This is a genomic window from Micrococcus sp. GbtcB5 (genome assembly GCF_019091605.1).
In the GTDB taxonomy this organism is placed as follows: domain Bacteria; phylum Actinomycetota; class Actinomycetes; order Actinomycetales; family Micrococcaceae; genus Micrococcus; species Micrococcus luteus.
Genome location: NZ_JAGXJK010000006.1, coordinates 1 through 56,256, shown reverse-complemented (window position 1 = coordinate 56,256; position 56,256 = coordinate 1). Strand labels below are relative to the sequence as shown.

General features: G+C 74.0%; 51 protein-coding genes and 3 tRNA genes (1 of these 54 only partly in view). 26 read left to right on the top strand and 28 right to left on the bottom strand.

What is annotated here, in order from left to right; genetic code table 11:
* From KVS67_RS03320 to asd, 7 genes are all read left to right on the top strand, one after another.
* Nucleotides 1–161: the 3' portion of a GNAT family N-acetyltransferase gene (locus tag KVS67_RS03320; RefSeq protein WP_002854752.1), read on the top strand. The gene continues 196 nt to the left of window position 1, outside the view; only the last 161 of its 357 coding nucleotides appear in the window; the start codon falls outside the window, past its left edge; the stop codon is at nt 159–161.
* A 91-nt stretch (nt 162–252) separates the two neighbouring features.
* Nucleotides 253–1,323, top strand: coding sequence for a hypothetical protein (locus tag KVS67_RS03315; protein ID WP_063188684.1), 1,071 nt, complete (start codon nt 253–255; stop codon nt 1,321–1,323).
* Nucleotides 1,316–1,696 carry a GntR family transcriptional regulator gene (locus KVS67_RS03310; protein WP_063188682.1) on the top strand — a complete coding sequence of 127 codons (381 nt, stop codon included), beginning with the start codon at nt 1,316–1,318 and terminating at the stop codon, nt 1,694–1,696. Before KVS67_RS03315 ends, KVS67_RS03310 begins: the two co-directional genes overlap by 8 nt.
* 1 nt (nt 1,697) lies before the next feature.
* A complete protein-coding gene (locus KVS67_RS03305; RefSeq protein ID WP_063188680.1) occupies nt 1,698–2,528 on the top strand; it encodes a thymidylate synthase in 831 nt (276 codons plus the stop codon).
* A 22-nt stretch (nt 2,529–2,550) separates the two neighbouring features.
* Nucleotides 2,551–3,111, top strand: coding sequence for a dihydrofolate reductase (locus KVS67_RS03300; RefSeq protein ID WP_063188678.1), 561 nt, complete (start codon nt 2,551–2,553; stop codon nt 3,109–3,111).
* A gap of 1 nt (nt 3,112) precedes the next feature.
* On the top strand, nt 3,113–3,343 hold the full coding sequence (locus tag KVS67_RS03295; RefSeq protein WP_060775029.1) for an NF038396 family protein: 231 nt from the start codon (nt 3,113–3,115) through the stop codon (nt 3,341–3,343).
* A gap of 10 nt (nt 3,344–3,353) precedes the next feature.
* On the top strand, nt 3,354–4,526 hold the full coding sequence (gene asd / locus KVS67_RS03290; RefSeq protein WP_063188676.1) for an aspartate-semialdehyde dehydrogenase: 1,173 nt from the start codon (nt 3,354–3,356) through the stop codon (nt 4,524–4,526).
* Between the two features lie 228 nt (nt 4,527–4,754).
* Here the strand turns inward: asd and KVS67_RS03285 are convergent, their stop codons facing one another.
* The 7 genes from KVS67_RS03285 to KVS67_RS03255 form a co-directional block, all read right to left on the bottom strand.
* On the bottom strand, nt 4,755–5,954 hold the full coding sequence (locus KVS67_RS03285) for a UDP-N-acetylmuramate dehydrogenase (RefSeq protein ID WP_063188671.1): 1,200 nt from the start codon (nt 5,952–5,954) through the stop codon (nt 4,755–4,757).
* Nucleotides 5,951–6,442: a MaoC/PaaZ C-terminal domain-containing protein gene (locus KVS67_RS03280; RefSeq protein WP_063188669.1), complete on the bottom strand. Its 492-nt coding sequence runs from the start codon at nt 6,440–6,442 to the stop codon at nt 5,951–5,953. The genes KVS67_RS03285 and KVS67_RS03280 overlap by 4 nt, the downstream gene beginning before the upstream one ends.
* Nucleotides 6,442–6,891 carry a MaoC family dehydratase N-terminal domain-containing protein gene (locus tag KVS67_RS03275; RefSeq protein WP_063188667.1) on the bottom strand — a complete coding sequence of 150 codons (450 nt, stop codon included), beginning with the start codon at nt 6,889–6,891 and terminating at the stop codon, nt 6,442–6,444. Before KVS67_RS03275 ends, KVS67_RS03280 begins: the two co-directional genes overlap by 1 nt.
* A gap of 40 nt (nt 6,892–6,931) precedes the next feature.
* The gene (locus tag KVS67_RS03270) at nt 6,932–7,225 is read right to left on the bottom strand and encodes a hypothetical protein (protein WP_049161645.1); all 294 of its coding nucleotides are present in this window, start codon (nt 7,223–7,225) and stop codon (nt 6,932–6,934) included.
* Nucleotides 7,226–7,314: 89 nt separating this feature from the next.
* Nucleotides 7,315–7,388 (bottom strand) — tRNA-Met (locus KVS67_RS03265).
* A 60-nt stretch (nt 7,389–7,448) separates the two neighbouring features.
* Nucleotides 7,449–7,520, bottom strand: a tRNA-Thr gene (locus KVS67_RS03260).
* A gap of 87 nt (nt 7,521–7,607) precedes the next feature.
* Nucleotides 7,608–9,743 carry a DEAD/DEAH box helicase gene (locus KVS67_RS03255; protein WP_060775024.1) on the bottom strand — a complete coding sequence of 712 codons (2,136 nt, stop codon included), beginning with the start codon at nt 9,741–9,743 and terminating at the stop codon, nt 7,608–7,610.
* 309 nt (nt 9,744–10,052) lie between these two features.
* On the opposite strand from KVS67_RS03255, the gene KVS67_RS03250 reads away from it, so the two are divergent.
* Nucleotides 10,053–10,682 carry a hypothetical protein gene (locus KVS67_RS03250; RefSeq protein ID WP_063188665.1) on the top strand — a complete coding sequence of 210 codons (630 nt, stop codon included), beginning with the start codon at nt 10,053–10,055 and terminating at the stop codon, nt 10,680–10,682.
* A gap of 39 nt (nt 10,683–10,721) precedes the next feature.
* On the opposite strand, the gene KVS67_RS03245 is transcribed toward KVS67_RS03250, so the two are convergent.
* The 3 genes from KVS67_RS03245 to KVS67_RS03235 all read right to left on the bottom strand — a co-directional run bounded on the left by KVS67_RS03245 (nt 10,722) and on the right by KVS67_RS03235 (nt 14,884).
* Nucleotides 10,722–11,930, bottom strand: a complete 1,209-nt coding sequence (locus KVS67_RS03245) for an amidohydrolase (protein ID WP_063188722.1) — start codon at nt 11,928–11,930, stop codon at nt 10,722–10,724.
* Nucleotides 11,931–11,997: 67 nt separating this feature from the next.
* The gene (locus KVS67_RS03240; protein ID WP_081304978.1) at nt 11,998–13,257 is read right to left on the bottom strand and encodes a cystathionine gamma-synthase; all 1,260 of its coding nucleotides are present in this window, start codon (nt 13,255–13,257) and stop codon (nt 11,998–12,000) included.
* Nucleotides 13,258–13,318: 61 nt separating this feature from the next.
* Nucleotides 13,319–14,884 (bottom strand): pyridoxal-phosphate dependent enzyme, encoded by a 1,566-nt coding sequence (locus KVS67_RS03235; RefSeq protein ID WP_060775021.1) that lies wholly within the window; start codon nt 14,882–14,884, stop codon nt 13,319–13,321.
* Nucleotides 14,885–15,046: 162 nt separating this feature from the next.
* On the opposite strand from KVS67_RS03235, the gene KVS67_RS03230 reads away from it, so the two are divergent.
* Together KVS67_RS03230 and KVS67_RS03225 are read left to right on the top strand one after the other, a co-directional pair.
* The gene (locus KVS67_RS03230) at nt 15,047–16,075 is read left to right on the top strand and encodes a DNA-3-methyladenine glycosylase (protein ID WP_166437422.1); all 1,029 of its coding nucleotides are present in this window, start codon (nt 15,047–15,049) and stop codon (nt 16,073–16,075) included.
* 205 nt (nt 16,076–16,280) lie between these two features.
* The gene (locus KVS67_RS03225; protein ID WP_002856878.1) at nt 16,281–16,745 is read left to right on the top strand and encodes a hypothetical protein; all 465 of its coding nucleotides are present in this window, start codon (nt 16,281–16,283) and stop codon (nt 16,743–16,745) included.
* Between the two features lie 15 nt (nt 16,746–16,760).
* Here KVS67_RS03225 and KVS67_RS03220 read toward each other — a convergent pair whose 3' ends face one another.
* Together KVS67_RS03220 and KVS67_RS03215 are read right to left on the bottom strand one after the other, a co-directional pair.
* A complete protein-coding gene (locus KVS67_RS03220; protein ID WP_217564754.1) occupies nt 16,761–18,563 on the bottom strand; it encodes an AMP-binding protein in 1,803 nt (600 codons plus the stop codon).
* 232 nt (nt 18,564–18,795) lie between these two features.
* A tRNA-Tyr gene (locus tag KVS67_RS03215) sits at nt 18,796–18,877 on the bottom strand.
* Nucleotides 18,878–19,086: 209 nt separating this feature from the next.
* On the opposite strand from KVS67_RS03215, the gene KVS67_RS03210 reads away from it, so the two are divergent.
* Nucleotides 19,087–19,575, top strand: coding sequence for a YajQ family cyclic di-GMP-binding protein (locus KVS67_RS03210; protein WP_002856881.1), 489 nt, complete (start codon nt 19,087–19,089; stop codon nt 19,573–19,575).
* Nucleotides 19,576–19,615: 40 nt separating this feature from the next.
* Nucleotides 19,616–20,119: a hypothetical protein gene (locus KVS67_RS03205; RefSeq protein WP_063188656.1), complete on the top strand. Its 504-nt coding sequence runs from the start codon at nt 19,616–19,618 to the stop codon at nt 20,117–20,119.
* A gap of 198 nt (nt 20,120–20,317) precedes the next feature.
* Here the strand turns inward: KVS67_RS03205 and KVS67_RS03200 are convergent, their stop codons facing one another.
* Both KVS67_RS03200 and KVS67_RS03195 read right to left on the bottom strand, forming a co-directional pair.
* Entirely contained in the window at nt 20,318–21,613 is a 1,296-nt protein-coding gene (locus tag KVS67_RS03200; RefSeq protein ID WP_063188654.1) for an MFS transporter, read from the bottom strand.
* Nucleotides 21,614–21,654: 41 nt separating this feature from the next.
* The gene (locus KVS67_RS03195; protein WP_113913811.1) at nt 21,655–23,073 is read right to left on the bottom strand and encodes an FAD-dependent oxidoreductase; all 1,419 of its coding nucleotides are present in this window, start codon (nt 23,071–23,073) and stop codon (nt 21,655–21,657) included.
* A 151-nt stretch (nt 23,074–23,224) separates the two neighbouring features.
* Between KVS67_RS03195 and rarD the strand changes: the two genes are divergently transcribed.
* The 3 genes from rarD to KVS67_RS03180 are packed head-to-tail and all read left to right on the top strand — an operon-like array spanning nt 23,225 to nt 25,233.
* Nucleotides 23,225–24,235: an EamA family transporter RarD gene (gene rarD / locus KVS67_RS03190; protein WP_223247463.1), complete on the top strand. Its 1,011-nt coding sequence runs from the start codon at nt 23,225–23,227 to the stop codon at nt 24,233–24,235.
* A 9-nt stretch (nt 24,236–24,244) separates the two neighbouring features.
* Nucleotides 24,245–24,739, top strand: a complete 495-nt coding sequence (locus KVS67_RS03185; RefSeq protein ID WP_041104945.1) for a hypothetical protein — start codon at nt 24,245–24,247, stop codon at nt 24,737–24,739.
* The gene (locus KVS67_RS03180; RefSeq protein ID WP_041104943.1) at nt 24,736–25,233 is read left to right on the top strand and encodes an HIT family protein; all 498 of its coding nucleotides are present in this window, start codon (nt 24,736–24,738) and stop codon (nt 25,231–25,233) included. The genes KVS67_RS03185 and KVS67_RS03180 overlap by 4 nt, the downstream gene beginning before the upstream one ends.
* Nucleotides 25,234–25,276: 43 nt before the next feature.
* Here the strand turns inward: KVS67_RS03180 and KVS67_RS03175 are convergent, their stop codons facing one another.
* The 6 genes from KVS67_RS03175 to KVS67_RS03150 all read right to left on the bottom strand — a co-directional run bounded on the left by KVS67_RS03175 (nt 25,277) and on the right by KVS67_RS03150 (nt 33,993).
* Entirely contained in the window at nt 25,277–26,341 is a 1,065-nt protein-coding gene (locus tag KVS67_RS03175; protein WP_063189759.1) for a polyprenyl synthetase family protein, read from the bottom strand.
* Nucleotides 26,338–27,738 (bottom strand): geranylgeranyl reductase family protein, encoded by a 1,401-nt coding sequence (locus KVS67_RS03170; protein WP_095346300.1) that lies wholly within the window; start codon nt 27,736–27,738, stop codon nt 26,338–26,340. The genes KVS67_RS03175 and KVS67_RS03170 overlap by 4 nt, the downstream gene beginning before the upstream one ends.
* Complete coding sequence (gene menD, locus KVS67_RS03165) at nt 27,735–29,672, bottom strand: 2-succinyl-5-enolpyruvyl-6-hydroxy-3-cyclohexene-1-carboxylic-acid synthase (protein WP_217564753.1); 1,938 nt, start codon at nt 29,670–29,672, stop codon at nt 27,735–27,737. The genes KVS67_RS03170 and menD overlap by 4 nt, the downstream gene beginning before the upstream one ends.
* 116 nt (nt 29,673–29,788) lie before the next feature.
* Nucleotides 29,789–31,924, bottom strand: coding sequence for a PhoX family phosphatase (locus KVS67_RS03160; RefSeq protein WP_217564752.1), 2,136 nt, complete (start codon nt 31,922–31,924; stop codon nt 29,789–29,791).
* 228 nt (nt 31,925–32,152) lie between these two features.
* Nucleotides 32,153–33,226, bottom strand: coding sequence for an o-succinylbenzoate synthase (locus KVS67_RS03155; RefSeq protein WP_217564751.1), 1,074 nt, complete (start codon nt 33,224–33,226; stop codon nt 32,153–32,155).
* Nucleotides 33,227–33,306: 80 nt separating this feature from the next.
* A complete protein-coding gene (locus tag KVS67_RS03150; RefSeq protein WP_063189767.1) occupies nt 33,307–33,993 on the bottom strand; it encodes a hypothetical protein in 687 nt (228 codons plus the stop codon).
* Between the two features lie 110 nt (nt 33,994–34,103).
* On the opposite strand from KVS67_RS03150, the gene KVS67_RS03145 reads away from it, so the two are divergent.
* Nucleotides 34,104–34,964, top strand: a complete 861-nt coding sequence (locus tag KVS67_RS03145; RefSeq protein ID WP_063189769.1) for a phosphatase PAP2 family protein — start codon at nt 34,104–34,106, stop codon at nt 34,962–34,964.
* A gap of 127 nt (nt 34,965–35,091) precedes the next feature.
* Here KVS67_RS03145 and KVS67_RS03140 read toward each other — a convergent pair whose 3' ends face one another.
* The 3 genes from KVS67_RS03140 to KVS67_RS03130 are packed head-to-tail and all read right to left on the bottom strand — an operon-like array spanning nt 35,092 to nt 38,833.
* Complete coding sequence (locus KVS67_RS03140; RefSeq protein WP_217564750.1) at nt 35,092–36,582, bottom strand: dihydrolipoamide acetyltransferase family protein; 1,491 nt, start codon at nt 36,580–36,582, stop codon at nt 35,092–35,094.
* On the bottom strand, nt 36,579–37,628 hold the full coding sequence (locus KVS67_RS03135; RefSeq protein ID WP_217564749.1) for an alpha-ketoacid dehydrogenase subunit beta: 1,050 nt from the start codon (nt 37,626–37,628) through the stop codon (nt 36,579–36,581). The genes KVS67_RS03140 and KVS67_RS03135 overlap by 4 nt, the downstream gene beginning before the upstream one ends.
* A 2-nt stretch (nt 37,629–37,630) precedes the next feature.
* Nucleotides 37,631–38,833, bottom strand: a complete 1,203-nt coding sequence (locus KVS67_RS03130) for a thiamine pyrophosphate-dependent enzyme (protein ID WP_144819513.1) — start codon at nt 38,831–38,833, stop codon at nt 37,631–37,633.
* A gap of 189 nt (nt 38,834–39,022) precedes the next feature.
* Here KVS67_RS03130 and KVS67_RS03125 point away from each other — a divergent pair, with 189 nt between their 5' ends.
* Complete coding sequence (locus KVS67_RS03125) at nt 39,023–39,496, top strand: Lrp/AsnC family transcriptional regulator (protein ID WP_036316705.1); 474 nt, start codon at nt 39,023–39,025, stop codon at nt 39,494–39,496.
* A 21-nt stretch (nt 39,497–39,517) separates the two neighbouring features.
* Here KVS67_RS03125 and KVS67_RS03120 read toward each other — a convergent pair whose 3' ends face one another.
* Entirely contained in the window at nt 39,518–40,816 is a 1,299-nt protein-coding gene (locus KVS67_RS03120; protein ID WP_216886596.1) for an MFS transporter, read from the bottom strand.
* Nucleotides 40,817–40,881: 65 nt separating this feature from the next.
* Here KVS67_RS03120 and KVS67_RS03115 point away from each other — a divergent pair, with 65 nt between their 5' ends.
* Complete coding sequence (locus KVS67_RS03115; protein ID WP_217564748.1) at nt 40,882–42,372, top strand: NCS2 family permease; 1,491 nt, start codon at nt 40,882–40,884, stop codon at nt 42,370–42,372.
* Between the two features lie 68 nt (nt 42,373–42,440).
* Here the strand turns inward: KVS67_RS03115 and KVS67_RS03110 are convergent, their stop codons facing one another.
* From KVS67_RS03110 to KVS67_RS03100, 3 genes are read right to left on the bottom strand one after another with little or no spacing between them, the layout of a single operon-like run.
* Complete coding sequence (locus KVS67_RS03110; RefSeq protein WP_063189990.1) at nt 42,441–43,178, bottom strand: enoyl-CoA hydratase-related protein; 738 nt, start codon at nt 43,176–43,178, stop codon at nt 42,441–42,443.
* On the bottom strand, nt 43,175–43,615 hold the full coding sequence (locus tag KVS67_RS03105) for a MaoC/PaaZ C-terminal domain-containing protein (protein WP_217564747.1): 441 nt from the start codon (nt 43,613–43,615) through the stop codon (nt 43,175–43,177). Before KVS67_RS03105 ends, KVS67_RS03110 begins: the two co-directional genes overlap by 4 nt.
* Before the next feature lie 41 nt (nt 43,616–43,656).
* A complete protein-coding gene (locus KVS67_RS03100; RefSeq protein WP_217564746.1) occupies nt 43,657–44,265 on the bottom strand; it encodes a TetR/AcrR family transcriptional regulator in 609 nt (202 codons plus the stop codon).
* A 204-nt stretch (nt 44,266–44,469) separates the two neighbouring features.
* Here KVS67_RS03100 and KVS67_RS03095 point away from each other — a divergent pair, with 204 nt between their 5' ends.
* The 8 genes from KVS67_RS03095 to KVS67_RS03060 all read left to right on the top strand — a co-directional run bounded on the left by KVS67_RS03095 (nt 44,470) and on the right by KVS67_RS03060 (nt 54,991).
* Nucleotides 44,470–45,336 (top strand): CoA transferase, encoded by an 867-nt coding sequence (locus KVS67_RS03095; protein WP_236601291.1) that lies wholly within the window; start codon nt 44,470–44,472, stop codon nt 45,334–45,336.
* 28 nt (nt 45,337–45,364) lie between these two features.
* Entirely contained in the window at nt 45,365–46,900 is a 1,536-nt protein-coding gene (locus tag KVS67_RS03090) for a class I adenylate-forming enzyme family protein (RefSeq protein ID WP_217564745.1), read from the top strand.
* Between the two features lie 46 nt (nt 46,901–46,946).
* Entirely contained in the window at nt 46,947–48,134 is a 1,188-nt protein-coding gene (locus tag KVS67_RS03085; protein ID WP_217564744.1) for a thiolase family protein, read from the top strand.
* 48 nt (nt 48,135–48,182) lie between these two features.
* Nucleotides 48,183–48,926 carry a 3-hydroxyacyl-CoA dehydrogenase gene (locus tag KVS67_RS03080; protein WP_217564743.1) on the top strand — a complete coding sequence of 248 codons (744 nt, stop codon included), beginning with the start codon at nt 48,183–48,185 and terminating at the stop codon, nt 48,924–48,926.
* A gap of 23 nt (nt 48,927–48,949) precedes the next feature.
* A complete protein-coding gene (locus KVS67_RS03075; RefSeq protein WP_063189979.1) occupies nt 48,950–50,683 on the top strand; it encodes a long-chain-fatty-acid--CoA ligase in 1,734 nt (577 codons plus the stop codon).
* The gene (locus tag KVS67_RS03070; protein WP_063189977.1) at nt 50,680–51,465 is read left to right on the top strand and encodes an enoyl-CoA hydratase/isomerase family protein; all 786 of its coding nucleotides are present in this window, start codon (nt 50,680–50,682) and stop codon (nt 51,463–51,465) included. Before KVS67_RS03075 ends, KVS67_RS03070 begins: the two co-directional genes overlap by 4 nt.
* 36 nt (nt 51,466–51,501) lie before the next feature.
* The gene (locus KVS67_RS03065) at nt 51,502–52,656 is read left to right on the top strand and encodes an acyl-CoA dehydrogenase family protein (protein WP_063189975.1); all 1,155 of its coding nucleotides are present in this window, start codon (nt 51,502–51,504) and stop codon (nt 52,654–52,656) included.
* A gap of 88 nt (nt 52,657–52,744) precedes the next feature.
* On the top strand, nt 52,745–54,991 hold the full coding sequence (locus KVS67_RS03060; protein WP_217564742.1) for a S9 family peptidase: 2,247 nt from the start codon (nt 52,745–52,747) through the stop codon (nt 54,989–54,991).
* A 28-nt stretch (nt 54,992–55,019) separates the two neighbouring features.
* On the opposite strand, the gene KVS67_RS03055 is transcribed toward KVS67_RS03060, so the two are convergent.
* A partial coding sequence (locus tag KVS67_RS03055; protein WP_254629191.1) for a glycoside hydrolase family 15 protein occupies nt 55,020–56,256 on the bottom strand: 1,237 nt, incomplete at its 5' end.

The window sequence follows — 56,256 nt, the reverse complement described above, 5'->3', positions numbered from 1 at the left end:
TCGACGAGCAGTTCGGCCGCCGCGGCTTTGCCCGCGCCCTCGTGACCATGGTCCTGGACCGGCTGCGCGCGGAGGGTGACCGGATCGTGCCCGAGTGCTCCTACGTGGAGGACTACCTGCGCCGCTACCCCGAGTACCAGGACATGGTGTTCCACGGCTGACCGGGGGCAGGGGGCCTGCCCTGCCGTATCAACTGCCTGATACAGTGCGGCCGTGCGCGGCCGTCGCGCACCCCGTCGGAAGAAGCGCGCCATGCCCGCCCTGCCCCTCGAGGTCCTCCGGACCGTCAGCCTCCTGACCTTCCTCATCGGCCTGATCCTCTACGGGACGGGCCGCCGCTCCCGCTGGACGGCCGCCGGGGTCGCGGCCCGCGGCCACCTCATGGCCGCCTCCGCCCTGACGGTCCTGGCCACCGGCGTGTGGGCAGGCCCCGCACCACTGGCCGGAGCCTGGCTCGGCGACTCCCGGGGCGGATGGCACCTGGCCGGTGGCGTCCCCGCCTCCGGGCGGTGGAGCACGGAGGCCCTCGACGCCGCCCCCGTGGACGCCACGGCCACGGCCCTCGCCGTCCTCCTGCCGGTGTTGTGGCTGGTCCTCGTGCCCGCCCTGGCCCAGGTGACGTGGCCGCGCGTCACCGCGCCGCGCCGCACGGCCGGCCTCATCGCCCGCCGCTGGCCCGACCTGCTCCCGGTCCGCCTGCGGATCCTCCTCGTCGCAGGCCTGGGGTTCGCGCTCGCCGGCGCCGCGGCGGCCACGACCGGCCCCGGCGTCCAGGGGGCCCGGTACCGTCTGCACGTGGGCGCGGACGCGGTCCCCTTCGGCGCCGACTTCCGCGGCGCCCCGGCCGGGTCCGCCGTCGCCGGGTGGTACGCCCTGGGCGCGGCGGCGGTCGTCCTCGCGTGCGCCGCCGTCGTCGTGGCCGTGCACCACCGGCCCATGCTCAGCGGACTGAGCCCCGCAGCGGACCTGGCGGCGCGTCGGGTCGCCGTGGATCGCACCGTCCGCATCGGCGTCGCCCAGCTGTGCTGGATCGGCCTGGCCGCGGTGGCCGGGCGCCTCGAGGTCGCCGCACGCGCCACGGCCGCCGATGCCGCCGCCGCGGCCTTCGAGGCGCAGCAGGCCGGGGCGGTGAGCACACCGGAGCTCGTGGACCGGCTGCGCGAGCTGGACCCCGCCTCTCCCGCCACGACCCTGCTCCTGGGCGGCGCGGTCGCGGTGATCCTCGTCCTGGCCCTGCTCAAGCCCTACCGTGACCTCCGGACGCTGCGTGCCGACGCCGCCGTCCCGCACTCCGACACACCGGTGGCGGCGGGCCGTGGCTGAGCCCGCGGTCGAGATTGACCTCCGCTCTCCCGTCCCGCCCTTCGAGCAGATCCGGGCGCGGATCGCAGACCTCGTCGCCGCCGGCGAGCTGCCCGCCGGCACCCGCCTCCCCTCCGTCCGGGCCCTCGCGGGCGACCTCGGCATCGCCCCCAACACCGTGGTGCGCGCCTACCGCGAGCTCGAGGCGGACGGCGTCGTGCGCACGGCGCGCGGCAAGGGCACCGTGGTGGCCGACGCCCCGCCCGCCCCGGACGACGCCGCAGTGGGCGCCGCCGTCGAGCGCGCCGTGGCCCTGGCCCGGGCCGCGGGCTGGGATGCGGCCCGCCTGCGCCGGGCCGTCGACGACGCTCAGCGCGTCCGCTCGGATCGCTAGAGTGGGCCGGGTGAGCATCCCCACCCCCTACGAGGACCTCCTCGCCGACGTGATGGCCCACGGGGCCGTCAAGACGGACCGGACCGGCACGGGCACGCGCAGCGTGTTCGGCCGCCAACTGCGCTTCGACCTGGCCGAGTCCTTCCCGCTGATCACGACCAAGCGCGTGCACTTCAAGTCGGTCGCGCTCGAGCTGCTGTGGTTCCTGCGCGGGGACTCGAACGTGCGGTGGCTCCAGGAGCGCGGCGTGCGGATCTGGAACGAGTGGGCGGACGAGGACGGCGAGCTCGGCCCCGTCTACGGCGTGCAGTGGCGCTCATGGCCCACCCCGGACGGGGGCCACATCGACCAGATCGCCAAGGTCGTGGAGCAGATCCGGACGAACCCCGACTCGCGCCGGCACATCGTCACCGCGTGGAACCCAGCCGAGGTGGACGAGATGGCGCTGCCGCCCTGCCACGCGCTGTTCCAGTTCTACGTCTCCCCCGGTCAGGACGGCGCCCCCGGGCAGCTCTCGTGCCAGCTCTACCAGCGCTCCGCGGACCTGTTCCTCGGCGTGCCGTTCAACATCGCCTCGTATGCGCTGCTCACGGTGATGGTCGCGCAGCAGACCGGGCTGACTCCCGGCGAGTTCGTGTGGACCGGCGGGGACGTGCACATCTACGCGAACCACGAGGAGCAGGTGCGCGAGCAGCTCTCCCGCGAGCCGTACCCGTACCCGCGGCTGCGGCTGCGGCGCACCCCCGCGTCGATCTTCGACTATGACTACGAGGACTTCGAGGTCCTCGACTACCGTCACCACCCCACCATCACGGCGCCGATCGCCGTCTGAGCCGAGGATGCGCAGCGACCCCATGAGCCGGGCCACCCGTCCCACCGAGCCCGTGATCGCCATGATCTGGGCCCAGACCCCCGAGCGCGTCATCGGCCGCGACGGCACCATGCCGTGGCACGTCCCGGAGGACCTCGCCCACTTCCGGGCCCACACGCACGGCCACCCCGTGATCATGGGCCGGCGCACGTGGGAGTCGTTCCCGGCGCGGTTCCGCCCGCTGCCCGGGCGCACGAACATCGTGGTCTCCCGCACCCTGACGGCCACCGAGGAGGCCAGCGCGGAGCTGCGGGCCGCGGGCGCCGTCGTCGTGCCGGACTTCGGGGCGGCCCTGGCCGCCGCGGCCGAGGCCGACGGTTGTGACACCGTGTGGGTGATCGGCGGGGCGACGCTGTACGAGCAGGCCCTCGACGTGGCCTTGCGCGCCGAGGTGACCGTGATCGACGCGGACGTCGACGGCGACACGCACGCCCCGCCGCTCGACGCCCGCTGGCGGCGCACCGCCGTCGACCCCGCCCCCGACGCGTGGCTGGACTCCGCCTCCGGCCCGCGCCACCGCTTCGAACGATGGGAACGCGACTGACATGGCCCCGACCGACTCCGACCAGCGTCTGCTCTCCCCGCAGGCGGTCACGTTCCTCGCGCTCGTCGCCCTGCCCGTGCTGGCGTTCGTGTGCGCCGTGTTCGGGCTGATCCTCGTGCTGCAGGGCAAGACCATCGCCGGCCTGGTGTTCCTGCTCGTGCTGACCCAGGTGTTCGCCGTGGGCGGTCTCATCGCGTGGAACAAGCGGAAGCGCGCGCAGCAGGGCCGCTAGCCTGGAGGGCATGACTTCCGCTGCCCCCGCATCTGTGAACGCCCCCGACGCGGCCGCCGTGCCCACCGTGGGACTGGTCGGCTGGCGCGGCATGGTGGGGTCCGTCCTCCTGCAGCGCATGGCCGAGGAGGGCGACTTCGCCCGCGTCCACCCCGTCTTCTTCTCCACGTCCAACGCCGGCGGTCCCGCGCCCGTGCTCGAGGGCATGGCCGGCGACCCGGGCGTGCTCCAGGACGCGTACGACGTGGACGCGCTCAAGGCCCTGCCCGTGATCCTCACCGCGCAGGGCGGGGACTACACGCAGGCCGTGTACCCGAAGCTGCGCGCCGCCGGCTGGGACGGCATCTGGATCGACGCCGCCTCCACCCTGCGCATGGCGGACACCTCCGTGATCGCGCTGGACCCCGTGAACCGCGGCGTGATCGACGCCGCCCTGGCGAACGGGACGAAGGACTTCATCGGCGGCAACTGCACCGTGTCCTGCATGCTCATGGGCCTGGGTGGCCTGTTCAAGGCGGGCCTGGTCGAGTGGGGCACCGCCATGACCTACCAGGCGGCCTCCGGCGGCGGCGCCCGGCACATGCGCGAGCTGCTCACCCAGTACGCCGAGCTGGGCGGCGCGGTGCGGGCCGAGCTGGCCGATCCGGCGTCGGCGATCCTCGAGATCGACCGCAAGGTGATCGAGCTGCAGCGCGGCGGCCTGGACTCGACGCAGTTCGGCGTGCCGCTGGGCGGCTCGCTGATCCCCTGGATCGACTCCGACCTGGGCGACGGCGTCTCCCGCGAGGAGCGCAAGGCCTACGACGAGACCAACAAGGTGCTCGGGCTGACCGGGGCGGACCGGATCCCGTTCGACTCGCTGTGCGTGCGGATCGGCGCCATGCGCTCGCACTCGCAGGCCCTCACCCTCAAGCTCACCCAGGACGTGCCGCTGGACGAGGTCGAGCAGATCATCGCCGCGGACAACGAGTGGGTGCAGGTGGTGCCGAACACCAAGGAGGTCACGGTCACCGACCTGACCCCGATCGCCGCGACCGGCACCCTGCAGATCCCCGTCGGCCGGCTGCGCAAGCTCAACATGGGTCCCGAGTACCTCTCGGCGTTCACCGTCGGCGACCAGCTGCTGTGGGGTGCGGCCGAGCCCGTGCGTCGCATGCTGATGATCGCCACCGGCAACCTCTGAGCCGCGACGCCGGCGCCGCGGCGCGCGCGGGGACCCGGCCCCGCACCGGACCCCGGACCCGGCTCCCGTTTTCGTTCGGGAAACGGCGGGTGTTCGGGCGTTGTCGTTCGGGAAACGGCGCCCGCGCCGCCAAGGCGCGCCGTTTCCCGAACGAAAGCACTCCTGGCGGCGCCGTTTCCCGAACGAAAGCACTCCTGGGGGCGCCGTTTCCCGAACGAAAGTGAGGGGTCAGAGGCTGGTGCCGATGATCATCGGCTCGGGGTGCAGCTCGACGCCGAAGCGTTCGCGCACGCCGTCGCGCACGGTGCGCGCGACCGTCAGGACGTCCTCGGTGGTCGCGTCGCCGCGGTTGGTCATGGCGAGGGTGTGCTTCGTGGACACCGACGCGCGGCCCCCGGCCAGGCCGGTGCCGTCGGCTCCGCGGCCGTCCGGCCCGCCCTCGCGGGGGGCGACCTCGGGCAGCCCGAAGCCCTTCGCGAAGCCCGCGCGATCGATCAGCCAGGCCGCCGAGAGCTTCACGAGCGGCGTCCCGTCCTCGGCCTGGCCGGCGGCGAACGCCGGGGCGCCGTCGGGCAGGGAGGCCCGCACGGACGCGGGCACGATCGGGTTCGTGAAGTAGCTGCCCGTGGACCACGTGTCCGGGTCTGCCGGGTCGGACACCATCCCCTTGGCGGCGCGCAGGGCCAGCACCTCGCGGCGGACCACCGCGAGCGGGGCATGGGCGCCCTCCTCGACGTCGAGCGCGGCCGCCAGCTGCCCGTAGCGGACCGGCGCGGTCGGCTCGGCGTCGGAGGAGGCGCGGCGCAGCCGCAGGTCGATCGAGAGCACGATCCACCGGGGACTCGGCGCGCCGGTCTCCAGCATGGAGCGCTTGATGACGGAGTCGCGGTAGCCGAAGCGCAGGTCCGCCGGCGTCAGCTCGACGACGTCGCCCGCCTCCCGGTCCCACGCGCGCAGGGCGACGAGCACCTGCGAGACGTCCGCGCCGTAGGCGCCGACGTTCTGCACGGGCGTCGCGCCGGCCGAGCCCGGGATGCCCGAGAGCGCCTCGATCCCGCCGAGCCCGTGCGCCACGGTCCATGCGACGGCGTCGTCCCAGGGGTGGCCCGCCGCGATCCGCACGACGACGGCCTCCCCCTCGTGGCCCGCGGGCCGGGCCCCGTCGCCGGCGGGCGGCGTCTCGCCCTCGCCGGGCACCGGCCCGTCCAGCACGCGGATGCCCGCGAAGGCCAGCCGCACGACGGTGCCGGGGAAGCCCGCGTCCGCCATGAGGGTGTTGGAACCGCCGCCGAGCACGAACACCGGCTCGCCCGCCGCGTCGGCGGCGCGCACGGCCTCGATCGCCGCGGCCTCGGTGCGCGCGGTGACCCACGCGCGCGCGGGGCCGCCGACGCGGGTGGTGGTGTGGTCCGCCAGCCGCTCGCTCACGCGCTCTCCCCCGCGGGGTCGGCCAGGCGCACCACGGCCTGCGCCTTGGTCAGCACGCGCGGCTTCGCCGCGTCCGGGTTGGTGACGTTCAGGTCGATCCGCACCGTCCCGGCGGCCTCGTCCACGGCGCCGACCGTGCCGACGACCTCGAGCGTGGCGCCGGGGACGGGCGCGCCGTCGTCGTCCGTGCGCCCCGTGGTGTCCGCGACGGGCACCATGCCGGTGAAGCGGGTCTGGTAGTCGACGACGGCGCCCGGGTCGCCCGCCCAGTCCGAGACGAGCTGCACGGCCGCGCCCATGGTGAGCATCCCGTGGGCGATGACGCCGGGCAGGCCGACGTGCTCGGCGAACGTCGGGGACCAGTGGATCGGGTTGCGGTCGCCGGAGGCGCCCGCGTAGGCGACGAGGTCGGCGCGGGTGAACGTGACGGTGCGCGTGCCGACCACCTCGCCCCGGACGAGGTCGGACAGGCGGGGGGCGGTGCTCATCAGGACTCCTCTCCCCGGACCAGCAGGGTGGACGTGACGGTGGAGACGGCCGCGCCGTCCAGATCCGCAATCTCGGTGACGGTGGTGACCATGCGGTTGCCGCCGAGGGACTTCACGGCCTCGACCCGCACGGTCGCCACGACCTCATCCCCGGCCACCAGCGGCCGGTGGTGGACGAAGCGCTCGTCCGCGTGGACCACGCGCGAGAAGTCGATCCCCAGCTCGGGATCGGCGACGACGGCGGCCTCGGCGCGCTGGGCGATGACGACGGCGAAGGTCGGTGGGGCGACCAGGTCGGCGTGTCCCAGGGCCCGGGCGGCCGCGACGTCGTGGTGCGCGGGATGCCGGGCCTGCACGGCCTCGGCGAAGCCGCGGACCGCCTCACGACCGACCTGGAAGGGGGGCGCGGGCGGATAGCTCCGCCCGGCGACGTCGGGGTTCACGCTCAACTCGGGCCTCCTGCGGGACGGTTCTCGACTGCCGTCCAGCCTAACGGCCGGGGCGCCGCTCCCCCTGCCGGCGGGCGGCCTGGCGGAAGCGCACGAGCTGGGCGGACAGGTGCACGGCGACGCCCGCGCCGAGCACGCCCAGGGCGGTCCCGGAGACGGCGAGGCGTCCGGTGGTCCCGCCGACGACCGCCAGCACGATGCCCACGAGGAACAGTGCGGAGCCGGTCAGCACGAGCGTCCGGTACAGCCGGGAGCCGTGCTCCCACGGGGAGACGAAGCCGCGGGGCGCGGCGGTGCCGCGGGCGGGCTGGTGAGCGGGGCGACGCGTGGACATGCCCGCCAGGCTACCGGGGCGACGGACGGGCCCCGGAACGCGAAAGGACCCGGCCCCTCCGAGGAGGTGACCGGGTCCATCCGATTCCGTAGCGGCGGGGGGACTCGATCCCCCGACCTCACGATTATGAGTCGTGCGCTCTAACCAGCTGAGCTACGCCGCCACGACACGAGAACGCCCGCACTCACGGTTTTCACGCCGCGAGGGCGGGCTCTCATGTCAGAGCCCCGACCGGGAATCGATCCCGGGACCTCCATCTTACCAAGATGGCGCTCTACCACTGAGCTATCGGGGCAACGAGGTGAGACTCTACCAGGGCCCCGGGGCCGATGCAAAATCGGCCCCGGCCACGGCCTCCGGCGGGGTCCGCACCCCGGCCGGATCAGCGGCGGGCGCCCCGATCCGAGCGCTCCTGGGCGCCCCAGCGGGGCTTGCGGCCGCCGGGGCGTCCCCCGCGGTCGCCACGGAAGCCGCGGTCGTCCCGGTCCTTGCGGAACCCGCCGCGATCCTCGCGGGAGCCGCGGTCGTCCCGGTCCTTGCGGAAGCCGCCGCGATCGCCCCGGTCGTCCCGGTCCTTGCGGAACCCGCCGCGCTGGCCGCCGTCGCGGTCCCCGCGGAAGCCGCCGCGTTCGCCGCGGTCCTTGCGGAAGCCGCCCCGGTGCTCGCCGTCGCGCTCGGCGCGGGTCGGGCGACCGGTGTCCTTGCGCAGACCGAGGCGACGGCCGTTGATCTCCGCGTTGGCCGCGGCCTCGAGCTGGGCCGAGGTCAGGTCCGCCGGCAGCTCGACGAGCGAGTGGTTGCCGCGCAGGTCGATCGCGCCGATGGCGGAGGCGGGCAGACCCACCTCGTTCGCCAGCGCGCCCACGATGTTGCCCGGCCGCACGCGGTCCTGGTGCCCGACGGCGATCCAGTACGTCGCGTTGCCGGCCGCGGGTTCCCGGGCCGGGCCACGCGAGCCGCGGCCGTCACCGGTGCCGCGCTCACGCCCGCCCTCGCGGCCGCCGTCGCGGTCCTTGCGGCCCCGGCCGCCGCCGAACGGGATCTCCTGTTCGCGGGCCAGCAGCGGGCGACCGCCCTGGGCCATCATGCCCAGTGCGGCGGCCACGCGCGCCGGCTCGGCCTCGTGCTCGTCGACATATGCGGCGACGATCTCGCCGAACACCGCCAGCTCCTCCTCCGAGGCGCGCTCGAGGGTGCGGGTGATGCCGTCGGCGAAGCGACGCTTGCGGGCCGCGTTGACCTCGGCGACGGAGGGCACGGCCATCTCCTCGACCTGCTGGCGGGTGGTCCGCTCGATCTGCTTGAGCAGGAAGCGCTCACGCGGGGTCATGAAGAGCACGGCGTCGCCCTGACGGCCGGCGCGGCCGGTGCGGCCGATGCGGTGCACGTAGGACTCCGCGTCCTGCGGGATGTCGTAGTTGACCACGTGCGAGATGCGCTCGACGTCCAGGCCGCGGGCGGCGACGTCGGTGGCCACGAGGATGTCCACGCGGCCGGCCTTCAGGTCCTCGACGGTCTTCTCACGCTGTTTCTGGGCGATGTCACCGGAGATGGCCACGGCCTTGAACCCGGCGCGCGTGAGCTTCTGGGCGAGCTCCTCGGTGCCGGCACGGGTGCGCACGAAGGCGATGACGCCGTCGTGCTCCTCGGTCTCGAGGATCCGGCTCAGGGCCTCGAACTTCCACTGATGACCCACCTGCAGGTAGCGCTGGCGGATGGTGGCGGACGTCGTCGACTGACGGGCGACGGCCACCTCCTCCGGGGCGTTCAGGTACTGGGCGGAGATGCGGCGGATGGCCGGCGGCATGGTGGCGGAGAACAGCGCGGTCTGCTTCGTGTCCGGGGTGGAGGCGAGGATGCGGTCCACCTCCTCCGCGAAGCCCATGCGCAGCATCTCGTCCGCCTCATCCAGCACGAGGGTCTGCAGGTCGGAGAGGTCCAGCGAGCCGCGCTCGAGGTGGTCGATCACGCGGCCCGGCGTGCCGACGACGACCTGCGCGCCCCGGCGCAGGCCCGCCAGCTGCGGGCCGTACGGGGAGCCGCCGTACACGGCGAGCACGGAGACGTCGTCGAGGTGCTTGGCGTAGCTGTCGAAGGCGTCGGCCACCTGGAGGGCGAGCTCGCGGGTCGGGGCGAGGACGAGCACCTGCGGGGTGTCCGCGCGCCCGTTCACGTCCGTGGTCTCGGCGAGCCGGGACAGCGCCGGCAGCGCGAACGCGCCGGTCTTGCCGGTGCCGGTCTGGGCCAGGCCCACGACGTCGCGGCCGTCCAGCAGCAGCGGGATGGTCGCCTCCTGGATCGGCGAGGGGCGGGTGTAGCCCAGCTCCTCGACGGCGGCCAGCACGCGGGCGTCCAGGCCGAGGTCCAGGAAGGTGGGGCCGGCCGGCTCGGCCGGGGCCTCGGGGGCGGCGGGCTCGGCGGCGTCGACCTGCGGGACGGTCCCCGTGGCCTCCTGCTGCGCCTCGGCGAGCTCGGGGGCGGCCTCGGCGGTGGTCTGGGGATCGAGGATGTCGGACATGGGTCCTCCTGTGGGGATGCGCGGGCGCACGCCGAAGGACGTCGGTCGCGGGTCGACGTCGTGGGGCGCAGGGGCCAGCTGGGTCAGATGATTCCGTCCACCCGGCAGCCCCCGAGGGCCACGACGTTCGTGGCCCGCACACACATCTGCACAGACATCTGCAGTCCGGCGTGGCACACGCGTCCACGCTCACTCATCACAGGGGGAGAGACCGGATCCGGTCAGCCCAGTCTACGCCACCGGACCCGGGGCCGGGCTGTGCCCTCGGACACCCCGGCCGCGCACCGGCCGGGACGATAGGCTCGGCACGTGCCCCAGAACAGCGAAGACCGCCCCCTCGCCCGCGGGCTCGGCCGGGCCGCCGGCCGCGCCGCCCAGTCCTTCCGGGAGAATCAGCGGGCCGACGACGCACGACTGCGCGCCGAGCGCGCCCGCCTCACCGCCGAGGACGAGGAGCGCCTGGAACGGCGCCGCGCGGACCGCGAGCGCGACCTGGCCGCGCGGGACGCGGCCGAGTCCGACGCCGGCCTCGTCCACCCGCTCCTGAAGGTCGCGCGCCTCTACTGGCTCGCGGTCACCGTGGTGCTGATCGGCATCGCGGGCGCGTTCTTCTGGAACGGGGCCCGCGCACAGGACAGCGGCGAGCCCGTCATCGATCCACTCACCGGCATGGAGTCGGTGGGCGTGCTGGGCGGCGCGACGGGGCAGTTCACGATGGGCACCGCCGTCGCCCTGCTGGCCGCGGCGTCCCTGTGGGGCTGGATCGGTCTGCTGCGCCGCCGTCGCTCGGCGATCGGGACCCTGACGTTCATCGCCGTCCTGCTGGCCGCCCCCGCGTTCCTGCGGGCCAACGGCCTGCTGATCATCCTCGCCGTCGTGATGCTCCTGGGCGCCGCGCTCGTCTGGCTGCCGCCCGTGCGCTCGCGCCTGCGGCGCTGAACCCGCGCGTCCCGCCCCGCCGTCGGGCGGCGGCGCCGCTCAGTCCTCCACGGGACGGGCGGAGGCGACGACGGGCCGGGCCGTGGCGAGGTCGTACTCCATGACCTGACGGCCGCCGATCCACACGCGCAGGGCCCGCTGCATGACATCGAGTGGGTCGCCGGACCAGAGCACGAGGTCGGCGTCCTTGCCCACCTCGAGGGAGCCGATGCGGTCGTCCAACCCCAGCACGCGCGCGGGGTGGAGGGAGATGGCGCGCAGGGCGGTCTCCCGGTCCAGGCCCTCCTTCACCGACAGCGCGGCCTGGTAGACGAGGAAGTCGATGGGCACCACCGGGTGGTCGGTGATGATGCTGATCTCGACGCCGGCCCGCACCAGACGCCCCGGGTTGCGCATCGAGCGGCCCCGCAGCTCCGGCTTGGACTTGGTGGTGAACAGCGGGCCGATCAGCACCGGCACGCCGCGGGCCGCGAGCTGGTCAGCCAGCGGGTGCGCCTCGGTGCCGTGGTCCAGGACGAGGTCGTAGCCGAACTCGTCGGCCAGGCGCAGGGCGGTGGCGACGTCGTCGGTGCGGTGGCAGTGCTGGCGCCAGGGGATCGTGCGCTCCAGGACGAGGGCGAGGGCGTCGAGGTGGGGGTCGCGGGTGAAGGACTTGCCCTCGCGCTCGGCCTCCGCGCGGCGGGCCATGTAGCCCTGGGCCTCCATGAAGGCCTTGCGGATCACGAGAGCGGTGCCCAGCCGCGTGGACGGGGTGCGGCCCTTCTCCTTGTAGACGTTCTTGGGGTTCTCGCCGAGGGCGGACTTCACGCCCGAGGGGCTGCGCAGCACCATCTCGTCCACGGTGCGTCCGTGGGTGTGCAGCGCCACCGCCTGGCCGCCGATCGGGTTGCCCGAGCCGGGGTTCACGTTCACGGTGGTCACGCCGCCGGCCAGGGCGTCCCTCCAGCCCGGCTCGTTCGGGTCGACGGCGTCGATCGCCCGCACCCCGGCCATCACGGGGTCCGTCATCTCGTTGACGTCCGCGGTCGCACCGACCTCGCCCTCGGCGTGCATGCCCAGGTGGACGTGCGCGTCCACGAAGCCGGGCAGCAGCCAGCGTCCCTCGCAGTCCACCACCTCGGCGCCGTCGGGCGCCTCGACGTCGGGGCCGAGCGCGGTGATCCGGCCGTCCTCGACGAGCAGGGTGCCGTCGAACGGCTCGGCGGCGACGGGGACGACATGGGCGTTGACGAAGGCGGTGAGGGTCATGCCCATCACACTACGCCGCCCGGTGCTCCCCACCCGTGCGCAAACCTCTGGCACGGACGTCGGCGGGTCAGAGGCTGTCCAGGGCCCGCTCCAGGTCCGCCACGAGGTCCTCGGCGTCCTCGATGCCCACCGACAGGCGCAGCAGGTCGTCCGGGACGGCCAGCTCGGTGCCGGCCACGGAGGCGTGGGTCATCTCCGCCGGGTAGTTCATCAGCGACTCGATGCCGCCCAGGGACTCGGCGAGCTGGAACAGGCGGGTCGACTCGGCCACGCGGCGGGCCGCCGCGGCGCCGCCGGCCAGGCGCATCGATACCATGCCGCCGAAACCGCGCATCTGGCGCTGCGCGAGCTCATGGCCGGGGTGGTCCGGCAGCCCCGGGTAGAGCACCTGGGAGACCTCGGCGCGGCCGGTGAGCCACTCGGCGACGGCCTGGGCGTTGGCCTGGTGGCGGTCCATGCGCACCCCGAGCGTCTTGAGGCCGCGCGTGGTCAGGTACGCGTCCAGGGGCCCGTTCACGGCCCCCGCCGCGAACTGCTGGAACTTCACCTGCTCGGCGAGTGCGGCGTCCGGGATCACGAGCGCCCCGCCGATCACGTCCGAGTGGCCGCCGATGTACTTCGTGGTGGAGTGCACCACCACGTCCGCGCCGAGGGCGATCGGGGACTGCAGGTACGGCGTCGCGAAGGTGTTGTCCACCACGAGCAGGGCGCCGTGCGCGTGGGCCGCCTCGGCGACCGCGGCGACGTCGGAGATCTTCATCATCGGGTTGGACGGGGTCTCCAGCCACACCATGACCGGCCCCGCGGCGGCGGCGCGCTCGACGGCGGCGGCAACCTGCTCGGCGTCCCCCATGTCCACGACGACGTGCTCCACGCCCCACGGGGCGAGCACGCGGGAGATGAGGCGGTAGGAGCCGCCGTACACGTCGTTGCCGAGCACGATCGTCATGCCCGGCCGGCCCGCGCCCATGATCAGCGCGGTCTCCGCGGCCAGGCCGGAGGCGAACGTGAGGCCGGTGGCCCGGGGGGCGCCGGACTCGTCGACGCCCGCCTCGAGCGCGGCCAGCTGCTCCTGCAGCGCGTCCCGGGTGGGATTGGTGCCGCGGCCGTAGTCGTAGCCGCGCCGCAGCTCGCCGACGGCCGTCGGCGCGTACGTGCTCGAGAGGTGGATCGGCGGGACGACGGCGCCGAACACCTCATCCAGGTGCTGGCCCGCGTGCACGGCGCGCGTGCCGAAGCCTCCCCCTCGGGGGTGGGCGGGGGCGTCTTCGGCGCCGGTGTCGGGGGTGGTGGCGTGCGGGTCCTCGTGGACGTTCTGCTCGGTCATCTCGGGAGCCTCCTCGGAGAGATCGGATCGGGTGGGGCGGGCGCGGCCGGTGCGGCCGGCCTCAGGCGGTGACGTGGGCGAGGACGTCGTGCAGGGTGACGACGCCCTGGACGCGGCCGGCCTCGAGCACCAGCAGCACGGGGTCCTGGGCGAGGCGGCGGGCGACGGCGCGCAGCGGGGTGCGCGCCCCCAGGCTGGGCAGCACGGGGCCCATGACGTCGGCGACGGGGGTCTGCGCGGTGGCCCGCCCCGCGGCGAGGGCGTCCGCGAGCGCGGCCGCGGAGACGGTGCCGCGGACCTCGCCGATCCGCAGGTCGTGCCGGGGCTCGAGGACCACGGGCAGGGCGTCGACGCCGTACCGGTTCATGGTCGCGACGGCGTCCGCCACCGAGGTGGTCGGGGCCGCGGTGACGAGGGTGGGCACGGAGCCGGGGAACAGGTCGGCCTTCTCGGCCAGCAGCTCCCCCGCCGTCGCGGACCAGCGGTCGGCCTCGGCGGGGGCGCCCGCGCGGGTCGCCGGCTCGGCGTCGGCGTGCTCGAGCGCCTCGACGGGCGTGCCGGCCCCGCCGGCGGCCCCCGTGGCGCCGTCGTCGTCCGTCTGCGGGACCGCCGAGCGAGTGCGCCCGCGCGCCCACGCCGGCAGCACGGTCTCGCGGACGTCGTAGTCGAAGCCGCGCTCGTCCATCCACGGGTCGTTGAAGATCTTGGCGAGGTAGCCGCGGCCCGAGTCGGGCAGCACGATCACCATGACGTCCTCCGGGCCGAGCTCGCGCGCGGCGCGCAGGCCGGCGACGACGGCCAGGCCGGAGGAGCCGCCCACGAGCAGGCCCTCCTCGGCCGCGAGGCGGCGGGTCATGGCCAGGGCGTCGGCGTCCTCGACGGCGATGACCTCGTCCGGGACCGCGGGGTCGTAGTTGTCCACCCACATGTCCTCGCCGACGCCCTCGACGAAGTAGGGCCGGCCGGCGCCGCCGGAGTACACCGAGCCGCTGGGGTCCGCGCCGATCACGCGGACGGGACCGGACGGGCGGTCCGCCGAGACCTCCTTGAGGTAGCGGCCGGTGCCCGTGATGGTGCCGCCCGTGCCGGCGCCCATCACGACGTGGGTGACGCGTCCGGCCGTGTCCTCCCAGATCTCCGGGCCGGTGGTCTCGTAGTGGGAGGCCGGGGCGGCGGGGTTGAAGAACTGATTGGGCTGATAGGCCCCGGGGATCTCCCGCACGAGGCGGTCGGCGACCCCGTAGTAGGACTCCTCGGACGTCGGGTCCACGGCGGTGGGCGTGACGACGAGCTCGGCGCCGTACGCGCTGAGCACGTCCCGCTTCTCCTGACCCACCTTGTCCGGGGTGACGAACACGGTGCGGTAGCCCTTGAGCTGTGAGACCAGGGCCAGCCCCACGCCCGTGTTGCCCGAGGTGGGCTCCACCACGGTGCCGCCCGGGCCGAGCAGGCCCTCGCGCTCGGCCTCCTCGATCATCTTCAGCGCGATGCGGTCCTTCACGGAGCCGCCGGGGTTCAGGTACTCGACCTTCACCAGCACGGTGGCCTCGATGCCCTCCGTCACGGAGTGCAGCTTCACGAGCGGGGTGCGCCCGATCAGCTCGAGGACGTTCTCGGCATACTGCATGGGCTGCGCAGGGGTGGGCGCGGGGGTCTGTTCAGTCACGCACCCCACGCTACGCCAGCGGCCGGACGCTGGAGGAGGGCTCCGGACACGCGGGGCAACGCCCGGCGTGCGCGCCGTCACGGCCGACGTCGTCCTGTCCGGGCCCGGGTGTACGGTGCGGGCATGACCGCCCCGGACGCCGTGCGCCGCGTGCGCGTGCCCGTCCCCGTGGACGTCGCGCTCACCCTGCGCCCCCTGCAGCGCGGCGCGGCCGACCCCACGGTCCGTGCCACACCGCAGGGCGTCTGGCTCACTCTGCGCTCCCCTGCCCCGGACGCGGCGCCGGGCGGGCCGGGACGGCCGACGTCGTTGCTGGTCTCCGGCGCCCGGGAGGCCGCAGGGGGCGGCACCGTGGTGACGGCCCGCGCGTGGGGCGCGGGCGCGAGCGCCGCCGTCGCCGGAGTGGAACGCCTGCTCGGCCTGCACGACGACGGCTGGGCCGCCTTCGACGCCCTGCTGCGGCCGGACTCCGGCGCGCCCGCGCTGCCGCGGCACGTGCGCGAGGCGCGGCGGACGCGGGCCGGGCTGCGGCTGCCGGCGGCGGGCGCGCTGTCCCGGCAGCTGCTCACCGCCGTGCTCGAGCAGAAGATCACCCACGACCAGGCGCGGCACGGCTGGCGCACCCTCGTGCGGCTGGCGGCCCGGATCGACGGCGACGGGCCCGCCCCCGGCCCGGTGCCGCCGGGGATGCTGCCGCCGCCGACCCCGGCCGCCGTCCTGCGGATCCCCTCGTGGGACTGGCATGCGCGGGCCTGGGTGCAGCCCTCCCAGTCGCGGACCGTGCTGGAGGTCGCCCGGCGGGCCGCGAGCATCGACCGGCTCGGCGACGCGGTCGCCCCCGGGGACACGGCCGGGGTGGCTGCGCTGGCCCGGCGCCTGGAATCGGTGCCCGGGATCGGGCCGTGGACCACGGCCGAGGCGTTGCAGCGCAGCCACGGGGCGGCGGACCTCGTCTCCGTGGGCGACTACCACCTGGCGCAGTACGTGGGGCAGGTCCTCACGGGACGCCGGACCGACGACGCCGGGATGCTCCGCCTGCTCGCGCCGTGGGCCGGACACCGGCAGCGGGTGGTGCGGATGATCGGGCTCTCCGGAGAGCGCAAGCAGGCGTTCGGGCCCAAGCTCGCCCCGGCCGACCACCGCGCCCACTGACGCGACGCCGGGCCGGCCGAGGCCGTGCCGGCGCGTTCGGGCGGCCTCTTCGCTCCTGCACAGGCCGCTGCTCCCGGCGTGTCCTCCCCAGCCCCGGCCGGGTCCGGCCGGCCGCGTGCCCCGGGTTCCTAGCGTGGGCGATGCCGCCCCGACCGGCGCGGCGCCGCCGGGACCCTGATGAGTCCCCACCCGGGAGGAGACCGCCATGACCACCGCCTTCGAGCCCCGCCCACACACCGCCGCCGCCCCACGCGAGCCCGACCCGCACGGCCCCGGCACGCCCGGCTCCCTGCGTCCAGGCGCGCGCGGCTCCGTGCTCATCGTGACCCGCCATCCCGACCCGGACGAGGCCATGCGGCACGCGATGGCCTGGATCACCGCCTTCGAGGAGGACTGCGGCCTCGTGCTGGACACGGACGAGACCGCGCTCTACGCTGTCGGCCGGGCGGGCGACCTGGGCGAGGCCCTGCGTCGCGGCCCCCTGGTCCACGAGGACGGCAGCCCCGCCGACACCTCCGCATTCGTGGACGCGGTGCTCACCGACGGCACGTGGCGCCTGCGCGACGCCGACCCGCGGGCGTGGTCGACCACCTACCGTGCCGCCATCCTGGGCGCCGCCCCCGAGGCGGTCTGCACCATCTGGGACGTGTTCCCGCTGCCCGCCGCCTGAGGGTGACGGCCGCCGTCAGCCCACGCTCTGAGCCTGGGCCTGGGCCTGGGCCTGGGCCTGGGCCTGGGCCTGGGCCTGGGCCTGGGCCTGGGCCTGGACGACCTTCGCGCCCTCCTCGCGCAGCTCGACCTTGCGGACCTTGCCGGAGACGGTCATGGGGAAGGCGTCGAGCACGCGGACGTGGGCCGGGATCTTGAAGTGTGCGATCCGGCCCGCGGCGAACTCGCGGACGGCGTCCACCGTGAGCGGCTCGACGCCGTCCTTCATGATCACGCAGGCCATGAGCTGCTCGCCGTACTTCTCGTCCGGCACGCCCACCACCTGGACGTCCTGGATGTCCGGGTGGGTGTAGAGGAACTCCTCCACCTCGCGCGGGGAGATGTTCTCGCCACCGCGGATCACGAGGTCCTTGATGCGGCCCTCGATGCGCACGGAGCCGTCCTCGTCCATGGAGGCGAGGTCGCCGGAGTGCATCCAGCCGTCGGCGTCCAGCACCTCGGCGGTCTTCTCGGGGGCGTCCCAGTAGCCGAGCATCACGGAGTAGCCGCGAGTGCACAGCTCGCCCGTGGCCCCGCGGGGCACGATGTCGCCGGTGACGGGGTCCACGATCTTCGTCTCCACGTGCGGCATGGTCCGGCCGACCGTCTGGGTGCGCACCTCCAGGGAGTCGTCGCGGCGGGTCATGGTGGACACGGGCGCGGTCTCCGTCATGCCGTAGCAGATGGCCACCTCGGACATGTGGAACCGGTCGATCACCTTCTTCATCACCTCGACGGGACACGTGGAGCCGGCCATCACGCCGGTGCGCAGCGTGGACAGGTCCAACGCGTCCGCCTCAGGCCGGGCGAGCATGGCGATGAACATCGCCGGCACGCCGTACAGGCTCGTCGCACCGGTGGCGGCCACCGCCCGCAGCGCCGAGACCGGCTCGAAGCTGCGCGCCGGGATGACGGCGAGCGAGCCGTGGGAGACGGTGGCGATCACGCCGATCACCATGCCGAAGCAGTGGAAGAACGGCACCGGGATCACCACGGTGTCCTCCTCCGTGTAGCCCAGCAGCTCACCGATGTGGAAGCCGTTGTTCAGCACGTTGCGATACGTCAGCGTGACGCCCTTGGGGAAGCCGGTGGTGCCTGAGGTGTACTGCAGGTTCACGGGGTCCGCCGGCCGGGTGGCGGCCTCGCGCACGGCGAGGTCCTCGTCCGAGACCCGCGCGGCCCCGGCCAGGAAGTCGGCCCACGTGCCCTCGGCCACGGGATCGGCGGCGTGCCGGTCGGCCACGTCGCCGGCCTGCACGTGCGCGTAGGCGTCCTCGCCGCTCCCGGCCGGCAGCATGATCAGCTGCCGCAGGTGCGGCGCCGACTCACGGGCCACGGCGCGTGCGGTGGCGGGCGGGTCCATGCGTGCGTCCGCGCAGGCCACCACCAGCCCGCGCATGTCGCACTGCTCGACCACGTAGGTCAGCTCGTGGGCGCGGTACGCCGGGTTGAGGTTCACGAGGATGACGCCGGCACGCGCCGCGCCGTAGAGCAGCGAGACCCACTCGGCGACGTTGGGACTCCACATGCCGATCCGGTCCCCCGCCTCGTAGCCGGCGGCCATGAGCGCCTTGGCCACCGTCACGGACTCCTCACGCAGCTGCCTGTAGGTCCAGGTACGGCCGGTGGCCGGGTCCCCGTCCGGTCCACACTCCAGGAGCGCGGCGCGGTCGGCGAACCGGCGGGCGGTGTCGTCGAGGTTCTGGGCCAGAGTCTGCTCGAGCAGCTCGACGTCGGTCGGTCCCTGGGTGAAGGACTCGGGGGCGGTGGACTCGGTCATCGGGCGCTCCTCGCGGACGTTCGGGCGACGCCGCACGGCGTCACGATGCACGGCCGTGCCGCCGCCGGACCGCAGAGGGCATTGGATGTGACACGGACCACAGGCAGGCTACGTCGCCGGGCGGGAGGCCGCCACCTCCCGGGGCGGGGACACGGGGGGCGCCCCGGCCCCGGCCCGGGCCCCGGACGGCAGAAGACCCCGGGACCGTGTGGTCCCGGGGTCTTCGTTCCGGTGGCAGATACTGGATTCGAACCAGTGAAGGCAGTGCCAGCTGATTTACAGTCAGCCCCCTTTGGCCGCTCGGGAAATCTGCCGTGCCACCCGGCGGCTGCTGGGCGTCTCGAGGACGACCGCACCGGTCGGGCGAGAGTCGACTGTACAGCATCCCCGCGCCACGCCGCCAATCGGCCCGGGACCGCGTCCGCCGTCCCCGGTAGGCTGGCCCGCAGAGCGCCCCGCGCGGCCCCGCAGTGGCCGTCGTCGACGGGCGCACCCCGTCCGCAGACCCTGAAGGAGAGCACCCGTGGCCAGCGATTCCACGTTCGACGTCGTCAGCAAGGTGGACAGCCAGGAGGTGTCCAACGCCCTGAACCAGGCGCAGAAGGAGATCGCCCAGCGCTACGACTTCAAGGGCGTCGGCGCCGAGATCGACTTCTCCGGCGAGAAGATCCTCATGAAGGCCTCCTCCGAGGAGCGCGTCAAGGCCGTCAAGGACGTGTTCGAGTCCAAGCTCGTCAAGCGCGGCATCTCCCTCAAGTCCCTCGACGCCGGCGCCCCGTTCGCCTCCGGCAAGGAGTACCGCATCGAGGCGACCATGAAGGAGGGCATCGACCAGCCCACCGCGAAGAAGATCACGAAGCTGATCCGCGACGAGGGCCCCAAGTCCGTCAAGGCCCAGATCCAGGGGGACGAGCTGCGCGTGTCCTCCAAGTCCCGCGACGACCTGCAGTCGGTCATCGCGATGCTCAAGGACTTCGAGGACGCGGACCTGCAGTTCGTGAACTTCCGCTGATCCCCACGCCGCCTCCCCTCCGATCCCACCAGGAGTCCCCATGCTGTACCTGATCGACCCTCGCGGGGCCGTGTGGTCCGCCGACACCACGATCGGCCGGGCGCGGGCCCGGGCCCGCGTGGACGGCCGCCCGGTCGACGACCTGAAGTTCACCAAGGCCGCCATGCTCCTGACCTTCGACGACCATGTGGACCTCGCGCTGCGTCACGGCGTCGCCGCCCCGCGCGGCCTCCTCCTCGACCACGGGTTCGTGGCCCAGGTGCTCGCCCCCGCGAACCTGAAGGCCCAGCGCGCCAACCAGGACGCGATCGCCGAGCAGCTCGCGGTGGTGGAACGTCGCACGGAGGACGTCGGATCGCTGCGCTCCCACCGGCACGCGGCCGCCTACGAGGGCGCGGACCAGAGTCTGGAGCGCCGCATCACGAAGGCGAAGGAGGCGGCCCGCGAGACGCTCCAGGCGGCCCCGGACGAGGACCTCGTCCGCCACTGGACGCGCCTGGGTGGCGCGGTCCCGGCCACGCTCCAGGCCGACCGCGACCGCTGACCCGCCGGCCGCCGTCGTCGCGGTGGCTCCCGCGGACGGCGGCTCAGGCCGCCGCGAGCCAGACGTTTCGGCGGTTTCGCGGCCCGATCTGCAGCAGAATCATCTGGCTCACGAGCAGAAACGTCTGGCTCGGCGCTCCTCGGCGGTCGCGGGCTCGCAGCCTCCCGCCTCGCCCTCGCCACGGAACCCCGCGCCCGCTCAGGGCGTGGGGTTCCGTGCGTCGTAGCGCAGGAAGCCGGGCTGCCACCGCATCAGCGCGCTCACGCCGAGCATGCACAGCACACCGCCGGCCAGCAGGGTCGGCCCCTCCCCCAGGCCCACGGACGCACCGCCGGTGATCAGCTCGCCCAGGCGCGGCCCGCCCGCCACCACGACGACGAACACGCCCTGCAGCCGGCCGCGCAGGTGGTCCGGGGTCGCGGACTGCAGGATCGAGCCGCGGAAGACGCCGGAGAGCGAGTCCGCGGCCCCGCCCACCGCCATGCACAGCGCGGCGAGGGCGAACGCGAGCGTGAGGCGGGGATCGCCGTCGGGCAGGGACCGCGCCCACCACACCACGCCGCCGAACGCGGCCACCGCCGCGCCCCACACGAGGATCGAGACGTACACGCCCCAGCCCTGCGCATGCAGGCGTGTGAACGGCGCGGAGAACAGCCCCGCGAGGAACGCGCCCGCCGCCATCGCGGCCAGCAGCACCCCGACGGCGGCCTCACCGCCGCCGAGCACCACGGCGCCGATGGCGGGCAGCAGGGCGCGCGGGAACGCCGTCGTCATGGCCACGATGTCCGCCAGGAAGGTCATCCGCAGGTTCGGTCGCGAGCCGAGGAAGCGCAGGCCCTCGACCACCGAGGCCAGGCCCCAGCGCGCCCCCGAGGCGGGCGCGGCCTCGCCCCGCTGCGGCGGCAGGGACGGCAGCCGCCACACGGCGTACAGGGCGGCGAGGAAGGTGACGACGTCGATCGAGTAGGTCCACGCGTAGCCGACCGCCGCCACGAGCACGCCGCCCAGCACGGGGCCGACCATGAGGGCCACGGAGAACGTCATCATGTTCAGCGCGTTCGCCGTCGGCACGAGCGGCAGGCCCACGAGCGCGGGGATGATCGCGCCGCGGGTGGGCTGGTTGATGCCGGACGCGCCGGAGTGCAGGGCCACGAGGGCGTACAGCACCGGCACCGACTCGAGCCCGGCCCAGGCCTGCGCAGCGATGCCGACCGTGGTCAGCCACATGACGGCCGACGAGGTCAGTGCGACGCGGCGGCGGTCGTGCCGGTCCGCGATCGCGCCGCCGTACAGGCCCGCGACCACGAGCGGCACGAGCGCGGCGAGGCCGAGCAGGCCCACCGCGAACGAGGAGCCGGTCAGGGCGAACACCTCGAGGGACACCGCCACGAGCGTGAGCTGCGTGCCCACGTACGCGAGCGTGTTGCCCAGCCACAGCCGCCGGTAGGCGGGTGAGACCCGCAGCGGGGTGATGTCGAGGAGGAGGCGGGCCACCCCGGAAGCCTAGCGCCGGGGCGGCCAGGGCCCGCCCCGGATCAGGCGGTCGGGACGGAGGCCCCGTCGCGGGAGATGCGGGTCATCTCCTCCCGGTCCACGACCTTCACCCGCTCCCGCGCCACCGGACCGGCCTCCGTCGCCTGCGCACCCAAGGACTTCTCATGCTCATCCAGAGCATGCCAACCAGCCCACGTGGTGTACGGCACCTCACGGGACTCGAGCAGCTCGATCACGGACTCCTCCGACGGCTCCTGGGCCGTCCACAGCCCCGGCTCGTCCTCGATCAGATGCTTGATCGTCTCCAGGGAGTCACCCTTGGTGTGCCCGATCAACCCCACCGGGCCCCGCTTGATCCACCCCGAGGCGTACAGGCCCGGCACGGGGGCACCGTCCGCGTCGAGCACCCGGCCTTCCGCGTTCGGGATCACCCCGCGCACCTCATCGAACTCCACCCCCTCCACGGGCGAACCGAAGTAGCCCACCGCCCGGTAGATCGCCTGCACCGGGTAGTCCACCGTCTCCCCCGTCGGGCGGACCCCACCGGAACCGTCCAGCTCCATTCGGCGCATCCGCAGACCGTCCACCCGGCCGTCGCCGTCCTCGTCCAGGAACTCCTCGGGGGCCTGCAGGAAATGCAGGTGCAGCCGACGCGAGGCGCTCTGCTGACGGTCCTCCTGCTCCATGAGCCAGTTCGTCAGCGTCCCGACCATGGTGCGGACCTGGTTGTTCTCCTCGATCGCCTTCTCCGAGGCCGCATCGAAGTCGAAGTCCTCCTCGTACAACACGATGTCCACATCCCGGGAATGCGCCAGCTCCCGCAGCTCCAACGGGGTGAACTTCACCTGCGCCGGCCCACGCCGACCGAACACGTGCACATCCGTGACCGGGGAAGCGGCCAGGTCCCGGTACACGTTGTCCGGGATCTCGGTGGGCAACAGGTCCTCGGCATGCTTGGACAGGATCCGGGCCACATCCAGGGCCACGTTCCCGTTGCCGATCACCGCCACCTGCGTGGCCTCCAACGGCCAGTGCCGCGGCACATCCGGGTGCCCGTCATACCAGGACGCGAAGTCCGCGCCACCGAACGAGCCGGCCAACTCCACCCCGGGCACGTCCAGGGCCGCGTCCCGCACCGCACCGGTGGAGAACACGATCGCGTCGTAATGCCGACGCAGGTCCGCCAGGCTCAGGTCCGTGCCGTAGTCCACATTCCCCAGGAAACGGATGTCCCCGCGGTCCATGACCTTGTGCAGGGCGGTGACGATGCCCTTGATGCGCGGGTGGTCCGGGGCCACCCCGTAGCGGATGAGGCCGAACGGGGCCGGGTACCGGTCGAACAGGTCGATGCTGACACGGAAGTCCCGTTCCTCCTTGGTCAGGATGTCCGCCGTGTACACCCCGGCGGGTCCGGCACCGATGATGGCGATGCGCAACGGGCGGTCAGGGCGAACGGTCACGGTGGGTGGGTCCTTTTCGACGACGGCGGGGCACGCCGGCGGAGCGCGGGGCAAGGCCCGGCACCGGCGCGCGGGATCGACCCCCCAGTCTACCGCCGTGACCGGGAGGAACCTGGGTGAGAGTGCTCACCCGGACCGTACAGTGGTCCGCGTGAGCCCCTCCTCCCCCGCTGTCCGGCCCGGCGTGACCCCCGACGGCGCCGCCCCCGACACCGGCGCCCTGCCCACCGTCTCCCCCGCCCCGGCCGATGACCCGCGTGGGCTGGCCCTCGGCTTCACCGCCTACTTCGTGTGGGGCCTGCTGCCGCTCTACATGGCGGTGCTCGCGCCCGCCGGGGCCCTGGAGATCGTGGTGGTGCGCATCGGCTTCGCCCTGATCTTCTGCCTGCTGCTGCTGACCGTGATGCGCCGCCTGCGCGAGCTGGGGACGGCGCTGGCCACGCCCGGCCGCTGGGGCACCACGGGTCTGGCCGCCGGGATCATCGCGGTGAACTGGCTGCTGTACGCGGTCTCGGTCACCACGGGCAACGTGCTCCAGGCGTCGCTGGGCTACTTCATGAACCCGCTGGTGAATGTCCTGCTCGGCGTGCTCTTCCTCGGGGAGCGGCTGCGGCGGGGCCAGTGGGTGGCCGTCGGGATCGCGGTGGCCGCCGTCGTCGTGATGTCCGCGGCGATGGGGCAGGTGCCGTGGATCGCGCTCGGGCTGGCCACCTCGTTCGGGCTCTACGGCTTCGTGAAGAAGCGCTTCCCCTCCCCCGTGCACGCGGTGACCGCGATGACCGCCGAGACCGTGGTGCTGATCCCCGTGTTCGTGGTGGGCAGCGTGCTGCTGGCGCAGGCCGGGCTGCTCACCACCGTCACCGAGGGGCCCGGCCACTTCTGGCTCATGGCCGGGCTCGGCGTGCTCACCGCCGTTCCGCTCATCCTGTTCTCGGCGGCGGCCCGCTCCCTGACGCTGACCACGCTCGGGATGCTGCAGTACACGGCGCCCATCCTGCAGTTCCTCGTGGCGGTCACGGTCCTCGGCGAGCAGATGCCCGCGGCCCGCTGGGCGGGCTTCGGGCTCATCTGGCTCTCGCTGGCGGTCTTCACCCTCGACCAGCTGAACGCCTCCCGCCTGCAGCGTCGGGCGGTCCGGGCCGGGCAGGGCGCGCACGCCTAGACTGGCGGCATGCCCGCCAAGCCCCCCGCCCCCGTGTACCTCCCGGCCTTCCAGCGGCTCGTCCCGGACCTGCTGGGCGACGCCTGGGCCGAGGACGACGGCCTCGCCCCCGCCGACGTCGACGCCCGGCTGGCCCAGTCCCCCGCGGCGGAGCAGCTCGGCGCCGGGCTCATGATCCCGGCTGCTCTCCGCGAGTTCTACCTCGCCCTGGGCAACTGCGGCGACCTCATGGAGACGGACCACTACGTGTGGGACCCCGAGGACCTCGAGGTGCGGGACGGCTTCCTCATGTTCCTGGAGGATGCGGACGAGACGGTCGTGTGGGGCCTGCCGGTGGACAACCTGGCGTTGCCGGACCCGCTGGTGTGGCGGCGCTCCGCCGGTGCCGACGCGCCCGAGGGCGAGTGGCAGGACGAGGGCGGCACCTTCAGCGAGTTCCTGACGGACCTGCTCGCGTGGACCTTCGAGGACCCCGAGGACGACGACGAGGGGCCGGACCGGTGACCGCGCCCGCCCCGGTCTCCCACGCCCCGGACGGCTACGTCTGCCCGTTCTGCGGGCTCGTGGCCGGCGACGTCTCCGACCCGGGCAACCGCTGCGAGCTCGGGGACACCGTCTACCAGGACGAGGACCTGATCGTGCTGATCGCCGTGGACGGGTTCGGCGACCACGAGGGCCACGCCATGGTCTGCCCGGCCGAGCACTACGAGAACCTCTACGACCTGCCCCCGCGCGTGCTGCAGCGCATCGCCCTGATGGCCCAGCAGGTGGCGCTGGCCATGAAGCGCGCGTGGGCCCCGGACGGGGTCTCCACGCGCCAGCACAACGAGCCCGCCGGCAACCAGCACGTGTGGCACTACCACCTGCACGTGTTCCCCCGCTTCGAGGGGGACATGCTCTACCGGCAGCTGCGCCACCCGGTGGCCCCGGAGGTCCGCGCCGGCAAGGCGCGGGAGCTCGCGGCCGCGCTGGACCCCGCCCCGACCCGCCTGGACTGAGCGGCCTCCCCGGATCGAGGCGGCGACGCCGCCGACCGCGGCGTCAGGCCGAGCGCCCGACCACGTAGTCGGCGAACGCCTCGAGCGCCGCCTTCACGGCGGAGTCCGGCAACGGGTCGAGCGCCTGCTTGGCCTGCTCCGCCCAGCCGCGGGTGATCGCCCACGCCTCGTCGATGGCGGGGTGGCCCGTGAGCGCGGCGACGGCGGCGGCCAGCTGCTCGTCGGTGTCGAGCGGCCCGTCCACGAGCGCGCGCACCCGGCGGGCGTCCTCGGCCTCCGGCCCCTCGCCCTGCGCGGCGCGGGCCAGCAGCAGCGTGGTCAGGGTGGGCACGCGCTCGCGCAGGTCCGTGCCGGGGACCTTGCCGATCCGCTCGGCGTCGCCGGTGAGGTCGATCAGGTCGTCGGCGAGCTGGAAGGCCAGGCCCACCTTCTCGCCGTATGCGCGCATCACCTGGACGGCGGCCTCGTCGGCTCCGCCCAGCAGCGCGCCGAGCATGCCGGCCGCGGCGATCAGCGAGCCGGTCTTGCCGGAGAGCACCGCGTAGTAGTGCTCGATCGGGTCCGCGCCCTCGGCCGGGCCGCGGGTCTCCCACAGCTGGCCCTGCACGAGGCGTTCGAAGGTGTCCGCCTGGATCTGCACGGGCCGCGGGCCCAGCTCGGCCATGAGCTGGGAGGCGCGGGCGAAGATCAGGTCGCCGGCCAGGATCGCCGCCGAGTTGCCCCACAGCCGGTGGGCGGCGGGAGCGCCGCGGCGCACGGGGGCCTCGTCCATCACGTCGTCGTGGTACAGCGTGGCCAGGTGCGTCAGCTCCATCACGACGGCGGCCTGGCGGGCGGGCGCGTCCACGTCGGCGACCTCGCCGGAGGCCAGGGCGGGGTCGCCCAGGAGGGAGGCGAGCACCGTCAGGACCGGACGGACCCGCTTGCCGCCGGCGGCCAGCAGGTGGTGGGCGGCGGTGTCGGAGAACAGGTCGTCGAAGCCGAGGGCAGTGTCCAGCTGCTCCTCGACCTGCTCGAGCGCGGTCAGCACGACCTCCAGGACACGGCCGTGCTCGGCGAGGGGTTCGAAGCCGGAGGGCAGGGCGAAGCCGGGGTCTGCGGTGGTCACCGGGCAAGCCTACCCAACGGCGCGCCGCCCGCGGTCGTCAGCGCGGGGGTGAGCGCCTCGAGCACGCGGACGGCCCGGTCGACGGCGTCGCCGCCCCGCGCGTCCACCGTGTTGCCCATGACCTTCACCGCGGCCCGCAGCAGCGGGGGTGCGGCCATCCCGGCGCCCAGCGCCGCCTTCATCACCCGCGGATCGCCGATCAGGCGGGCGAACCGGGCGCCGAGGGCGAAGTGGCGGCCCCACAGGTGCTGGGTGATCACCGGGTAACGGGACAGGATCGCGTCCGCGGCGCCGTCGGTCCCGGCCGCGTGCGCCTGCACGGCCAGGTCCGCGGCGAGGCGGGCCGCCTCCATCGCGAACCCGATGCCCTCGCCGTTGAACGGGGAGACCATGCCGGCCGCGTCGCCCACCAGGAGCATGCCCGGCACGTGCTGCGGGGTGCGGTTGAACGCCATCGGCAGGGCCGCGCCGAGGATCCGCGAGGTGCGCGTCTGCTCGGCGATCCCCCAGTCCGCGGTGAGCGCCCCGGTCCAGGACTTCAGCAGCCCGCGGTAGTCCAGCTTCCCGAACTGCGGGGAGGTGTCCAGGATGCCCAGGCCCACGTTCACGGTGCCGTCCGCGAGCGGGAAGAGCCAGCCGTATCCGGGCAGCGGGTTGCCCTCGGCGTCCGGCAGGCGCAGCCAGGACTCCATCCACTCCCCCCGGTCGCCGGGCGGGGCGGGGATCGCCCCGTCGACGGCGGCGCCGGCGGTGTAATAGGCCCGCACGGCCACGCCCATGGGCCGGTCCTCGCGGCGGTGCAGGCCCGCGGAGACGGCGGCGCGGGCGGAGACGCCGTCGCACGCGAGCACGATCGGTGCGGTGAAGCGGGCGGTCTCCCCGGTCTTTCGGCCGTTCGGCGCGATCAGCTCCGCGTCCAGCCCGACCACGCGTCCGGCCTCGTCCCGCACGACGCCGGTGACGGCGTGCCGCTCGCGGACCTCGGCGCCGCGGGTGCGCGCCAGGTCCGCCAGGAGGGCGTCGAAATCGCGGCGGGTGCGCGTGAGCGCGTAGTCCGGCCAGGTCTGGGTGGGCGCCCACGGCACGTCCACGCTGCGCTCGCCCGCGCGCAGCCGCAGGCCGCGGATGACGCGCCAGCCGCCGTCGTCGCCGGGCTCACCCCGGTGGGGCACGCCGAGCAGCTGCAGCTCCCGGACCGCCTGCGGGGTGAGGCCGTCGCCGCAGACCTTCTCACGCGGGTGCGCGGTCTTCTCGAGCACCACCACGTCCAGCCCCGCCGCGGCGAGGTGGGCGGCGGCGGTGGCGCCGGCGGGGCCGCAGCCGGAGATCAGCACGTCGGCACGGCGCACGACGGCGGGGGTCGAGTCGGGCGCGGGCGACGTCGGCGTGTCGGTCACTGGGGGGCCTCCTCGGCGGCGAGCTCGGCGGTGGGCGGGGCGGGGGCCGGGCCGGCGTCCGGCGCGGGGTCCGGGACGGGGCACGCGGGCGGGAACGTGGCGCGCACCGCCGCGGCCAGGGCGGCGGCGACGCGCGGGCGGTCGGCGCGGTCGCAGCGGACCTCGAGCAGACGCCGGCCGCGCACCGGGTCGGACAGGGCCCGGACGAGGTCGACGCGGTCGGTGACCCGCGTGTGCGGGACGCCGTACGCGGCGGCCAGGGCGGCCAGGTCCACGCCGTGCGGGGTGCCGAAGAGCCGCTCGACGGGGTCCGCCATGCCGGGCGCCTCGGCCACGGCCCCGTGTTCGAGGCTCGCGAAGATCGCCCCTCCGTCGTCGTTGACGACCACGAGGTCGAGGTCCGGCTCGGTCTCGGTGGGTCCCACGAGCAAGCCGCCCGCCTCGTGCAGGGCGGTGAGGTCGCCGAGCAGGGCCACGGTCCGCCGTCCGCGCGCCAGTGCGACGCCCGCGGCCGTGGAGACGGTCCCGTCGATCCCGGCGAGCCCGCGGTTGGCGTACACCTCCGCGTCCGGCGCCGAGGGGGGCCGCCAGGTCAGGTCCACGTCCCGGATCACCGAGGACGAGCCCAGCACGAGCGGGCCCCGGGCCATGGCGGCGCTCACGTGCGCCACCGTCTGCGGGCTGAGCCGGCCGCCGGCGTCGGTGCTGACGAGCACGTCCTCCACGGCGGCCTGGGCGCGCATCGAGGCGTGCTGCCACGCGGCGAGCCAGCCGGGCTCGCCCTGCCCGGCGAAGGCGGCGAGCTCCTCGAGGGTCTCCACGGGCGTCTCCCGGCGCCGGCCCGGCTCGAACCACGGGGCGGGCTCGGGGGCGTGCAGGGCCGTGGCGACGTCGGGGCCGGCCAGCAGCGCGTTGACCGTCCGGGTGAGCGTGGGCCGGCCGAACAGCACGACCCGTTCGATGCGGGCGGCCAGGGGGTGCGCGTCCGCGTCGCGCCCGCCGGCCGCGCCCAGCAGGAGCGGATAGGCGGCGATGGCGTTGGCGGAGAACCGCGCGTTCGACGACGGCTCGGCCAGCAGGGGTAGGCCCAGGGACAGCGCGAAGGCCGCGGCCACGGGGCCGGCGCCGTGGCAGGCCAGCACGACGGTGCGCCGCTGGTCCAGGCGGGCGACGTCCAGCTCGGGCAGCCCCGAGAGCACCGCCCCGGGCGCCCGGTAGGCCGACGCGGCGGCGGCCGGGCTCGCGCCGGTCGGGGCGACGGCCGGAACAGGGACGTGCGGCGCCGCGGCGGCGCCCATGGCGGCCGCCTCCTCAGGGCTCGGCACGAGCGGGTCGCGGAAGTGCAGGTTCAGGTGGACGGGCCCGGCCGGGGCCTCTGCCATCGTCACCGGACCGGGCGCGCCGTCGTCGGAACCGGCCTCGGCGACGACCCCCTCGGCCGCCAGCAGGGCCCGGCGCACGGTGGCCCGCACATGGCGCAGATGCTGCTCGGCGTCCACGACGTCGGCCGCGTCGCAGCCGAGGGAGGCGGCATGGCGGACGTGCGTGCCGAACACGCCCCTCTGGTCCGTGGTCTGGTTCGCGCCGGTGCCGTGCAGCTCGGGCGGACGATCCGCGGTCAGCGCGATCACGCGCGTGCCGGCGTGGAAGGACTCCATCAGGGCGGGCACCAGGTTCCCGACGGCGGTGCCCGAGGTGGTCAGCACGCCCACCGGGCGCCCCGAGGCCAGCGAGAGCCCGTGGGCGAGGAAGCCGGCCGAGCGCTCGTCCACCCGCACGTGCAGGCGGACCTCGCCGGCGCGCTCGAGGGCCGCGAGCGCGTAGGCCAGCGGGGCGGAGCGGGAGCCGGGGCAGACCACCGCGTCCCGCATGCCGGCGTCGATCAGGGCGGTGGCGACGGCGCGCGCCACGGAGAGGGAGTCGACGGAGGTCATGGTGGCCACCAGTCTAGGCCCGGGCGCGGACGGGCCCCGGACGCGGCGAGGCCGCCACGGTGACGCGGTGGCGCCGGCCGTGACGGCCTCGTCGAGGGTCCTCGCGGAGGCGGGGGTCAGCCCTTCGGGCCCTTGCCGTTGCCCTTGCCCTTGCCGTTGTTGCCCTTGCCCTTGTTGCCCTTCTCCTTGCCGGCGCCCTTGCCGATGCCGTTGTTCCCGGTGGCGTTGAACACCTGGACGACGCTCGGACGCGGGGCCGCGACCTTGTCGCCCACCTGGACCGGGCCGGTCGGGCTCAGGAAGTCCGGGAAGGAGGAGGTGTGCGCGCCCCAGGTGCCGTCCTCGCCCGGGTGCTGGACGTTGACGAACACGGAGTTGTCGCGGTCGTGGATCACGGGGCCGCAGGTCTCGGCGTCGCGCGGGACGGCGAGGAACTGCTGGACGCGGCCGCGCTCGGCGCCGTCGAGGGTGACCTTGTGCAGCGCGTCGGCGTAGCCGATGGTGCCGGGCTGGCCGTCGGTGGAGATCCAGAGGTTGCCCTCGGAGTCGAACGCCAGGTTGTCCGGGCAGGAGATCGGGGAGACCTTCTCCTTCGGGTAGCCGGCGAAGTAGGCCGAGGAGGAGACCGCCGGGTCGCCGGCGAGCAGCAGGATGACCCAGGTGAAGGCGGTGGAGGTGTGATCCCCGCCCTGCTCGGTGATCTCGATGACGTGGCCGTCGCGGTTGCCGATGACCGGGTTGGCCTCGTCCACGGCGGTGCGCTTGGTGTTGTTGGTCAGGGCCGCGTAGACCTTGCCGGTGACCGGGTTGGTCTCGACGTCCTCCGGGCGGTCCATCTTGGTGGCGCCCATCTTGTCTGCCGCGAGGCGGGTGTAGACGAGGACCTCGGCCAGGGACATGCCCGGGACGAAGGACGTCTTCTCGTCGGCCAGGGCGATCCACTCTCCGGAGCCGTCGAAGGCGCCGTCCGAGGGCAGGGTGCCCCTGCCGTCGATCTGGGCGGCCGGGGAGTCGCCGGAGAACCTGGCCACGTAGAGGGTGCCCTTGTCCATCAGGCGCATGTTGTGCTTCTTGTCGCCCTCGCGGACCTTCTCGGCCGAGACGAACTTGTACAGGTAGTCGTGGCGCTCGTCGTCGCCGGAGTAGACCACGGCGTGGCCGGACGGGGAGATCACGGCGGTGCCGGCCTCGTGCTTGAAGCGGCCCAGGAGGGTGTGCTTCACGGGCGTGGAGGTGGGGTCCTCGGGGTCGATCTCGACGACCCAGCCGAAGCGGTTGGCCTCGTTCTCGTAGCCGGGCTTGGTCAGGTCGAAGCGGTCGTGGACCTTCTCCCAGCCGCGGCGGGTGGCGGAGGTGGAGATGCCGTAGCGCTTCTCCTCGGCGGTGCCGCGGCCCTTGAAGTACTGGTTGAAGTTCTCCTCGCCGGAGAGCACGGTGCCCCACGGGGTGGTGCCGCCGGCGCAGTTGTTCAGGGTGCCCAGCACGCGGGTGCCGGTCGGGTCCTCGACGGTCGTGAGCAGCGCGTGGCCGGCGGCCGGGCCGCGGACCTCGAACTCGGTGGTGCCGGTGATGCGGCGGTTGCGGCGGCCGCCGCGGACGTACTCCCACTGGGCGCCGCGCTTGGCACGCTTGAGGTCCACGATGGACAGGCCGTGGGCCTGGAGGCCGACGTTGACGACGTCCTCGAAGTTCGAGGCGATGTACTCCGGGGAGAACATGATGTTCTCGTTGGTGTACTCGTGGTTGGAGACGAGGTAGCCGGAGCGGTCGTTGCCGCCGTCGGTGATGATGTTCAGGTAGTCGTTGTTGTAGCCGAACTGGGCGGCCTGCGACGCACCGGTCTGGTGCTCGATGTCGAACTCCGGGGAGTCGGCGAACAGCGGGTCGCCCCAGCGGATCACGGTGCCCCAGTCGTAGCCCTCCGGCACGGTCATGGTGTCCACGGTGCGGGTCACCGGGGCGATGGGCTCGAAGGGGAGCTTGCCGCCGCCGGTCGGGCGCCGGCCGTTGTCTGCGAGCGCCTCGGGGGCCTGGGCCACCTGGGAGCCGATGACGACGGCGGCGGCGAGGCCGGTGCCGCCGACCAGGGCGGAGCGGCGCGAGATGGCGGTCTCCGCGATCTGCTGGAAGGTCGGGTTCGCCGAGGTGTTGGGCACCGGGTGGGCGCACGCGTTGCCGCACTTGAGCTCGCACGTGACGGCGGAGCGGTTGCCACGGGTGTGGCCGGCCATGGGGAGGAGGCGCTTCAGCATGACGGGGTCCTTCGCGTCGTGGGGATGGTTCGGGGTCCGGTGCCGGGCCGGAGGCGACCCCGGGGGTGAGGCCGGCCGGGGCTGCCATCACCTTGGCCCCTCGCTCCGAGCGGCGAGCCACGCCCAGGTGGCCGCGAGTTGAACTCTTCCCGGCCGCCGGATTTCGTCCCGTTGACGTGCTGTAATCCGGCTCACATTCCCCGCGTCGACGGGGACCGGGCGGGCCCGTCAGCCCTGCGCGGCCAGCACCGCGTGGGCCGCGCGCAGGCGGTCGGCCCACCACGCCTGCCGCGCCCCGTCCGCCCGGACGCGGTCGAGCAGCTCCGGGTCGGGGGCGGGGGCCCGCTCCCCCGGTGCCGGGAGGGCCCCCGCGCGTGGGCGCCAGGCCGGGGCGACGACGTCGTGCTCGAAGAGGGCCGCGGTGCCGAGCCCGCATGCGTGCGGCAGGGACGGCAGGCAGGCGGCGAGCGCGGCGCCGCCGGCAATGCCCACGGAGGTGTCCAGCGCTGAGGAGACCACCGCGGGCAGCCCCGCGGCCGCCACGATCGCCGCGGCCCGGCGCACGCCCCCGAGCGGCTGGACCTTCACCACGATCAGGTCCGCGGCGCCGGCGGCCGCGACGGCGAGGGGGTCCTCGGCCTTGCGGACCGCCTCGTCCGCGGCGATCGGGGTGGGGACGCCCCGGGCGCGCAGCTCCGCGCGGACCTCCGCGAGGTCGGTGATGCCGGGCACGGGCTGCTCGGCGTACTCGAGGCCGACGTCGGCCAGCGCGGTGAGCACGTCCACGGCCTCGGTGGGCGTCCAACCGGCGTTGGCGTCGACGCGGACCTGCGCGTGGGGCAGCAGCGCGCGCACCCGCCGTACGCGGGCCAGGTCGGCCTCGCGGCTGCCGGGGACGAGCCCGCCCTCGGGGCCGTGCTCGGCCACCTTGACCTTGACCGCGGTGATGCCGTCGCCGTAGCGGGCCAGGACGGCCTCGACGTCGTCCGCGGCCACCGCGGGCACGGTGGCGTTGACGGGGACCGTCTCGCGGACCGGGGCGGGCCAGCCCTGCCAGCCGGCCTCGATCGCGGCGGCCAGCCACGCGGCGCACTCGTGCGGACCGTACTCCGGGAACGGGGAGAACTCGGCCCAGCCCGCCGGGCCGCGCAGCAGCAGGGCGTGGCGCAGGTCCGTGCCGCGGAACCGCACGCGCATCGGCAGGGCGACCGCGACGGCGTCGGCCAGCAGCTCCTCGACGCTCGGCAGGGCGGGACCGCCCGGCGCGCCGGGCAGCGGGGGCAGGGCGGGGGCGGTGCTCATGCGGCCAGTCTAGGAAGGGCGCTCGGCTCTCGTTCCGACGGGCGCCGGCGGGGTGGGACTGTCTGTGTCGGCGCCGACGCTCAGACGGCGCGGAGGTAGCCGAGGGCTCGGGCCAGGTCCACGGCGCGGTCGTGGGCGCCGAGCACCCCCTCCAGGCCGGCGACGACGGCGGCCGTCACCTCCTCGGTGAGATGCCAGTCGGCGGTGAACGGGTCGTCGAAGCGCGCCCACGCCGTGCCCACGGCCGCGAGCGCGCGGGTCATCTCGGTGAGGTCCCGGAAGACCGGTCGCGGCTCGTCCAGGCGGTCCTCCCAGCCCTCGTCTCCCGGGGCCATGAGCACTTGGCCGGTGGAGGCCGCGTGGATGAACGGGTCGGCGCCCTGCTTGGCCACCACGGTCCAGTCGTCGTTCCAGTCCACCAGCAGCGCACCGGTTCGGTGGTTCCACCGGTAGCCGGCCTGCTCGTCCCACAGGCGGTCCAGCGGGAAGAACATCACGGGCAGGCCGAGGGTGTCGATCTCCAGCCACTCCGGTCCCACGTAGCGGTAGAAGTCGGCCAGGTCCGGGGCGAGGGGCTCCTCGGCGGCCCACTCGATGGGCTCCTGCCGGCTCAGCCGGCCGAACGGGGCCAGGGCGTCCCGGGCGGCCAGCAGGTCCTCGGCCAAGAGACGGGGCCGGGGGCCCGGCTCGGCACCCGGGCCGGGGGCCGAGCCGGTGGAGTCGCGGAGGGCCGGGCGATGTCCGTGGGCGGGGGGCACGCGGGTCATGGCCCCAGGCTAGGCAGGCGGCTCAGAGGCGCGGAGGACGGGGCGGCGACGGGGGCGTGACCGTCCGATGAAGCCTGCATGACGGCTGCGCGTCCGACACAATGGAACCCATGCCCCCCACCGCCCGCGCCCCGCGCCGCCTCCCCTCGTGGACGTGGTGGCTGGCGCTGGCCGCGTGCGTGGCCGGCGTCGTGCTGGTCTACGCCGCCCTGGTGTGGTCCTCCGCCGGCCAGGTGCTCGAGTACCAGGTGTTCCGCGCCGTCGAGGAGCGCTACGCGGACACCGTGCCGGACGTGGCCTCCCAGGTGGTGCGGATCCTGCCGCTCGGGCTGGCGGTCGGCATGGCGCTGGCCTCGCTCGGCGCGCTCGCCGTGGCCCGGTGGCGGCGGCGGGGGCTGCTCGCCCTCCTCGTGCTGGTCGGGTCCAACCTCACCACGCAGCTGCTCAAGGCGGCGCTTCCGCGGCCCGAGCACGCCGACGGGGTCCCGTGGTCCGGCGGCAACTCACTGCCCTCGGGCCACATGACGCTCGCGACGGGCGCCGCGGTGGCCGCGCTGCTGCTCGTGCCCGCCCGGTGGCGACCGCTCACCACCGTCCTCGGCGCCGTGGTGAGCGCCTGCACCGGCGCCGTCGCCTACACGGAGGCCTGGCACCGGCCGTCGGACATGGCCGCCGCGGCGCTCGTGTCCGCCGCCTGGGGCCTGCTCGCCGTGCCGTTCGCCCGGTACGACGGCGCACCGCGGCCCGCACCGCGCGGCGCCCGCGGCGTGGAGGCCACGCTCTGGTCCCTGGGCGTCGCGGGCCTGGCGGCCGGGCTGACGCTGCTGGCCCTCACCCTCGACACCCCCGCGACCAGCGGCGCAGGCCCCCACCCGGCGGCCGAGCCGGCCGGGATCCTGCTCAGCGCCTCCCCCGCGGTCCTGCTGTGGGGCGCGCTCGGCACGGCCTTCCGCCGCGGCCGCGCGGACTGACCCCTCCCCGCACGCTCACCGCACCCCCACCACGCGACGAGCCCTGCGATGTGGCGGCCATACCTCGCGGATGGCCGCCACATCGCAGGGCTCGTCGCGTGGTCGGGGCGGGCGGGGATCGTCCGGATCAGATCCGGGCGAGGGCCGCCGTCGGGTCGTGGAGGCAGTCCGCCACGAACGTGAGGAACGCGCTCGCGGTGGCGCCGTCGGTGACGCGGTGGTCGAAGGTCACGGTCATCTCGGTGACCTTGCGGACCACGATCTCCCCGTCCACGACCCACGGGCGGTCGATGATCCGGCCGATGCCGAGCATCCCGACCTCGGGCACGTTGATGATCGGCGTGGCGCCGTCCGTGCCCAGCGGGCCGTAGTTGTTCAGCGTGAACGTGCCGCGGGTGAGCTCGGCCGGGGCGGCCCTGCCCGCGCGGGCGCGGCTGACGGTGTCGTTGATGGCGGCGGTGAGCTCGTCCGCGGACAGCTTCTCCGCGTGCTCGACGGAGGGCACCATGAGGCCGCGGTCGGTCTGCACGGCCAGGCCGAGGTGGACGCCGTCGACCTCCACGATCTCGTCCTTGCCGTCCGCCCCGGCCTCGATGCGCGCGTTCATCACCGGGTACCGGCGCAGGCCGGCCAGGGTGAAGCGGGCGATCAGGCCGAGCAGCGAGGGCGCGTTCTCCGGGTCCTTCGCCTTGAGCGCGGCCCGCAGCTCGAGCAGGGCGGTGACGTCCACGTCCAGCCACGCCGTGACCTCCGGGACCTCGCGGCGCGAGCGGGAGAGCTGGTCCGCGATCACCTTGCGCACCCCCGAGATCGGGGTGCGGGCGACGACGGCCAGGCCGGTCCGCCCGTCCACGGCGCCCCCCTGCGCGGCGGCCGCGGCCGCCGGGACGGCTGCGACCGACGGGGCCTGGGCCGGGGTGGCCTGCGGGGCGAAGCCCTCGACCGCCGCGAGCACGTCGGCGCGAGTGATCAGGCCGTCCGGGCCCGTGCCGGTCAGCGCGGCCACGTCCACGCCCTTCTCGCGGGCGAGCTTGCGGACGATCGGGGAGGTCACACGCGGGGCGCCGGCCCCGGCCGTGGGGGCCGGCGTCGGGCGGGCGGCGCCGCGGCCACGCTTGGACGGACGGCTGCGGGAGGTGGCCTTGTGGCCGGAGGTGCCGTAGCCGATGAGCACGGCGCCGGAGGCCTCGTCGTCGGAGCCGGCAACGTCGCCGTCGCCGCCGCGGGCCTTGTCCGGCTTCGGCTGGACGCCGGCCATCTCCTCCTCGCGGTAGCTCAGCGCGCCGGGGCGGGCGGCCTCGGCAGCGGCCGCACCGGTGGCCGGCGGGACGGCCAGGGCCTCGGTGCCGGCGACGGGCGCGGAGCCCTCACCGGACTCGCCGGCCGCGCCGACGGTGATCAGCGGGCTGCCGACGTCCATGGTCTCGCCCTCGGCACCGTGCAGGGTCAGCACGGTGCCGGCGTACGGGCTCGGCACCTCGACGAGGGCCTTGGCGGTCTCGACCTCGACCATGGGCTGGTCGACGGCCACGGTGTCGCCCTCGGCGACGAGCCAGCGGACGATGTCGGCCTCGGTCAGGCCTTCGCCCAGGTCGGGCAGCAGGAAGGTGTTGCTCATGCGCGGGCCTCCTCGGCGTCCAGGTCCCAGTTCAGGTCGTCGATCGCGTCCAGGATGCGGTCGATGTTCGGCAGGTGGTGCTCCTCGAGCTTCGGCGCGGGGAACGGGATGTCGAAGCCGGTCACGCGGCCCACGGGCGCCGCCAGCGAGTGGAAGCAGCGCTGCTGGATCCGGGCCACCAGCTCGGAGGCCACGGACGCGAAGCCCTGCGGCTCGGCGACGACGACGGCGCGGCCGGTCTTGGCGACCGAGGCGGCCATCGTGTCCTCGTCCAGCGGGTTCACGGTGCGCAGGTCCACGACCTCCACCGAGAGCCCCTCCTCCGCGGCCGCGTGGGCGGCGGCGAGGCAGGTGGGCACCGAGGGGCCGTAGGAGACGAGGGTGACGTCCGTGCCCTCGCGGACGACGGCGGCGCGCGCCCAGGCCTCGCCGTGCTCCTTCTTGTCCTCGACGCGGGCCCAGCCCTCCTCGAACTCGGTGCGCAGCTGGTCGAGGTCGAGCTCGGCCTTGGTCCAGTACATCTTCTTGGGCTCCATGAAGACCACCGGGTCGTCCAGGCGGATGGCCGAGCGCAGCATCATGTACGCGTCCTTCACCGAGGCCGGGGTGTACACCTTCAGGCCCGGGGTGTGCGCGTAGTAGGACTCGGAGGAGTCGCAGTGGTGCTCCACGCCGCCGATGCCGCCGCCGTAGGGGATGCGGATGGTGATCGGCATGGGCGTGGCGCCCTTGGTGCGGTTGCGCATCTTGGCCACGTGCGAGGCGATCTGCTCGAAGGCCGGGTACGCGAACGCGTCGAACTGCATCTCGATCACGGGGCGGGCGCCGCCGAGGGCCATGCCCACGGCCATGCCCGCGATGCCGGACTCGGCCAGCGGGGTGTCGAAGCAGCGCTCCTCGCCGAAGCGCGCGGTCAGCCCGTCCGTGATGCGGAAGACACCGCCGAGGGTGCCGACGTCCTCGCCGAACACCACCACCATGTCGTCGGCGGCCATCTCGTCGGCCAGCGCCGCGTTGAGCGCGGCGGCGAAGGTCAGGGTCGCCATGCTCAGGCCTCCTGGTTCTCGGAACGGGACAGCTCCTCGGCCAGCTGCGCGCGCTGGGCGGCGAGCTGCGGGGTCTGCACGGAGTAGACGTGGTCGAACAGCTCGAGCGGATCGAGCTCCGTCTCGGCGTTCATGGCGTCGCGCAGCTGCTGCGCGACGTCCTCGGCGTCGCGGGCGATCTGGGCCGAGACCTCCTCGGTGAGGGCGCCGGTGGACTCGAGGTAGGCGGTCATGCGGCGCAGCGGGTCGCGCGCCTCCCACTCCTTCACCTCGGCCTCGTCGCGGTAGCGCGAGGGGTCGTCCGTGTTGGTGTGCGCCTGCATGCGGTAGGTGTCCGCCTCCACGAGGAAGGGGCCCTGTCCCTGCCGGCACAGCTCCACGGCGCGGCCCAGCACGGCCAGCAGGGCGCCGAGGTCGTTGCCGTCCACGCGCTCGCCGGCCAGGCCGTAGCCCACGGCCTTGTGGGCCAGGGACGGGGCGGCCGACTGCTTGGCGAACGGCACGGAGATGGCGAACTTGTTGTTCTGCACGAAGAAGATCACCGGCAGCTTGAACACGGCCGCGAAGTTCAGCGCCTCGTGGAAGTCGCCCTCGGAGGTGCCGCCGTCGCCGACCATGGCCAGGCACACGACCTCCTCGCCGCGCAGGCGGGCGGCCTTGGCCATCCCGACGGCGTGCAGCATCTGGGTGGTCAGGGGCGTGGACTGGATGGAGACGTGGTGCTTCTGGGGGTCGTAGCCCTGATGCCAGGTGCCCTGGTAGGCCACCATCACCTCGAGCGGCGGGACGCCGCGGGCGATCACGGCCACGGTGTCGCGGTAGGTCGGGAACAGCCAGTCGTGCTCGCCCAGGCAGACGGCGGCGGCGACCTCGGAGGCTTCCTGGCCGTGCGAGGACGGATAGACGGCCATGCGGCCCTGGCGCACCAGGGCGTAGGCCTGGTCGTTGACGCGGCGGCCGATGACGAGGTGGCGGTAGGCGGCCAGCAGCTCCTCGTCGGAGGGCAGGGGATACTCGTGGCCGGGCTCGGTGCCCTGCTCCTCCGGGGCCAGCAGCGTGCCGTCCTCGCCGATCAGCTGGATGCGGCGGGCGGCGGGGAGCAGGTACTCCTCGAGGGAGATGCCGAAGGCGGCGCCGGCGTTCGGGCGGGTCTCGGCCTCGTCGGTCCGGGCGGCCCCGGGCACGGCGGGGGTGGGGTCACTCATGGCGGGTCCTCTCGATCTGTGGCCTTCAGTGTGCCCAAGAGGGGCAATGTGTCGCTCGCCCGCCCGGGATCACGAGACAATCGGGTGCAAACCAGGCACTCCATCAGACGAACTGCTATGGTGACTCGTGCCACGTAGACGGTCCGCCGCCGCGTGGCCGACCCCGTCCGCCCCGCCCCAGGAGGAGCCATGGCCGCCGAGCCGCTGGACCGCGTGGACCGCGCGATCGTCCGCGAACTGACGCAGGACGGGCGGATGTCCGTCGCGGCCCTGGCCGAGCGCGTGCACATCTCCCGCGCGCACTGCTACTCGCGCCTGAACCGCCTGCAGGACGCGGGCGTGATCACAGGCTTCACCGTGCGGGTCGACCCCGTCAAGGTCGGCTTCGGGGCCTCCGCCCACGTGACCATGAAGCTGCGTCAGCACGACTGGCGCGAGCTGCGTGCCACGCTCCTGGCCATCCCCGAGGTCTCCCACGTCTCCCTCGTGGGCGGGAACATGGACGTGATCCTGCTGGTCCGCGCGCGGGACACCGCCGACCTGCGCCGTGTGATCTTCGACGAGCTGCAGACCCTGCCGAGCGTCGTCGACACGCAGACGTACATGGTGTTCGACGACCAGGCCTCCGGGCAGACCATCCCCCCGGACGAGACCGCCGACTGAGCCGACGGCCCGGCGCCCCGGTCAGCGCGAGCGCACGACGACGGCCGGCGGGTCCGCCACGGCCCCCGGCCCGCGCGGCAGCACCGCGGCGAACACGACCGCTCCGACACCGCAGACGACCGCGAGGGAGCCGACGCCGACGGCCAGCCCGGCCGCGGCGGTCACCCCGGAGAGCAGCAGCGGCCCGGCCAGCATCCCCGCGTCGGACATCGAGCGCCACAGGCCGAGGAACTGGGCGCGCGCGTTGGGCGGCGAGTGGTCCGCCCCGAGGGTCATCACGATCCCCGCGCCGAAGCCGTTGCCGATGCCCAGCAGCACCGCCGCCGCCGCGAACGCCGTCGGCTCCCGGGTGAGGCTGATCGCCAGGAACCCCGCCCCCAGCAGGGTCAGGCACGGCACCGCCACAGCGCGCCGGCCGAAGCGGTCCATGAGCCGGCCCGAGGGGTAGAAGAGCAGCAGGTCCGCCGCGCCGGCCAGGCCGAAGACGAGCGACGCCGTCGCCGCGTCCAGGCCCAGGTGCGTGGCCCACAGCGGGATGACGGCGTTGCGCGCCGCGCGGGCGGCGGAGACGGCCACGACACCGAAGCCGGCCGTGAGCAACGCCCCGCGCCGGGCGCGCGCCACGTCCAGCAGCCGGGGTCGACCGGCCGGGCCGGGCTCCTCCCCCGCCACCGGATCGGACGCCGGCACCGGCAGATCCCGGATCCGCAGGCACAGCAGGGCGCCGACGGCCATGGCCGCGGCGGCCGCGGCGAACGCGCCGTCCAGCCCGAGCGGGGCCTGCGCGGCGGCGCCCAGGAACGGGCCCAGGAAGGTCCCGATCCGCACGGTCCCGCCGAGCGTGGACATCGCGCGGGCCCGGTGCGTGGCCGGCACCGCCACCGCCAGGTACGCCTGCCGGGCCAGGTTGAACCCGGCCCCGGCCATGCCCACGGCGAGCACCGCGGCCAGGAACAGCGCCAGCCGCCCCGGCTCGGCCACCCCCGCCGCCGACGGCCCGGAGGACACCCCGGCCGTCGTCGCCCAGGCCAGGCCTGCGCCGGCCGTGCCGAGCACGGCGGAGACGACCATGGTGACCCGCTCCCCCGCCCGGGCCGCGAGCGCCGAGGCCGGCCCGTTGGCCACGAGCGAGCCGAGCCCCACCAGCAGCACGACGGCGGCCGCCCGCGCCGCGTCCAGGCCGAGGGCCAGCGCCGCCACCGCGAGCGCGGGCGTCATGGCGCCCAGGCCGACGGCGTAGACGGTGGAGGGGGCGTAGATCTGCACGGCGTCGCGCAGCGCCTCCCGGGTGCGGGCGGCGGAGGCGGAGCGGGGACGCATGCCCGCGAGCGTAGCGGGACGGCACGCGCGCCATCGTCGTGGGACCGGGTCACTACGCTGGTGCCATGGCCTCCCGCACCGCCTCTCCACCGCCCTCGCTCGCCCCGTCGCCCGCCGCTGCCCGCGGCGCCCTGGACCGGTACTTCCGCATCACCGAGCGCGGCTCGTCGGTGGGCCAGGAGTTCCGCGGCGGCCTCGCCACGTTCCTGGCGATGAGCTACATCGTGGTACTGAACCCGCTGATCCTGTCCGGGCCCGACTCGGCCGGGAACACCCTGGGCATCCCCGCCGTGGCCGCTGTGACCGCGCTCGTGGCGGGCGTCATGACCATCGTCATGGGCGTGTGGGCGCGGCACCCGTTCGCGGTGGCCGCGGGCCTGGGCGTCTCCGCGTTCGTCTCCATCACCATCGCCACGACGCCGGGGCTCACCTGGCCCCAGCTGATGGGCCTCGTCACCGTCGCCGGTCTCGTGATGCTGCTGCTCGTGGTGACCGGCTTCCGCCGTGCCGTGTTCGACGCGGTCCCGGAGGCGCTGAAGTCCGGCATCGTGGTGGGCATCGGCCTGTTCATCGCGCTGATCGGCCTCGTCAACGCCGGGTTCGTGCGGCGGCTGCCGGACGCCGCCGACACCACGGTCCCGGTGGGCCTGGGCACGGGCGGCGAGCTCGAGGGCTGGCCCGTGCTGGTCTTCGTCGTCGGGCTGCTGCTGACCGCGGTCCTCGTGATCCGCAAGGTGCGCGGCGCCATCCTGATCGGCATCGTCGTGGCGACGATCCTCGCCAACGTGCTGGAGGCCGTGTTCCACATCGGCCCCTCCGTGGACGCCGACGGGAACGCCGTGCCCACCGGCTGGTCCCTGATCGCCCCCTCCCTGCCCGAGTGGACCGCCCCGGACCTGCACCTGCTCGGCAGCGTGGACCTGTTCGGCGCCTTCACCTCCGTGGGCGGGCTGATGGCCTCCCTGCTCGTGTTCGCGATCCTGCTCTCCGTGTTCTTCGACGCGATGGGCGTCTCCGTGGGCCTGGCCCGCGAGGCCGGCACCGTGAACCCGGACGGCTCCATCCCCGACCTGAACCGGGTGCTCGCCGCGGACGCGCTCGCGGTCACGGTGGGCGGTGGCGCCTCCGGCTCGGCGCACCAGATCTTCGTGGAGTCCGGCACCGGCATCGGCGAGGGCGCCCGGACCGGCCTGGCCTCCGTGTTCACCGGCCTGTTCTTCCTCGCGGCCGTGTTCCTCTCCCCGCTCATCCACCTCGTGCCGTTCGAGGCCGTGGCCCCCGCGCTCGTGGTGGTCGGGTTCATGATGTGCCAGCACGTGGTGCAGATCGACTGGTCCGACCCGGGCGCGGCCTTCTCCGCGTTCCTCACGTTCATCCTCATGCCGTTCACCTACTCGATCGTCAACGGCATCGGCGCCGGCGTGGTGGCCTACGCGGTGATCCGCACGGGCCAGGGCCGCGGCCGCGAGGTGCACCCGCTGCTGTGGTTCGTGGCGCTCGCGTTCGTCGCGTACTTCGGGCTCGGCGTGGTCCGGGCGGCGCTCGGCCTGAACTGACCCGCCGCCCCCGACGGCGGCGCACCGGACCGGTGCGCCGCCGTCGTCGTGTGCGGCGCGGGGTGTCGTCAGCGCCGGAAGGCGGCGGACCGCTGCGCGAACTCGGCCGAGCGGATCAGCTCCACCTGGTCCCGCGCCTCACGCTCGAGCGCGCGCCCCACGACCTCCGCGTCGGCCGCGTTGAGGGCGGCCTTGGCCAGCGCGACCGCACGGCGGGGACGCTCGGCCACCGCGTCGGCGAGGGCGTGGGCGACGCCGGCGAGGTCCGGCCCGGGGACCACGCGGGAGAACAGCCCCGCGGCCCGAGCCTCCTCCGCCCCGAGGCGCCGCCCCGTCAGGGCCATCTCCGCGGCCAGCGCCCGGCCGACGGCCCGCGCGATGGTGACGGAGCTGCCGCCGTCCGGCACCAGGCCGATGCCCGTGAACGGCAGCAGGAGGTACGCGTCGTCGGCGGCGACCGCGAGGTCGGCGGCGGCCGCCAGGGCCGCGCCGTAGCCCACGGCCGGACCGTTGACGGCCGCGATGACCGGCACGTCCACCGCCCGGATCGTCTCGACGACACGGTTGGCCGCGCGCATCGTCGCCTCCGGATCGAGGTCGTCCCGGAGATCGGCTCCCGCGCAGAAGGCCCGTCCTCGGCCGGTGAGGATGACGGCGCGGATCGCCGGGTCCCGACCGGCCTCCCCCAGCGCGGTGTGCAGCGCCTCCATGGCGGTCGGCGTGACGGCGTTGAGCCGATCCGGGCCGTCCAGGGTCAGGACGAGGGCGGTGTCGTGACGTTCGGTGGCCACCCTGGTGCCGGTCATGCCCGCCTCCCGGCCGTGGCCTCGGACCGCATCTCGAGGTAGGCCGCCATCTCCATGGTCAGCACCTCCTTGCCCTCCTTGTTGAGGGCGCGCACGTCGAACACCACGAGTCCGCGGCGCCACTCTGGCTCCAGACGCACGTCGATGACGCGGCTGTGTCCGGAGAGGACGTCCCCCGGGCGCACCGGCCGCCGGAACCGCAGGCGGTCGATGCCCTGCCCGGCGATCACGTTCCAGTGCTCGCGGCGTCCCAGCACCTGGAGGCGCTGGAGGATCGCCAGGGTGTGGAGGCCGCTGGCGATCAGGCCTCCGTAGCGGCCCCCCGTCTCGGCGTGCCCGGGGTCGATGTGGATGTCCTGCGGGTCCCAGTGGGATGCGAACGCGATGACCTCCTGCTCCGTCACCTCGTACGTGCCGAGGTCGCATTCCTCGCCCACAGTGAAGTCCTCTGCGTGCCGCCCGTCTGTCGCCTGGGCCGTCATGCCCGGCCTCCTCTCGCTGTTTCGTCTTCCGCCGCCTTGACACGGACGACCACCGCCGGCCGGGCGGCGTCGCGGTCGACCGCGTCGACGATCCGGTCCACCAGCGGCTCGAAGAAGAGCTCGCCGAGCATGCGCATGATCATCGACACCACCTGCGGCACCTCGTCCCGCCGGCCGCTGATGAGCCCCGCGGCACGCAGCTGGCGCACCTGCTCGCGGGCGAGCGCCGTGAGCTTCTCCACGAGCTGGGAGTCGGCGGCCGGCTCGCCCAGCAGCACATGGCGCCGGACGTACTCGAGGACGTCGGGACGGGCCCGGAGCATCTCAGCCACCGCGGCGTCCCGACGGAGGGTCACGTCTCGAGCCGTCCCCTCCGCGGGGACGGACGCGATCGCGGCCGCGAAATCGTCGGCGACCGCGGCGTCCACCTCCCGATGCAGCCCGGCCTTGGAGCCGTAGTGATGCGTGATCAGGCCGACGGTCACGGACGCCTCCTCGGCGATGGCACGCATCGAGGTCCCCTCGACGCCGTGATGCGCGAAGAGCCGGAGGGCGGCGTGTCGGATGCGGGCCTTGCCCGTGAGGTCCGATGCCGGGGCGTCCATCCCCGCCCCTCCGGGACCGTTCCGTGCGTCGATCGTCACCGTTGCTCCTCTCTCGAGCCCCGCGAGGCCGGGGGCTGCCGCCCGTCGGTGATGACGGCGGATCTCATCCTGCCATTGCACATTCGCACAGTCGACTATACATTCGTACAACATCGCCCCGATGCGATGCAGATCACATCCCAGTGGACCGAGAGGAGGGCACCCGTGCAGCCCATCGATCAGACGACGTCCGGCCCCGCCACATCCGTGGGCGAGCGGCCCCTGGCCGGGATCCGCGTCGTCTCCGTGGCCGTGAACCTGCCCGGCCCCCTCGCAGCGGCCCGGCTCGCCGAATTCGGAGCCGAGGTCGTGAAGATCGAACCGCCGACGGGCGATCCGCTCGCCGCCGCTGCCCCGCAGTGGTACGCCGAACTCATCGCCGGCCAGCGCGTCCTGACCCTGGACCTGAAGACCGGTCCCGGGCAGGACCACCTCGCGACCCTCCTGGAGGGCGCTGACCTGCTGCTCAGCTCGCTGCGCCCGTCCGCGGCCGACCGTCTCGGCCTACCTGCCTCGGCGCATGCCGCGGGAGCCGTGTTCCTCGAGGTCGTGGGACACGACGGTGACGACGCCGACCTGCCGGGCCACGACCTGACCTACCAGGCCGCCGCCGGCACCCTCGACGCCCCCCGGATGCCGCTCGTGCCCGTGGCCGACCTGCTCGGCGGGGAGCGGGCCGTCTCCGCCGCGCTCGCCGCGCTGCGCAGCCGAGACCACGGGGGCCCGGCCACCCGCGTCCGCGTGACGCTCGAGGACGCCGCCAGGGCCGCCGCGGCCCCGGTGCGGCGGGGCCTGCTCGGCCCGGGCGGCCCGCTCGGCGGAGACCTGCCCACCTATTCCCTCTACGCCAGCGCCGACGGCCATGTGGCCGTCGCCGCGGTCGAGCCCCATTTCGCCGCCCGCCTGGCGGAGCACATCGGCTCGACCCGGGACGAGATCGCCCGCACGATCCTCACCCGTCCCGGAGCCGAGTGGGAGCGGATCGCTAACGAGCTCGACCTGCCGCTCGCCGTCGTCCGTCCCCCTCGCTGACCCCGCCGTCCGTCCTCAGGAGCACATCATGGCCACCCTCCCCAGCGTCCTCGCCACCACGGCCCGCCGCGTCCCCCAGCACCCCGCCCTGAAATGGGGCGATTCCTCGCTCACCTATGCCGACCTCGATGCGACCGTGGACCGGCTCGCCGGTGAACTCATCTCCCGAGGACTGCGCCCGGGCGACCGCGTCGTCCTCGTGGCCGGCAACACCCCCGAATTCGTGATCGGCCTCTACGGAGCGTTGCGGGCGGGTGCGATCGTCGCCCCCGTCAACCCGCGCTCCGCGCGTCCTGAACTCGAGCACTTCCTCGCCGACACCGAGGCGCGGATGCTCCTCGTCGACCCGACCGTCGGCGAGGGTGTCCAGGCCCTGGCCGCAGCGGACTCGGGGCCGGCCCAGCTCCTCGCGCTCGGCGCTCTCGACGGCTTCGACGACGTCCTCGCCGCGGCCGACGACCGGCCTGAAGGAGCCGTCGCCCATCCGGACCTGGCCGAGGACGACGACGCCCTCATCATCTACACCTCCGGCACGACGGGACGGCCGAAGGGCGCCCTCTTCGACCACCACCGCGTGCTGTGGGTGGGCCAGAACATGATCATGGGCCTGGGCATGCGGGTCGGCGAGACGATGGTGCACGTGGCGCCGCTGTACCACTCCGCCGCCCTCAACCTCCTGCTGTTCAGCGGCGTGATGCTGGGCGCCACCCACGTCCTGCTCCCGGCCTTCGACCCCGACGAGGTCATCGCGACGCTCGAGCGGGAGAGGGCCACCATCTTCTTCGGCGTCCCCACGATGCTCGCCTACATGCTGCGCAGCCCGAGGATGGCCGCCAGCGATCTGTCCCACCTGCGCGGCATCCTCTACGGCGCCGCCCCGATGCCGGCGAGCACGGCCGAGGCGCTCGTGGCCGCGCTGCCTCACGTCCACATCATCCAGGCGTGCGGCCAGACCGAGGGCGGTCCGGGCGGGATCTTGCTCACCCATGAGGAGGTCATGGCGAAGCCACACACGAGCGGGCGCATGGCCATGCCCAACACGGAGGTGCGCGTCGTCGACGCGGACGGCCGCGACGTCGGCCCTGGGGAGGTCGGCGAGATGATCATGCGGGGCGAGACCATGATGAAGGGGTATTGGCGGAACCCCGAGGCCACGGCGGTCACGGTCGTCGACGGCTGGGTCCACACGGGCGACCTCACCCGGGTCGACGAGGAGGGCTTCCTCACCGTGGTCGACCGCCTCAAGGACCTCATCATCACGGGCGGGCGCAACGTGTACTCCGCCGAGGTGGAGAACTCGTTGGCCGGCTGCCCGGGCGTCGCCGAACTGGCGATCATCGGACGCCCCCATCCCGACTACGGGGAGAGCATCGTCGCCGTCGTCGCCCCGATGCCCGGCGCGACCGTGTCCCTCGAGGCGCTGCGGGACTACGGCGAAGGCCGCCTCTCGCACTACAAGCTCCCGCACGAGCTGGTGGTGCGCGAGATCCCCCGCAACCTCTCCGGGAAGATCCTCAAGCACCGCCTGCGGGCCGACCTCACCGAGCCCGGCGACCCCGCCTGAGCCGGGCCCCTCCGTCCCACCAGACCTCACCCGTGAAGGAGAACCCATGAGCACCGCCCCTTCCAGCCGAGACGCCGTGATCGTCGACGCCGTCCGCACCCCCGTGGGCCGCCGCGGCGGCGCCCTGCGCGACTGGCATCCCCTGGACCTGCTCGCGCACACGCTCGACCACCTCGTCCGCCATTCCGGGGCCGACGCCGACGCCCTGGACGACCTGATCGCCGGCTGCGCGCTCCAGCGCGGCGAGCAGGCGGGCAACGTGGCCCGCAACGCGCTGCTCGGCGCCGGCCTGCCGATCGGCCTGCCCGGCACCACGATCGACCGCCAGTGCGGCTCCGGCCAACAGGCCGTGCACTTCGCCGCCCAGGGCGTCCGGTCCGGCGAATACGACTGGGCGATCGGCTGCGGCGTGGAGTCCATGTCCCGGGTGGACCTCGGCCCGCTCTTCGCCCCGGGCGGCCCCCGCGGCGAGTGGTACGGCACGCGTTCCCTGGCCCGTTTCGACGGTAACCTCCCCGCCCAGGGGCCGTCCGCGGAGCTCATCGTGGAGAAGTGGGGCCTCACGCGCGAACGGCTCGACGCCTACAGCGTCCAGAGCCACCGCCGCGCCGCCGAAGCCACCCGGGAAGGCCGCTTCACGGATTCCCTCGTGCCGATCGACGGGCTCGACCGCAATGGCGACACCGTGGCACTCACCGCCGACGAAGGCATCCGTGCGGACGTCGATCCGCAGAAGGTGGCCGCGCTCGCCCCCGTGTTCTCGCCCGACGGCGCCATCACGGCGGGGAACTCCTCCCAGCTCAGCGACGGCGCCGCCGCCCTCCTCGTTGCCGAACGCGGCGCCGCCGAGGCCGCCGGGCTGCGCCCCAAGGCCCGCATCGTCAGCATGGCGGTGGCGGCGGACGACCCGGTGCTCCAGTTCACAGCGATCCTCGCCGCGACCCGCCGCGCCCTGGACCAGGCCGGACTGGACATCACGGACATCGACCTCGTCGAGGTGAACGAGGCGTTCGCCCCCGTCCCCCTGATCTTCATGGACGAGTTCGGCTACCCGGAGGACCAGCTCAACGTGAACGGCGGCTCCATCGCGATCGGCCACCCGCTCGGCTCGACCGGCGCCCGGCTGCTCACTCAGCTCACCGACGAGCTCCACCGCCGTCAGGCCCGGTACGGGCTGCTGACGGTCTGCGAGGGCGGCGGCATGGCCAACGCCACCATCCTCGAGCGCCTCTGAGCGCCCCGACCAACGGAACCCTCCCAGGACCAGAACCAGGAGCATCACATGCAGATCAAGGACCGCACCTTCCTCGTCACCGGCGGCGCGTCCGGCCTCGGCGAGGCCACGACCCGCGCGCTGCTCGACCGCGGCGGGCACGTGGTGGTGGCCGACCGCGCCGGAACCGCGCCCGAGGGCGCCGTCTTCGTCGAGGCAGACGTCACCGACGCCGTCCAGGTCGCGCACGCCGTGGCGGAGGCGACCCGCCAGCCGGGGCCGCTGTCCGGCGTCGTGAACTGCGCCGGCATCGGCTCGGCCGCCAAGGTGATCTCCCGCGACGGCCCCCAGCCGCTGGCGGACTTCGAACGGATCGTCGGGGTGAACCTCATCGGCACCTTCAACGTCATCCGCCTCGCGGCCGCGGCGATGGCCGAGAACGAGCCGGACGACGATGGCGGCCGCGGCGTCATCGTCAACACGGCCTCCGTGGCCGCCTACGAGGGACAGGTGGGCCAGGCCGGGTACTCAGCGTCGAAGGGGGGCGTGGTGGCGATGACGCTGCCGATCGCCCGTGAGCTCGCAGACTACGGAATCCGCGTGAACACGATCGCGCCCGGACTCTTCCTCACGCCGATGATGCACCAGCTGCCGGAGAAGGCCCGTGCCTCCCTCGGGGAGCAGGTGCCCTATCCCTCCCGCCTCGGCGATCCGGCCGAATACGCGCATCTGGTCACCCACATCGTGGAGAACCAGATGCTCAACGGCGAGACCATCCGCCTCGACGGCGCCATCCGCATGGCGCCCCGCTGATCCTGACCACTTCTGGAGGAACCATGAGCACCGCGCCCCGCCGCCGCGTCACCGGATACCCCTCGACCTCGGGGGACGACGTCCAGCTGAACACCACCACCCTCATCCGACACGCCGCCCGGACCCACGGCGACCAGGAGATCGTCTATCGCACCCCGGACGGGGGGTGGGACCGCTACACGTACGCCGAAGCCTACGAACGGATCCGCCGCGCCGCGAACGCCATGACCGGCCTCGGCGTCAGCCCCGGCGACCGCGTGGGCGTCATCGACTGGAACAGTCGGCGACACTACGAGCTCTACTGGGCGATCCCCGGCATCGGCGCGACGATGGTCCAGGTGAATCTCCGCCTCGCACCCGAAGACCTCGTCCACGTCCTCACGGACAGCGGGTGCACCACGGTGTTCGTGGACGAGTCCCTGCTGCGCCACGCCGAGGTCATCGCCCCGCGTCTGCCGGAGGTGACCACGTGGGTGGTGATGACGGACCGCCCCCTGTCCGAGATCGAGACGACGCTGCCGGGCGTGCGGCACTACGAGGACCTCCTGGCCTCGGCCTCCCCGGACGTCGACTGGCCGGAGGTCGAGGAGACCTCCGCCTACGGCGCGTGCTACACCACCGGCACGACCGGCCGGCCGAAGGGGGTGTTCTACTCGCACCGCGCGATCGTGCTGCACTCGTATGCCCTGGCCGCCTCGATCGGCATGACGCTCCGGGACGCCACCATGATCATCACCCCCATGTTCCACGGCCAGGCCTGGGGCCTCCCGCAGGCCGCCACCCTGATGGCGAACAAGATCGTCCTCCCCGGCCGCTACATGGCGGAGGACACCGCCCCCCTGACCGACGCCCTCATCGCCGAAGAGGTGACGATCACCAGCGGCGCCCCCGCCATCTTCCAGCCGATGCTCGCCTACATCGAGACCCTGGACGAGAAGCCGGACCTGAGCCGGCTGCGCATGATCTCCGGGGCGACCGAGCCGTCGTTGTCGCTCATGCGGGGATTCCGCGACCTCACGGGCGCGGAGGTGGTCCATGCCTACGGCGCCACCGAGACCACTCCCCTGGTCACGGTGAACCGCTACAAGCCGGGTGTGCTCGCCCGCCTCGACGAGCCCGCCCTGATGGACCTCAAACGCAAGCAGGGCCTGCCGTTGACCAACGTGGACCTGCGGATCGTCGGGCCGGGTGATGAAAACCTGCCCTTCGACGGCGTCAGCCAGGGGGAGATCTGCGTGCGCGGGCCGTGGGTCACGACGGGGTACCACGGCATGAGCGAGGCCGACGCCGAGGGCCGGTTCCTCGACGGCTACTGGCGCAGCGGCGACGTCGGCACCGTCGACTCGGACGGCTACCTCAAGGTCACCGATCGCCTCAAGGACGTCATCAAGTCCGGCGGCGAGTGGATCTCGTCGATCGACATGGAGAACCTGCTGACGAGCCATCCGGCCATCACGGAAGCCGCGGTCGTCGGGCTGCCCCACCCCAAGTGGCAGGAGCGCCCATACGTACAGGTGATGCTTCGTCCTGGAGCGACGATCACGCTCGCCGAGGTCCACGAGCACCTGAGCGGGGCGTTCGCCTCGTGGCAGCTCCCGGAGCGCGTGGACGTGGTCACGGAGCTCCCCCGCACCAGTGTCGGGAAGATCGACAAGAAGACGATCCGCGGCCGGCACACGGACCTCTATGCGGACGCGTCGGAGGCCGCCCGCCCCGGCGGCGGGGCCGGCGACGTCGAGGAAGGCGGCCGAGCATGACCCGCGACATCATCCGGACCGAGCGCATCGGCCCCGTCACCGTGATCCACCTGCAGGACGACCGGGCCCTGAACGCGTTGGGGTCGGCGCTCGTGGCCGGCCTCGCCGATGCCCTCGAGCACGCCCAGCAGGACCCGGAGGTGCGCGCCGTTGTGATCACCGGCTCCGACCGCGCGTTCTGTGCCGGTGCACACATCCCGGAGGTGCTCGCCCTCCGCGAGGCCCTCACCGCCGACCCGGACGCCGAGGTCTACCTCGACCGGCTGTTCGACCTGCTCGCCGCGAGCCCCCAGCCGGTGATCGCCGCGGTGCGCGGACTCGCCCTCGGCGGTGGCTGCGAGCTGGCCCTGGCCTGCGACCTCGTCGTCGCCGGGGAGTCCGCGTCCTTCGGACTGCCCGAGGTCCGGCTCGGCGTCATCCCCGGCGCCGGCGGCACACAGCGGCTCGTCCACGCGATCGGCAAGGCCAAGGCCACGCGGATGCTCATGACCGGTGAGTCGGTCGACGCTGCGTGGGCCGAGTCCGCGGGCCTGGTCGCCGAGGTCGCGGCGGACGAGGACGTCGTCGCCCGTGCGGTCGACATCGCCCGGCGCGCCGCGGACAACGCGCCAGGCGCGGTCCGCCTCGCCGTCGGCTGTGCCCGCCGCGCCCAGGACCTGTCGTTGACCGACGGCCTGGCCCACGAGCGCCGGGCCTTCCTGGAGGCGCTGGCCTCCGACGACGCCGCCGAAGGGATGAGCGCATTTGCGCAGAAGCGGCGCCCCGTCTTCGGTTCCCGCTGACCGACACCGACACACTGAGACACCGAGGAGAACACCATGATCCTGGATTCGTACCGATCCCCCTGGCTGACGGAGGACGCGGAGGCCCTGCTCGAGCACTGCCGCGACTTCCTGGCCCGCGAGGTCGTCCCCCACGAGGAGCGTTGGGCCGAGCAGCACGGGGTGGACCGCGACCTGTGGACCAAGGCCGGAGAGGCCGGCCTGCTGTGTCCCTCCCTGCCGGAGGAGTACGGCGGGGCCGGCGGCACCTTCGCGCTCGAGGCCGCGATCCTCACCGAACAGGGTCGCTGCTTCGACGACGCGTGGGGATTCAGCATCCACTCCCCGATCGTCGCGCACTACATCCTGGCGTACGGCACCGAGGAGCAGAAGCAGCGGTGGTTGCCCGGGCTGGCCTCGGGAGAGCTGGTCGGGGCGATCGCCATGACCGAGCCCAACACCGGGTCGGATCTGCAGGCGGTCCGCACGCGCGCCACCCGCGACGGGGACCACTACGTGATCAACGGTTCCAAGACCTTCATCTCGAACGCCACGCACTGCGGCCTGCTGCTCATCGTGGCGCGGACGGGAGACGAGCCCGGTGGCCGCGGTCTGTCCCTGATCGTCGCGGAGACGGACGGCCTCGAGGGCTTCGAGCGCGGCCGGGTCCTGAAGAAGATCGGTCAGCACGGCCAGGACACCCGCGAACTCTCCTTCTCGGACATGCGGGTCCCCGTGTCCCACCTGCTCGGCCCGGACGAGGGCCAGGGCTTCGTGCAGCTCATGGCCCAGCTGCCTCAGGAACGGCTCACCCTGGCGGTGCTGGCCGCGGGCGTGTGCGAGGCCGCCGTGCGCGAGACCATCCGGTACACCAAGGAGCGTCACGCGTTCGGCGAACCGCTGATGTCCTTCCAGAACACGCAGTTCGTCCTGGCGGAGTGCGTCGCGGACACGCTGGCGACCCGGACCCTCGTGGACCAGTGCATCGTCGCCCACGTGGACGGCACGCTGACCGCCGCAGACGCCTCCATGGTGAAGTTCTTCGCCAGCGACATGCAGAACAAGGTGGTCGACCGCTGCCTGCAGCTCTTCGGCGGGTACGGGTACATGGAGGAGTACCCGATCGCCCGGGCGTTCACGGGCGCCCGCGTGCAGAAGATCTACGGCGGCACCAACGAGATCATGAAGATGCTCGTGGCCCGGGCACTCTGAGCCACACCCCCGTCGTCGTGCGCGGGGGCGGCGGCGCGGCCGACCGGGGTGTCGGCCCCGCCCCGCGCGGCGTGATGGGATGGGCCGCATGCCCCAGACCACTACGCACGCCCCCGTCCCGCCGTCCGCCTCCGCCGAGCCCGTGACCCGCCGCCACCACGGCCACACGTTCCAGGACGACTTCGAGTGGCTGCGCGGCAAGGCGGAGCCCCGCGTGCTCGAGCACCTGGCCGCCGAGAACGCGTACACCGAGGCCGTGACCGCGGACCAGGCGCCGCTGCGCGAGGCGATCGTCGGTGAGATCAAGGCCCGCACGGTGGAGACGGACCGCTCCGTGCCCGCCCGCCGGGACGGGTGGTGGTACTTCGTGCGCACCCGCGAGGGCGCCGAGTACCCGATCCACTGCCGCGTGCCCGCACGCGACACCGGCGACCTCGAGGCCGACTGGACCCCGCCCGTCATCACCCCGGACGCCGCCCTGCCGGGCGAGCAGGTGATCCTGGACGGCAACGCCGAGGCCGAGGGCCACCCGTTCTTCGCGCTCGGCGGCCTGCACATCAGCCCGGACGCCACCCGGGTGGCCTACGCCGTGGACCACACCGGCGACGAGCGCTTCACCCTGCGCGTGCGCGAGATCGCCACGGGCGAGGACCTGCCGGACGCGGTCGAGAACGTGGCCCACGGCGTCCGCTTCGACCGCTCGGGCACCCGCGTGTTCTACACCGTCTGGGACGACTCGTGGCGGCCGTACCAGGTCAAGGCGCACGTGCTCGGCACCGACCCGGCCGAGGACGTGCTCCTGCACGAGGAGGCCGACCCGGGCATGTGGACCGGCTTCGAGGGCGTGGCCGACCGCACCCAGCTGCTGATCGGCGTCGGCAACTCGGAGGTCTCCGAGACCCTCGTGGTCGACCTGCCGGAGGACCCCGCCGCGCCCCTGCCGGCCCCGCGCGTGCTGATCCCCCGCGCGTGGCGGATGCTCGCCGACGTCGAGCCCGTCACCGACGCCGACGGCGTCCGCCGGCTGCTCGTGGTCCACGACCGCGCCCTGGACGACGACGGCGCCCCCGTCGCCGCGCCCAACGGGATGCTCTCGGTGGTCGCCGAGGCGGACGTCGCCGACCGCGGCGCCTGGCGCACGGTCGTCCCGCACCGCGAGGACGTGAAGGTCGACGGCGTCATGGTCACCCTGACCCACGCCGCCCTGGCCGTGCGCCGGGAGACGACCCCGCGCGTCGTCGTCACCGAGCTGGACGCCGTGCTGGCCGGACAGACCGCGCACTGGCGCGAGCCCGCGTTCGACGAGGAGCTCTACGCGTGCCATCTGTCCGCGACGGCGGCCGAGTCCCCGTTCCTGCGGCTGGCCTACACGTCCTGGATCACGCCCGCGCGCGTGCTGGACGTCTCGGCGGCGACAGGCGAGGTGCACCTGCGCCGCGAGACGGAGGTGCCCGGCTACGACCCGGCCGACTACGTGGCCGAGCGCGTGTGGGCGCCGGCCTCCGAGCCGTCGTCGGTGACCGGGGAGGACGTGCGGATCCCCGTCACCGTGATCCGGCACCGCGACGTGAAGCCGGACGGGACGGCCCCGTGCGTGGTGTACGGCTACGGCTCCTACGAGATGTCCATGGACCCCGTGCTGGGTGTGGCCCGGCTGTCCCTGCTGGACCGGGGCGTGGTGTTCGCGGTCGCGCACGTGCGCGGCGGCGGCGAACTGGGCCGGCGCTGGTACGAGGACGGCAAGAAGCTGGCCAAGCGGCACTCCTTCACGGACTTCGTGGACGCCACCCGGCACCTCGTGGACCTCGGCTGGGCGGACCCGGCGCGCGTGGCCTGCATGGGCGGCTCGGCCGGCGGCCTGCTCATGGGCGCGGTACTGAACCTCGCGCCGGAGCTGTACCGGGCGTGCCTGGCCGTGGTGCCGTTCGTGGACGCGCTCACCACCATCCTCGACCCGGAGCTGCCGCTGTCCGCGCTCGAGTGGGAGGAGTGGGGCAACCCGATCGAGGACGCGGCCGTGTACGAGGCCATGCGCGCCTACACCCCGTACGAGAACGTGCGGGCGGTGGACTACCCGGCGATCGCGGCCGTGACGAGCCTGAACGACACCCGCGTGCACTACGTCGAGCCGGCCAAGTGGGTGGCCCAGCTGCGGCGGACGGTGACGAGCGACCAGGCCACGCCCCTGGCCGAGGGCGGCGCCCCGATCCTGCTGCGCACCGAGATGGACGGCGGCCACGGCGGCGCGTCCGGCCGGTACCAGGGCTGGGAGGACACCGCCTGGGAGTACGCGTTCCTGCTGACCGCGCTGGGGGCGACCCGCCGCGTGGTGTGACGGGGGCGGGGTGTTCGCCCGGAACCGGTCAGTCTCCGGCCTCCCCGGCCCCGTCGGCCGCGCGGACCTGGGCCAGCGCGTCGGCGGTGCGCAGCAGCGCCAGGTGACTGAACGCCTGGGGGAAGTTGCCCGCCATGCGGTCCTGGCCGTCGTCGTACTCCTCGGCCATGAGGTCGAGGTCGTTCGCGCACGCATCGAGCCGCTCCATGAGGGCGTCGGCGTCGTCCAGGCGGCCGGTGCGCGCGTACTGCTCCACGAGCCAGAAGGCGCACGCGAGGAACGGCGCCTCCTCACCGGGCAACCCGTCGGAGCCGTCCGGGCGGTAGCGCAGCACCAGGCCGGTGTCCGTGACGAGCTCCTCCTCGATCCGCCGTACGGTGGCGAGCATGCGCGGGTCGTCCGGGGGCAGGAACCCGGTGTGGGGGATCTGGAGGAGGGAGGCGTCCACCGCGTCCGAGCCGTAGGTCTGGGTGAAGTAGCCGTCCGCGTGCACGCCGCGGGTGAGGATCTCCTCCCGCAGCTCGTCCCGGTGGCGCTCCCACGCCGCGGTCTCCGCCTCCGTGGCGGGCACGCCGTGGGTGGCCACGGCGTGCAGCGCACGGTCCAGCGCGGCCCACATCTTGACGCGGCCGTGCGTGAAGAAGGCAGGCTCCCCGCGCATCTCCCACAGCCCGTGGTCCGGGTCCTCCCGATGCGCGACGACGCGCTCCACGAGCCGCTTCTGCAGCGGCCAGGACCACTCGTCCTCCGGGACGCCGGCGTCCCGGAGGGCGCACAGCGCCATCATCACGGTGCCGATGACGTCCGCCTGCCACTGGTCCGCGGCGCCGTTGCCCACGACCACGGGCCGGGAGTCCGCGTGGCCGGGGAGGTGCTCGAGCTCGCGCTCGGGCATGTACCGCTCCCCCGAGAGCGTGTACATGACCTGCACCTCGTGGGGCTCCCCCGCGATGGCGCGCAGCAGCCAGTCGCGCCAGGCCGTCGCCCCCTCCACGTGTCCGTACGCGAGCAGGGCCTCCAGTGCGAGCGCCGTGTCCCGCAGCCACACATAGCGGTAGTCCCAGTTCCGGACCCCGCCGATGTCCTCCGGCAGGCTCGTGGTCGGGGCCGCCACGATGCCGCCCGTGGCCCGATGCGTGAGCCCCTTGAGCATGAGGAGGGATCGCTGGACCCGATCGGCGAGCGGGTCGTCCGCCCGCGGGGCCTGTCTGGTCGACTCCTCCAGCCAGCCGCGCCACCTGCGCACGGTGGCCTCCAGCACGTCC

Excerpts from the sequence above, each read along its gene's own strand:
- KVS67_RS03315 (WP_063188684.1), top strand. The coding sequence starts at position 253 with ATGCCCGCCCTGCCCCTCGAGGTCCTCCGGACCGTCAGCCTCCTGACC.
- KVS67_RS03300 (WP_063188678.1), top strand. The coding sequence starts at position 2,551 with ATGAGCCGGGCCACCCGTCCCACCGAGCCCGTGATCGCCATGATCTGG.
- KVS67_RS03295 (WP_060775029.1), top strand. The coding sequence starts at position 3,113 with ATGGCCCCGACCGACTCCGACCAGCGTCTGCTCTCCCCGCAGGCGGTC.
- asd (WP_063188676.1), top strand. The coding sequence starts at position 3,354 with ATGACTTCCGCTGCCCCCGCATCTGTGAACGCCCCCGACGCGGCCGCC.
- KVS67_RS03280 (WP_063188669.1), bottom strand. The coding sequence starts at position 6,442 with ATGAGCACCGCCCCCCGCCTGTCCGACCTCGTCCGGGGCGAGGTGGTC.
- KVS67_RS03270 (WP_049161645.1), bottom strand. The coding sequence starts at position 7,225 with ATGTCCACGCGTCGCCCCGCTCACCAGCCCGCCCGCGGCACCGCCGCG.
- KVS67_RS03255 (WP_060775024.1), bottom strand. The coding sequence starts at position 9,743 with ATGTCCGACATCCTCGATCCCCAGACCACCGCCGAGGCCGCCCCCGAG.
- KVS67_RS03245 (WP_063188722.1), bottom strand. The coding sequence starts at position 11,930 with ATGACCCTCACCGCCTTCGTCAACGCCCATGTCGTCCCCGTCGCCGCC.
- KVS67_RS03240 (WP_081304978.1), bottom strand. The coding sequence starts at position 13,257 with ATGACCGAGCAGAACGTCCACGAGGACCCGCACGCCACCACCCCCGAC.
- KVS67_RS03235 (WP_060775021.1), bottom strand. The coding sequence starts at position 14,884 with ATGCAGTATGCCGAGAACGTCCTCGAGCTGATCGGGCGCACCCCGCTC.
- KVS67_RS03230 (WP_166437422.1), top strand. The coding sequence starts at position 15,047 with ATGACCGCCCCGGACGCCGTGCGCCGCGTGCGCGTGCCCGTCCCCGTG.
- KVS67_RS03225 (WP_002856878.1), top strand. The coding sequence starts at position 16,281 with ATGACCACCGCCTTCGAGCCCCGCCCACACACCGCCGCCGCCCCACGC.
- KVS67_RS03220 (WP_217564754.1), bottom strand. The coding sequence starts at position 18,563 with ATGACCGAGTCCACCGCCCCCGAGTCCTTCACCCAGGGACCGACCGAC.
- KVS67_RS03205 (WP_063188656.1), top strand. The coding sequence starts at position 19,616 with ATGCTGTACCTGATCGACCCTCGCGGGGCCGTGTGGTCCGCCGACACC.
- KVS67_RS03185 (WP_041104945.1), top strand. The coding sequence starts at position 24,245 with ATGCCCGCCAAGCCCCCCGCCCCCGTGTACCTCCCGGCCTTCCAGCGG.
- menD (WP_217564753.1), bottom strand. The coding sequence starts at position 29,672 with ATGACCTCCGTCGACTCCCTCTCCGTGGCGCGCGCCGTCGCCACCGCC.
- KVS67_RS03160 (WP_217564752.1), bottom strand. The coding sequence starts at position 31,924 with ATGCTGAAGCGCCTCCTCCCCATGGCCGGCCACACCCGTGGCAACCGC.
- KVS67_RS03155 (WP_217564751.1), bottom strand. The coding sequence starts at position 33,226 with ATGAGCACCGCCCCCGCCCTGCCCCCGCTGCCCGGCGCGCCGGGCGGT.
- KVS67_RS03150 (WP_063189767.1), bottom strand. The coding sequence starts at position 33,993 with ATGACCCGCGTGCCCCCCGCCCACGGACATCGCCCGGCCCTCCGCGAC.
- KVS67_RS03145 (WP_063189769.1), top strand. The coding sequence starts at position 34,104 with ATGCCCCCCACCGCCCGCGCCCCGCGCCGCCTCCCCTCGTGGACGTGG.
- KVS67_RS03140 (WP_217564750.1), bottom strand. The coding sequence starts at position 36,582 with ATGAGCAACACCTTCCTGCTGCCCGACCTGGGCGAAGGCCTGACCGAG.
- KVS67_RS03135 (WP_217564749.1), bottom strand. The coding sequence starts at position 37,628 with ATGGCGACCCTGACCTTCGCCGCCGCGCTCAACGCGGCGCTGGCCGAC.
- KVS67_RS03130 (WP_144819513.1), bottom strand. The coding sequence starts at position 38,833 with ATGAGTGACCCCACCCCCGCCGTGCCCGGGGCCGCCCGGACCGACGAG.
- KVS67_RS03125 (WP_036316705.1), top strand. The coding sequence starts at position 39,023 with ATGGCCGCCGAGCCGCTGGACCGCGTGGACCGCGCGATCGTCCGCGAA.
- KVS67_RS03120 (WP_216886596.1), bottom strand. The coding sequence starts at position 40,816 with ATGCGTCCCCGCTCCGCCTCCGCCGCCCGCACCCGGGAGGCGCTGCGC.
- KVS67_RS03115 (WP_217564748.1), top strand. The coding sequence starts at position 40,882 with ATGGCCTCCCGCACCGCCTCTCCACCGCCCTCGCTCGCCCCGTCGCCC.
- KVS67_RS03110 (WP_063189990.1), bottom strand. The coding sequence starts at position 43,178 with ATGACCGGCACCAGGGTGGCCACCGAACGTCACGACACCGCCCTCGTC.
- KVS67_RS03100 (WP_217564746.1), bottom strand. The coding sequence starts at position 44,265 with ATGGACGCCCCGGCATCGGACCTCACGGGCAAGGCCCGCATCCGACAC.
- KVS67_RS03090 (WP_217564745.1), top strand. The coding sequence starts at position 45,365 with ATGGCCACCCTCCCCAGCGTCCTCGCCACCACGGCCCGCCGCGTCCCC.
- KVS67_RS03085 (WP_217564744.1), top strand. The coding sequence starts at position 46,947 with ATGAGCACCGCCCCTTCCAGCCGAGACGCCGTGATCGTCGACGCCGTC.
- KVS67_RS03080 (WP_217564743.1), top strand. The coding sequence starts at position 48,183 with ATGCAGATCAAGGACCGCACCTTCCTCGTCACCGGCGGCGCGTCCGGC.
- KVS67_RS03075 (WP_063189979.1), top strand. The coding sequence starts at position 48,950 with ATGAGCACCGCGCCCCGCCGCCGCGTCACCGGATACCCCTCGACCTCG.
- KVS67_RS03070 (WP_063189977.1), top strand. The coding sequence starts at position 50,680 with ATGACCCGCGACATCATCCGGACCGAGCGCATCGGCCCCGTCACCGTG.
- KVS67_RS03065 (WP_063189975.1), top strand. The coding sequence starts at position 51,502 with ATGATCCTGGATTCGTACCGATCCCCCTGGCTGACGGAGGACGCGGAG.
- KVS67_RS03060 (WP_217564742.1), top strand. The coding sequence starts at position 52,745 with ATGCCCCAGACCACTACGCACGCCCCCGTCCCGCCGTCCGCCTCCGCC.